A 57,671-nucleotide genomic window follows, 5' to 3' on the forward strand; every position below is an offset into this window, starting at 1 on the left:
TATAAATATTATCAACTTCTGTTTATTCATATATCGATAATATTTAATTCAATATAATCGGAAAGTTATCATGATTTTAATGTTTGATCCCTAACCAAATAGAAGAAATATTGGTATCAATTCCAAATAGATTTAGAGCTCTTGTCACAGTGTAGCCAACAATATCATCTATAGTTTTTGGATGTACATAATACGCAGGAACAGGTGGCATAATTACTGCCCCAAATTCTGTTAATTTAACCATTGTACGCAAATGTCCCAAATGCAATGGAGTTTCCCTAATCATTAATACTAATCTACGTTTTTCTTTTAATGTTACATCTGCAACACGACCAATTAGTGATGACGTCATTCCCGAACTAATTTCTGACATAGTCTTGATAGAACATGGGGCAATTAACATACCTAAAGTTGGATACGATCCGCTAGCAACTGACGCTCCCATATCTTGCGGAAAATGAACAACATCTGCTAATTCATATATAGCTTGTTTGTTCATCTGTAGTTCTTGCTGTAATGTAATCAATGCATTTCGAGTAACAATAAGATGAGATTCTACATTTAGATTACATTGTTTTAAAATTGTTAACGCGCGAATTCCATAAATACCTCCAGATGCACCTGATATTCCTACTACTAAACGTAATTTTTGCTGCATGATGGTGTTTTTATACCCCATATTAACATAAATGAACACATTAATGATTCTTAATAATACAGTACTATATAACATCTAATATTTTTACATTACAACTAATAAAAATTACTCATACATTTCATAGAATCTAATACCCACATTAAAAATATGCGTCTTTATATTTACTATTATTAATAGTATTTACTGACCAACTAAGACATTAGTAATAATGTGAAAATAAAAATAATAAATAAAATATCTAAAATCTTACTTATTTCATTTAAAAATAATTTAAAATATATCTTATTATATGATTATTAAATATAATATTGTTGCTAATTATAAGAAAGTTTATTTCATCTCATTTCCAAATAACATGTTAACACGTCTCAATGATTCTGGGGTATCTACACTAATATTAAACACGTTATCAGTTACGGATACATATATTGTTTCTCCATGCCATAGTACTCTAAGCTGCTCTAACTGCTCCAGCTGCTCCAATGGGCTTTTAGTCCATTTAATATAATGATACAAAAAATTAACTTGATATGAATAAATACCGATATGACGCAATAAAACTCTAGATGGCCTACTATCTGGATGATTATCAAAGTATCCTCGATTCCATGGAATCATAGAACGAGAAAAATAAAGAGCATTGTTGTTCATATTTATGACAACTTTAACAACATTATCATCACATGCCTCTTCTAAAGAATTCAACGATGTTGCTAAAGTAGCCATACCAGTAGTCAGTCTAACCGAATCTAAAGTATTAGCAACTTGACGAATCATAATAGGGGAAATTAAAGGCTCATCACCTTGAAGATGCACGATAATTTGATTGTCTGGAAATTTATAATTAACAGCTACTTCTGCAAGACGTTCAGTTCCTGACTGATGATCAGAACGCGTCAAATATACTTCTCCTTCAGATTGTTCTGATTCGACTGCTTGCGCTATACGAACACTATCAGTAGCGACAATTACTTTATCAGCACCAGAATCTAAAGCTTTTTCCATAACACGAACAATCATAGGTTTTCCGTGAATATCTGCCAATGCTTTTCCTGGAAAACGTGTCGAAAAAAATCGGACAGGTATAATGACTACAAAATTCATTTTTAATCCTTTTGTGACATAATATTACGAGCATCTTTTTTTAAAAGAACTGGAATGCCTTTTCGCATCGGAAAAGCTAGGTTATCAACGTTACAAATCAACTCTTTTTGTTCTAAATCAAAATATAATTTTGAATAGCATATAGGGCACACAATTATGCTTAATAAGCAATATCTCTTCATAATATTATATTGATGCTACCAAATATTAATTTTTCACGCGTTTTATATACCTTTATTGCATACATTTATTTTAAAAATAAAAAATAACTCATTACCATTACAATAATTTATATCACCATATACACAAACACATTTATATCCTCAATATGTAATATATTTGTTTAATTCCAACATATAGAGTGACTATGTCATTGACAAATATCACCACAGGCCACTCTATATGTTGGAATTAAAATCTTTATAGTACCTAATCTTATCCTCTACCGTACATAATAAATTGTCTGTATCTATTTTATTTATTTTAACCTCCATACGTACATACCACCAGTTATTATGAGCAAAATCTAAGCATTTAACTGCATCTTTTTCAGTCATTAATAATATTTCATCTTTTTTAGTCAAAGACGTTAACATTTTTTCATAATATATCTGATGATCAGAAAATGAAATTGTTCTAACAGGAGTAATGCCATAATTTTGTAAAGTACCAAAAAACTGTGTAGGATATCCGATTCCTGCTATAGCCACAACATTGTTCAAAAAATTAAGAGGTCTACTTTCTCCTGTTAACATATTTATTACAATACTAGGATATAATTGCATTAGTATCTCTCCAGAACGCATATCTTCTTTGGATCCGTTTGCAATAATTGCTTGTACTGTATGCAGTCTGTTCATTCGCTCACGCATAGGACCCGCTGGTAACCAACAACCATTTCCAAATCGAAATAAACTATTAACTACTACCCATTCTATATCTCTGAAGAGCGCATAATGTTGCAGTCCATCATCACTTATTATGATATCTAATTCTTGTATTTGTAATAACGCAGAAACTGCATCAGCACGTTTCGGAGAAACCGCTACTAAAACCCCAGTACGCTTCCAAATCAGCATAGGCTCATCACCACATTCATTACTGTGAGTATTCATATTAATAACAACTGGGTAATGCTTCGATTTACCTTTATAGCCCCGTGAAACAACTCCAACCTGCCAACCACGCTGTTGCAACTGTTCCACTAACCATAATACCATTGGTGTTTTCCCATTTCCTCCAATTGTTACATTTCCTATAATTACTATTGGCACCGAAAATCTATATACTTTACGCCATCCATACTGATAACTAATACGATTAAGCGTACTTACTAACCCATATAACCAAGAAAATGGTAACAAAAATAAATAACACAATGATGACCTAAACCAAATACAAGCAAACATTAAGAAAATTGTAATCTATATAATTGAGCATAAATCCCTTGGTGACGTATTAAAACTTTATGTACACCACGTTCTATAATATAACCATTTTCAATCACCAATATTTCATCTGCGTTTTCAATAGTAGATAAGCGATGTGCTATAACCAATGATGTTCTATTTTTTTTTAACGTATCGAGTGATTTATGAATAACATACTCTGATGCTGAATCTAAAGCAGAAGTAGCTTCATCAAAAATTAAAATCGGACAATCTCTTAATAAAGCACGTGCAATAGCAATACGTTGACGTTGTCCGCTGGATAACAAAATACCATTTTCGCCTACGATAGTGTCCAATCCATTTTTCATTTTAGAAATAAAATCCATAGCACATGCCATACGAGCTGCAGTTTCAATGGATTCTCTAGAATAAACATTCTTACGTGCATATGCTATATTATTAGCGATAGTATCATTAAATAAATGAACATGTTGAGATACTATAGCTACTTGATTACGTAAAGAAGAGAGTTTATAATCATTTAAGTTAAAACCATCGAGCAATATACGTCCTTTGTCTATATCATAAAAACGAGTTAACAAATTTACGATAGTAGATTTTCCAGAACCAGACCGCCCCACCAAAGCAACAGTTTTCCCTGCTTCAATAGTAAAATTAATGTTATAAAGCGATGGAGTGCTTTTATCAGGATAAAAAAAAGTAACATTGTCAAAAACAATATGTCCCTTTACTCGTTTAATATTAAGTGTTCCTTGATCTTTTTCTGTTTCTAAATCCAGGATAGAAAATAAAGTTTGACAAGCGGCCATTCCACGTTGGAATTGAGCGCTAACATTAGTCAAAGACTTCAATGGCTTCATCAAAACTATCATAGATGAAAAAATAACAGTAATAGTTCCAGCAGTAAGCATTTCCATAACACTTGGAATGCTAGCTGCATACAGTACACACGCTAATGCTAATGATGCAACAAATTGGATCAATGGATCAAAAATAGATGAAGTTTGTACCATCTTCATACTTTGCTGTCTCATGCAATTACTTACATGATTAAATCTATCTTTTTCCGTGTGTTGTCCTCCAAATACTAATACTTCTTTATGTCCTTTAAGCATTTGTTCAGCGCTGCTAGTTAACTGACCCATAGCGCTCTGCATTTTTTTACTGATTGCTCTAAATCTATAAGAAACGATTTTAATAGTGACAGACACTATTGGAGCAATTAATACCAACACTAATGATAATTGCCAACTATAATAAAACATCATGATGCATAAACCAATAATAGATGCCCCTTCTCGAATAACAGTGATTAAAGCTCCAGAAGAAGAAGAAGCCACTTGATCAGAATCATAAGTAATTCTAGATACCAACGTACCGGTAGATTGTTTGACAAAAAACGAAACCGGCATATTCATGATATGCTTAAACAATGCACGTCTCATCTGCATTACTACTTTTCCAGATACCCAGGATATGCAATAAGTAGACGCAAACCCACTAAACCCACGAATACCCATTAATCCAACTAAAGCTAGTGGCATCCATACAAATACATCTCTATTAGCTCTTCCAAATCCATCATCAAGTAAAGGTTTTAATAAGGCTAACATTAAAGCATCACTTGTTGCGTTTAAAATTAAAGTAATAGTCGCAACAACTAACCCTACCCTAAAAGGAAAAATTATTGGCCAGAGACGACGAAAAGTTTGCCAAGTAGAAGAATAATTTTTATTGTACTGCGACATTTATGTCCCTGAAACCAGAGTTCATTATATACTAAAACATACAAGTAAATCTTACTTAAGATAAACACAGATAGATATAACACAGTTTAAAATTTATCAAATATCTCCAATATAAACTCTTATAAAATACACCATATTAAAATATAAACACTACCATATCTATACATATTTATTACTTCCTATTGAATATTCTTATTATAATCATATATAAAATGTATACGTAAAATATTTCATATATATAACTACAATTTTCACTTGTTTTTTATATTTATTATTTACTGATATCTTCCTTTATGTAAGTAAACTAATAAATTAACATATATACGAAAAAATACTCACAATATAATAATTATTCACTTTTAGTTGCTGCTTTAAATGCCTCTACCATAACATTAGAAAAATCTTTATCTTTCTCTTTTCTATGATGCCCAACAATATTTACTTCTGGTTGTTTATTTAAATCATGTATATGATATTCAGATAAAGTAACAACCCTATTTTTTCGGTCTACTCCATCTAATATTGCTTGTATATCATTTCCTACATGTAATGTAGCATACATTCTTTTATCAACAGACTTGTTATGTGATGCATCAGTCACACATAAATATCCAATTACAGAATTATCACCCAATGTTACAGTTATCCCCTTTTCATCTATAGAAATTATTCTTCCAGATACTATGCTCCCTTTTTTATGAACAACCAAATAGGTATTTAAAGGATCTTCTGTTAATTGCTTAACACCTAAAGAAATGCGTTCCCGTTCAGCATCTACTTGTAGGACCACAGCCATTATTTCATCACCTTTTTTATACTTATTTACAGCTTCTTCATTTGATAAATACCAAGAAATATCAGAAAGATGCACTAAACCATCAATACCTCCTTCTAATCCTATAAAAATTCCAAAATCAGTAATCGATTTTATTCTCCCCATAACTCGATCACCTCTGTTATAGGTATCTGAAAACTTCTGCCATGGATTAACTTTACATTGTTTTAATCCTAAAGAAATTCTTCGACGCTCCTCATCAATGTTTAACACCATCACTTCAACAGATTCCCCTATCGTTACTACCTTAGAAGGATGAATGTTTTTATTAGTCCAATCCATTTCAGATACATGCACCAATCCTTCTATTCCACCCTCAATTTCAATAAAACACCCATAATCAGTTAAATTCGTCACTTTTCCTATTAATTTATTTCCTTCTTGATAACGTTTAATAATTGCTGTCCATGGATCTGCACTCAATTGCTTCAGGCCTAAAGACACACGAATCCGTTCTCGATCAAATTTTAATACCTTGACAATAATTTCATCTCCAACATTTACTATATCGCTAGGATGTTTAACACGTTTCCATGCCATGTCAGTAATATGTAACAATCCATCTACTCCTCCTAGATCGATAAAAGCACCATAATCAGTTAAATTTTTAACTATCCCTTTAAGTTCTATTCCTTCACGTAATTTGTTTAACAATTGATCACGTTCAACACTATTTTCAGATTCAATCACAGCGCGACGAGATACTACAACATTATTACGTTTATGATCTAATTTAATTACTTTAAATTCAAACTCTTGTCCTTCCAAAAATGAAGCATCACGTATCGGTTTCACATCTACTAAAGAACCAGGAAGAAAAGCGCGCACCCCGTTTACTTCAACAGTGAACCCTCCTTTTACTTTACCGTTAATAATTCCCGTAACGGTAGTCATTTCTTGATATGCCTGTTCTAATAATAACCAAGATTCATAACGTTTAGCTTTTTCACGAGACAACACAGTCTCTCCAAATCCATCTTCTACCGCATCCAATGTAACATCAACATAATCACCCACTGAAACTTCTAATTCTCCTTGAGAATTATAAAATTGCTCGATAGGAATAGCAGATTCTGATTTTAATCCTGCATCGACTAACACAATATCTTTAGAAATAGAAACTACAACCCCACGAACAATAGATCCAGGACAAGTTTCTATTTTTTTTAAAGATTCTTCAAATAGCTGAGCAAATGATTCTGTCATCTTTATAATCTTCAACTTTTAATTAACATCCATCATGTATCCATTCTTGATGACGTTATAACAAATATCTCATCACTATCCTTGATTATGAGTAGTATTATATAGCACTGTTGATGATAATACTAGACTCTCTCTAATATACATAAGTACTTTAGCTTTTACTTCTTCTGCAGATAAATGAGTTGAATCTAACATCAATGAACCAATCGCGGGAATCAACGGTGCTAATTTTCGGTTATAGTCACGTTCGTCTCGTTCTCTTATTTGTGATAGTAAGTTTCTAAAATTAACATTAAAACTTTTTTTATGCAACTGATGCAACCTACGACTCTTTCTTTCCTTAAAAGAAGCATAAAGAAAAATTTTTAATTCTGCGTTCGGAAAAACTACTGTGCCCATATCACGTCCATCAGCAACAAGACCCGGATACTGACAAAATGTACGTTGATATGTTAACAAATTCTTACGTACTTGGGAAAAAGTAGCAATTTTAGATGCATAATTTCCTATATTTTCTGTAAAAATATTTTTTTTAACTTCCTTGCCATTAAATAATATTACAAATCTATTTTTATTATTTATAAAAGCTATTTGTATAGTATCAATAAGCACTGCTATTTTTTCTTCATGATTAATATCAATTTTATTTTCTAAAGCCACTAACGCTAAAATTCGATAAATAACTCCTGAATCTAATAAATTCCATCTAAGAATTTTTGCTAACCTTCTAGATAAAGTTCCTTTACCTACTCCACTTGGACCATCAATAGTAATAACCGGAAACATGTTGTTCACATACGATCTCCTTATAGCAAAAAATATTTATCATAATGAAATTGCATTTCATATATTTTAATAAAACTTAATAATCATAAATCCTAATATACATAAAATATTTTTATATATACACCCGTACACCATATAAAACATTACCGCAATATACTTATACTAGATAATTGCATAAAAAAATTAGGAAAAGTTTTATATGTACATTGAGGATCATGAATTACTATAGGAACATCTGATAATGCTGCTAAAGAAAAACACATCGCTATGCGATGATCGTTGTAAGTATTAATATAAGCCGATTTTATTTTAATTGGAGGAGTGATTTTTAAATAATCATAACCTTCCACTACTTTTGCCCCTATTTTCCTCAATTCAGTAGCCATCGCAGTCAGTCGATCACTTTCTTTAATTCTCCAATTATAAATATTACGTAATATTGTAGGACCGTTACTAACAAATAATGCGGTAGTAGCAAGAGTCATCGCTGCATCAGGAATATCATTAACATCTAAATCAACGGCATTAAGATCAGATCCACGAGTGCATTCGATATAATTATCGTTCCACGAAATCCTTGCTCCCATCCTTTCTAATATATTAGCAAAATAAATATCTCCCTGTTTACTATGTTTCCCAACACCTATAACTCGAACAGTCCCTCCTCTGATAGCTGAAGCTGCCAAAAAATAAGAAGCGCTCGAAGCATCTCCTTCCACTAAATAGTTTCCAGGTGATCGATATACTGTATTTCCTTTACAATAAAAAATACGATAATTCTCATCATGCTCTATATTGATCCCGAAATTTTTAATAAGAGACAAAGTAATATCAATATAAGGTCTGGATACTAATTCGCCTTTTACCTTAAGATAAGTATCTTGAGGAGCCAATGGAGCCATCATAAGAATAGATGATAAAAATTGACTAGAAATATTTCCTTGAATAGAAATTTCGCCTCCATAATATCCTCCACATAAACGCACGGGAGGATAATTATCTCGTTCCATATAATCAATATATGCTCCTCCTTGTCTTAAAGCCTCTACTAAATGCAAAATAGGCCTATCTTTCATACGAGGATGACCAGTAAGAATAACATTCTGTGGCTTTACAGACAATGCTGCAATAAGAGGTCTCATAGCAGTTCCAGCATTACCCAAAGATAAAACTAATTGATTATTGCTTTTTGCTTGCAGCGCGCCACCAATACCATTAATCTCACAATTTTTTCTATCACTTGACAGACGATACATTACCCCTAGCTCACGTAACGCATCTAACATACAACGTACATCATCACTATCCAATAAATTAATTAATTTAGTAGTACCTATAGATTGAGCTGCCAACAATAACGCTCGATTTGATATACTCTTGGAACCAGGAAGATAAACACTTCCCTGTATTTTCTTGATAGGAGCTAATTTAATAAAATTATTCACATTTAACCAACTTTTATTTATACAAAATTAGATTTAATTTAAAAAATTAATAGTTCGTTTATCGTTTGATAACAAGCATGTACACCAATTATATTAAACACATGATGCATTTGTGCAAAACATCTCTATACATCTAATTTAACTATATTTTTCAGAAAATAATTTCATAAATTCAACTAATTTTTGTACACCTTCTAATGTCATGGCGTTATATAATGATGCTCTCATACCTCCAACTATTCTATGTCCTTGTAGCCCACGTAATCCAAAACATGTTGACTCTTTTAAAAAAAGATCATTTAAATTATTATTTTTCAAAAAAAAAGGGACATTCATACAGGAACGATTAGATAAATTAACATTATTGTAATAAAAATCACTAGAATCAATAGCATTGTATAAGAAATCTGATTTTTCTTGATTACGTTCATTAATTTTTTTTAATCCTCCTTGCTTCTTTAACCATTTAAATATTAAACTAGCAATGTACCAAGACATAGTCACAGGTGTGTTAAACATTGAATAATTATCCGCTAAAATTTTATAATTCAAAATAGAAGGAATTTTTTTTCGATGAGGAATTTGCAATAAATCTTTTCTAATAATCACTACCGTTAAACCGGCTATACCAATGTTCTTTTGAGCCGCAGCATAAATTATACCAAAACGACTTATATTAATCGGACGCGATAATAGAGTTGAAGAACAATCTGCTATTACTATTTTATCAGAAAAATTTGGAGTTTCGTATATAGCTGTACCATCAATAGTTTCATTAGGACAATAATGTACATAAATACTATTTGTAGAAATATCCCATTTAGATATAGACTGAATATTATATAATCCATTTTTTTTATTAGACACATTAATTATACGTGGATCACAGTATTTTTTTGCTTCTATCGCTGCACTGTGTGCCCAATACCCAGTATTTATATAATCAACGTTGTCTGAAGATGTTTTCAATAAATTCATAGGAATCGCTGAAAATTGAGCTCGAGCTCCGCCATGACAAAACAGCACTTCATAAGTTTCTGGAATGTTGAGAAGATCACATATATCTTGTTTTGCGTTTTGCATTAATTGTAAAAATTCTGTGCTACGATGACTGATTTCCATCACAGATACACCCATGTTGTCCCAATTATATAATTCTTTTTTAACTTGTCTTAAGACTTGTTCTGGTAACGTCGATGGACCTGCACTAAAATTAAATATTTTATTCATATAATGAGTTATCAGAAATACTTAAATTAACAAAATAATATTCTTCACAATAAACTATCATAACAAACAATATCAAAAATATTTCCATTATAAATAGTTAATTACACTTTATATCTATATAACACATAAACATAATGCATATATTTAATTACTATTATACCTAAATCACCTAATTACCAATAACAAACAATATATACATATAATTTCCCAAGTTTTAATAAAAACAACAAAACATAAAATTTTTTAAAAATAGTTTTATAAATAAAGCAAAAGTCCATTTAATTAATGTGTGTTATCCCATTCATATACGGATACAATACTGAAGGAATCGCTATACGTCCATCTTCTAATTGATAATTTTCAAGCACTGCCGCTAATGCCCTACCTACTGCTACTCCAGAAGCGTTTAAAGTATGCAAAAATTTCGTTTTTCTATGAGTCTGTCCCCGATAGCGTGCTCTTATACGACGTGCTTGAAAATCTCCAACATTCGAACAAGAAGAAATTTCGCAATAAGTATTGCATGCTGGAAGCCATACTTCTAAATCATATGTTTTACAAGAAGAAAATCCAATATTCCCCGTACATAACAACATTTTTCTATATGGTAACTTAAGTAATTGTAAGACTTGTTCTGCATGACCAGTTATTTCTTCTAATATCTGCATAGATTTATCTGGATGAACTATCTGCACTAATTCAACTTTATCAAATTGATGCATTCTAATTAACCCACGAGTATTATGACCATATGAGCCGGCTTCAGAACGAAAACATGGAGTATGAGCAATCATCTTAATTGGTAATTCTTTTTCATCAAGAATTACGTCACGAACTAAATTTATTAACGGTACCTCAGCAGTAGGTATTAAGGTATAAGAATTAGTTTCAGATCCTACATGCTGAATGTGAAATAAATCTTCATAAAATTTTGGTAATTGACCTGAACCATATAAAGACATTTCATTTACTATATATGGCAAGTAATACTCCTCATACCCATGGGATTTAGTATGTAGATCTATCATAAATTGAGATAAAGCACGGTGTAAATGTGCTATTTGTCCTTTCATTACAACAAAACGCGACCCAGTTAACTTCGTTGCGTCAGAAAAACTCAAACCATTAGTTGACACACCCAATTTCATATGATCTTGTAATGGAAAATTATATTGCCCTGGTTCTCCCCACCGCATTATTTCTAAATTATCTTGATCACTAAATCCATAAGGTACTTGATCATCTGGAATATTTGGTAAAGACAATTCATACTGTCTAATTATTTTTTGTAATGTTTTATTTTCTAATTTAAGTGAAGTTAATTTTTTTCCTAAAACATATGCTTCTTGACATAAAAATTCTACATCCTCTCCACGCATCTTGGCTATGCCTATAATTTTAGCCTTAACTTTACGTTCAGTCTGTAAACTTTCAGTTTTTTTCTGCAAAATTTTACGCAAACTCTCTTGTTGACAAAATTTGTCAGTATCAAATATAAATTTTCTGCGAGCAAGTTTTTTGATAACTACATCAAGATTACTACGCAATAAATTAGGATCCAGCATATTTAACCCACACTATTTATTTCATCAGATATAAAAATATCCAATAGTTTATTTTTAATTACTACGATAAAAATCATCTACTTATTTACTCTGCGTATATAAAATGACACTATCTTTAATAAAAAATAATTTATTTATCAATTTTTACATATACGCTACGCACCATGATAACAATTAGTATTCTTTATTTAAAAAATTATCCTTTCTTATAAGAAAAATGTAATTTCTTTTAAATAAAGACATAAATTAAATATAAAACGATACATATTTTTACTTATAAATAATTCAGATTCTTTTACTACATATTCATTAAATAATAAATACATCAACATATAAAAATTTTACGCCACCACGTTGAGTAGTGGCGTAACTTATATCGCCTATTAATAACATAATATACAGAATAACCACGCACGATTAAGGTTTTAAATAAAACCTTGTACATATAAATATATATCACTAAACAAACTCTATTACTATAAATGCGCTAGATCATAAATTTTATATAATTTTTATTATAAATTGATAATGTTTAACTGATTACTAAAAGTAAATCACAAATTTTTTTGCATAATCTTAATATGTAAAACACGCCAAATTTTTATTAACTTAAGAATAAGATTCTACTTATACGTATCGCATACACTGTCAATCTTTATATAAAAAATAATAATTTTAGAATTATTGAACAAAATATTAATTTATTAATTAATACATATTATTCTCTTTGCTCGTCTAATTGAATATCTTTAGAAACATCAAAATAAAATTTTTTTATATCAATTGTATTATTATTTTGATCTAACAAATAATAATCTACATATTGGTCTTTTTTTTCAAACACACTAAACTGTTCAATTGTACCACAGTCAGTTATTTTAACTCTAAATTCTTGTAAATTACAATTATCACGTATCGGTATTAAATAAAAAAATTCTCCTTGCTGAATGACATTATAATTATCCCATTTATACGCGTTGTTATCAGAAAATAACATAAAAAAAATATTATCAGAAAAATTCTGTAACCAATACGCAGTAACTTGTTTAATAAAAGGAATATAAAACCAAAGTGTTTTTCCGTCAGAAATTAAAAAATTTTCTTCAGGAGATATCATATGCCAATGAAATAGATTAGGGCGCTTTACCCATAGTTCTCCATAAGCCTCTAACAATATGTCATTGTTAGCACTAATAACTTTTTGAGTAAACCGTGCATAAAAATCATTTATTTTTTTAAGACGATTTCGCAATGTAATAACAGATGTATCATCAGATATTGCTGGCATCATGATAATAATACTTAAAAAAACAGCATATATTACTTGATTAATCATATTTAATTAATTAAATACCCACGATTAATATACACCACATATATTACAATATAATACAGCATAACATGTGTATGTTGATTACGTTTATATAACAATTCCACATATATAATAATAATATGATCTTTTAGTATACTAAAAGATCATAAATCAGCCGTTTGGTTTTTCCAAAAATTGGCTACCGCATATATTTCTTGATCTTCTATAAATGCACCATGCACTCGGGTGGATATAGAAGAATCAGGCCCTAAATACAACATATCACCTATACCTAACAATGATTCTGCTCCAGACTGACCAAGAATAGTATGAGAATCTATTTTGCTCGACACGGTAAAAGCTATACGTGCTGGAATATTTGCTTTAATCAATCCAGTAATCACATCTACTGATGGTCTTTGTGTCGCCAATATTACATGAATTCCAGCGGCACGAGCTTTTTGTGTTAGACGAATCACTAGCTCTTCTACTTTTTTTGTCATTGCTATCAAATCTGAAAATTCATCTACAATAATCACAATATAAGGTAATTTTTCCAAAACATCAGAAAAAGTTGCTATCTTATCATTAATAAATTTGCTTACAGTGTCATATTTAGTATATTTACTAGAATAAAACTGTTCTATACGTTTATTATAATTTTCTAAATTCCGTACACCAATCATAGCCATCAGCTTATAACGGCGCTCCATTTCTTTTATACACCATTGTAATGCTTCATAAACTTCTTTCGCATCAGTAATAACCTGTTTTAAAAGATGAGGAATACCTGTATATATAGATAACTCTAAAATTTTAGGATCAATCATAATAAAACATACTTCTTCTGGCATTGCCTTATATAAAATACTAATAATCATAGTATTAATTCCCACAGACTTACCTGATCCAGTAGTTCCAGCAACTAATAAATGGGGCATAGATTTCAAATCTACGATCATAGGGTGTCCGGATATATCTGTACCCAAAACTAACGGTAATAAAGTGCTAGTATTCCTAAATTGCTCTGAACTTATTATATTCCCCAAATGTACTATACTGCGCTTTTTATTAGGTATTTCTAAACCAACATATGGAGTGCCAGGAATTATCTCTACGACCCTAACAGAAGCTGTATATAAAACACGTGCTAAGTCACGTGATAAATTAACAACTCTTGAAGATTTTACGCCTGGTGATAAATTTAATTCAAATCGAGTAATTACTGGACCAGGAATAATATTAGCTACATTTGCTGTAATATGATACTCTGCTAACTTGGATTCCAACAATTGAGAAATTTTTTTTAATTCCAATAAATTCGTATTTTTATCTGATTTAGATGTAGTTAACAAATTTATATCTGGAAGCATAAAAACTCGTTTGTCATGATATAATTTTCTCCGTGCCATTGATGCTCCTGTATATTCAAACAAAGATATATGTCGCATTGTATCTTTATTAACAAACGTAGGTTTTTTTATGTTCTGATTATTTTTTATATCAATATGTACCATATCTGAATTTTGTACCGATGCTACATTATTTTTTTGTTCTCTTTCTTCAATAGAACACATTTTAAAATTGTTCAAAACCTGATCGCTATATTTATTAATTCTTACAGAACAACTTTTTCGCGCAAAAAAAATACTATTTATATATTTTTTTACATAGTACGTGCGGCTTACTTTATTTATACGTAATTTAAAGCAAGATAATAGATTCTCAATCAAATTGAAATTTGAGATAAATATTTTCATTAGTGCAATATATCTTTTTTTGAAAAAATTGTTTTTTAGAACAGGATTAAATTGTTTAATAGATCTATTAATATTTTCAGATACATTAGGGATGATATGTATATTTAATAAATGATTTACCGGTTTTTTTTTGAAAAAATTGGGTTCTTGTATAGAAGAAAAAACTGATGGGCATACACGCTTCTTAATACATAATTGTCTATAATTAAATTCCTGTCTACAGTTTTTTTCATAACAAACTAATACTCTTAAATAAGCTGCAAAAAAAGATAATTGATTTTTAATAGTTTTGGTAATCACCTTAAAAAATAGATTAAAAAAAACTTTAACATCAATGATTCCAATCAAAAAAAGCAAAATAAGACCAATATGATAAGTTATTTTTTTGTAAGATAAAATAAAATCACATACTATACTTCCTACTATACCTCCAGAAGAAAAATAAAAAAGATCAGCAACAATCAAATTAGTTAATCCACAACACACACATAATAATATTAATATCCCTATTAATTTAAAGAAAAACACAAAAATAGTAACACAAATCTCCTGTGCATACACCTTCCAAATATAAAATAATATAAACAACGGGATCATATAAGCTGGAACACCAAAAACAAAAAATAAAAAATCAGAAAGTTTTGCTCCCAATATACCTCCAAGGTTATGTATTGACCCATCCCATATAGTCTGTAACCATCCAGGATCTGAGGGATCAAAACTGATTAATATTATAATTAAATATAACACAATTACACTTACGCTAATAAATATAAAATTAATCACCAAAATATCTCTTCTGTTACTTAAAAAGTCGCCAATATATGTTAATAGTGATTTGTATATATTTAACATTTTTATTAAATTTAGAAAAATAATCTTTTAATTCGTATAAAAATTTAATATTTAGTAAATATATATACAATATACTAATTTATACAAATTATAAAAAATATAATTAGTTTGCTATATTATTTAAACACTACATACGGCATATTTAACAAACATTCATATCTTAAATAAAAATTAAAAGTATTTTCAATTTTTTACAAAAAACTTGCCATATTATATATGTCATCTTATAATGTATTATATAGTATATGCATTGCAGATAGTTATAGAAGTTTTTATGTGAAGAAAAAACATAGTTTTTTATGGCCTTTTTAACTTATTTAAAAATTAAAATTATCTAGCCACATGTCAGAATTATTGTTGGTATATTGTTATTAGCCGTAAAATTTAAAAAATTTGATATTTTAAGAGTTGTAAATGTACTGCATACAATATAAGTAAAGCAGCAATCAAATAAAATTAGTGAACTATATAAGGTACATCACATGACGATAATTAAAAAACATTGCAAATTACTTATATTGGGAACAGGTCCTGCTGGATATACCGCAGCTATCTATGCGGCTCGAGCTAATTTAAATCCTGTGTTAATCACTGGATTAGAAATAGGAGGGCAACTAAACACTACTACAGACATAGAAAATTGGCCTGGAGATCCTAAAAATCTTACTGGACCTATATTAATGAATCGTATGAATGCACATGCCATTCATTTACACACCGAGATAATTCCTGACCATATCATTAAAGTAAATTTTAGGCAATATCCTTTTTATTTATGCGGAAACATGTATGAATATACATGTGATTCCTTAATCATAAGTACAGGAGGATCTGCTCGCGCCCTTAACATTCCTTCTGAAGAAAAATATAGAGGTAAAGGCGTGTCTTCATGTGCTACATGTGATGGATTTTTTTTTAAAAAACAAATTGTTGCAGTTATTGGTGGTGGCAATACAGCAGTAGAGGAAAGTTTGTATTTATCTAATATTGCCGATGAAATTCATCTTGTTCATCGTCGTAGTCAGTTTAGAGCAGAAAAAATATTAATTAGCAGACTTATGAACAAAGTGGAAAATGGTAATATTTTTTTACACCTCAATCATGTTGTTGAAGAAATACTGGGTGATGGTACAAATGTTACTGGATTACGTTTAACAAATATGATGCAACAAGATAAAAAACTCACAATAACTGTTCAAGGTGTATTCATTGCTATTGGGTATAATCCAAACACTTCTATATTCGGCGATCAACTCATATTGAATAATGGATATATTCATGTACAGTCTGGTACTAATGGTAACACAACAGCTACTTCTATCCCAGGAATATTTGCTGCAGGAGACGTAATGGATCACAGCTATCGTCAAGCAATTACCGCAGCCGGATCTGGTTGTATGGCTGCAATGGATGCTGAACGATACTTATCTACTATCAATTAAGATCAACTTAAAATCATAATAAATAAAAATCATCACACAACCGCCTATTAATCACAAACAAAATACATCGTATCATACTCTTATTTATCAGTAAAATACTGTCATTATAATAACACAACCACAGTAATAATACCGTTATCAAGGATGATACATAAAGAATAACTATTTTTACAATTTTTAGATATAAAATGTTAATTGGCGTATAGCACTTGATTAGCCAATATCTTATGATAAGATTTCAGATTATCATTTAATTTCATAGAGAACCTAATGACAAAAGAAGATAATTTCGAAATGCATGGTGTCGTATTAGACACTTTACCTAATACAATGTTTCGTGTAGAACTAGAAAACGGACACGTCATTGTAGCACATATCTCTGGAAAAATAAGAAAAAATTACATTCGAATACTAACAGGAGATAAAGTAACTGTTGAACTTACACCATATGATTTGAGTAAAGGAAGAATTATTTTTCGTAGCAGATAATAGTAACACTGTAAATAAAAATTTTTTACATACGTATTCAAGAAAATAATAATATAATTTTTTATGTATAAAACACTAATCAATTTTAAATATTGACTCACATTGACTTTGTCAATATAAAAAAGATTTTTTACATTTTTTATTTATAGCGCTATCCCCAATTTAACCCACCAAATACGTCCTGGTTCATACATTAATGTTCCGGTAGGATATCCAAACCGTTTATGTATATACAAATTAAAATATTCCCTATAATGATGATTCAACAAATTATCTACGCCAATACTCAATTTGTAAAATCGAGAGTTAGTCCACGCTAAATGTGTAGATAATGTTCCAAATCCTGAAGTATTATAATTTTCACGCGTATGCAATAACATATTCTTGGAAGTAACAGAGGCTGGAGAAAGAAATAAATTATTAGATTGTGGAAATACAAATCTCCACACAGCAGTAACACTGCAACATCCTTTTATCCATTGACATATTACTCTACCTTCCAATGGAGGAATTTTAGGTAAAGAACAATTATTATCTACATTTGCGCCCCAAGACCATGACACATTACTTTCGGTTCGCCAATAATCATTAAATTGATAATTTAATCCTACTTCAGTTCCACATATCTTAGCATTAATGTTTTCTGTATGATTAATACCACCATCATATGATATATGATCATTATAATAACTACATAAAATAAAATCTTTAACATATCCAGCATAAGACGATATCCATCCACTTGTTTGTAGATGTTGAAAATTAGCTCCTATATCTATCTGAACGACCTTCTCAGGTTTTAGTTCTAAAACATTTTCTATACTGCTATTAATATTCTGACTAAATCTACTAGAAAATAACTCCCAATAATCAGGAAAACGAAAACTTGTTCCTACACCAACATAATACGATAACAACGGATTAACATTATCCTCATAGCGTACAAATCCCGCAGGGTATATAATACTATACCGTTTGTACTTAGAAAAATTATTAAAATTAACTACACTGTATTCCAGTCGCGTACCTCCAACAAATCTTTTACTTGATAATGAATTCGCAATTAATTCAGTAAATATACCAATATCTTGAGACACAATATCTTTATCCCAATTAAAACGAGATTTTACGTGTTCTCTGTGTTTATTAACTTGCATATCTACTCCACTATAACATTTAATGTTGTCCCATTGTGTTGTCGCAATACCTCGAACACCCCATATTAATCGATCAACATTATTTTCGATATCATTACTAAAACCACAACACTTTTTAAAAGATAATCTTATAACACTAGGTAAAGTATCAGCCATAGTATGGCTTACATAATTATGCCAAGCTTGAAACTCAATTTTATCTAATTTTTTAATCATGTCTGTAGTTTCTACTTTCATTCCATAACTTTCTCTAGCAAAACATAACCCATCCATAGATCTAACAGCATACTTTGCATTACCATTACCTTGCCCTAAACTAATCTCTAAATGTGTATCTTCGCTTACATTTAAAGACAAAATTGCATCAGCGTTCCATTTATACCATGCAGAATATACTCTATGTTTATGGCCATCATAATAATCGTCTGACTGAGAAATATTACCTATTAATCTAAGATAGCCGTATTTACTTCCTATAATACTATCTATATTTTTATCTATTTTGTTGTTTGATCCAATCATTACATTACTGCGCAATTTAATTTTTGATTCATCAAAACAAGGATGATACCGTTCGAATTGCAATGTAGCTCCAGATGCTACAGGACCCCATAGTACCGTCTGTGGGCCTTTAATAACATTCAAAATATCAAAAGTTTCTGGAGAAATATAAGCACTAATAGGATCCATATGAGAAAAACAAGCACCAAGTATTTCGCCGTTATCCATTAAAATACGTATCCGAGATCCAAACATCCCACGAAAAACTGGTTCATTATTAACTCCTCCGTTACGAATAGCAGTAAACCCTGCAATATTTTTTAAATAATCAGCTACATCAGTTACGTACAATGATTGCGACGATCTTGCAGGAGAAGCGGTAAAAATTAATGGAGAATTTTTTAATGAAATAATAGTCATTATCTCATCACGTATTTTTACTTGATGAGATAATGTGGGTAATCTTTGTATATCATCGGATACTGATATTAAGGTATCTTTAGATCTATTCCCAATAGGCATATCATTCAAATTAGCTTGAGAGTTATTAAGAGTAATCATGATTACATCAAAACATATCAAAAATAACATTTTATAAATTAATGTTCTAAGATTATAGAAAAATATGCTATATATCATATATACTCACAGCTATTAAATGATTTTTAAAAACACTAATATAACAACTGCAACATGCATGCTACAACTTAACATTATTCGGTAAAACACTAGGTAAATCAATAATACAAAACTATATTAATTCGAACACATATCTCTCATCATACAAGCATACTATTTTTAAATTACTTCAACTATCATAATACTTGAAAATAATCATTATGCACGCATATAACCATGTAAATTAAAATACTATCCTAAGATAAATAAAACCTAAATACTCGCTATATTACAATTGACTAAAAATTTTAATGCATACATATTGTTTAATTTAATATCAGAATTAATTAAATAACTTTTATATCGTCGATATGTATCGATACACAATAATATCATATGTATATTATTATTAAGTAATATACATGTACTAATGTACTGGACTTTTATAGCATATTATTATATTATTTGAAAATAGATTATGAAAATGTTAAAAGATATAATCTTATTATTAACATAATGTTAATAATAAATTTTAATAATAAAAATACTGTTTTGTAATCTTTATATATATTGATTAAAGAATAAAAAATGCTATTATTTTAGATTATATATAAACAGCTGACATAAACGTTGCTTAATCCATATACACTTCATATGAAGTAACTAAATGAAATATGTCGTTCAATCAACTATAATATTTGATACTGCAGAATATATTTTAACATCATTAACTGACTCTAACACATCAGTAAAGTTATCTAATTCTGCGGGAAGAGTATTAGAAGAACTTATTAGACAACGAAATATTGATTCCAACACTCCAGTCACTCGGGATCATTTATTTTCAATAGTATGGAGAGCTTATGGACTTGAGCCATCTAACGGAAACTTAAACCAACAAATTAGTTTAATACGAAAAACTCTAACCTCTTTTGGATTAGATCCTTCATCTGTTATAACTGTACCTAAACGAGGATTAAAACTAAACAGCCAATTAACTATAGAAAAAATAAATGAAGAAGCCCCATGCTTATCTTCTACTATACATAAAACTATAGATAAAAACAATAACTTACCATTTTCCGCTTTACTAAATATAAAAACTCATATAAAATATATGATGACTATGACAGCAATAATCACAATCCTATTCAGTATTGGCTTTTTTTATTTATATACCAGAAAAGACCATATAAAATTATATTGTTGCAAAGAAATAAACTCATGTAATGTTTGTACTTTTAATTCAGAACCAGGATTAGATTGCAATGGCTGTACTATACAATGTACTGAAATGGCATAGTATAATCACAGATATAGATTAATTTATAAAGACTTAATTCTAAGTTACTAATTAGTTGATCTAATACCATAAAATATAGAACCCATAATGTATTTTAATAACTAAATTTAACGTTAAAACCGTTGTATACTAATACTTACTAGTGTTAGTCTAAGACTTTGTAAGTCTGCTTATATACATTTCCTCTAATTAAACGACTATTTAATAAAATTCCTATTTATACATATCATAAAAAATTAATCAAATTACAGCTAGTCCTCCCTTTTTATTAAAATTTAAAAATATCAATATATAATTAATAATCATTATTACAAACAATATTATTTTTTATAAAAAATAATGTTTCAAATATTTAATTGAAATTAACTAATCATGAAATATATATCGCGAAATCACAATCTTTATATTTAATATAATTAAACCACAATAAACTCAATATACATACTACAATTTTAAAATCTCTACCGAGAGACCAATAATCTTATTTATCTAACTTACATATAGTTTTTTTATATTCATAACAATTTTTTTAATTAAATAATATAATAGATCATTGTTATATTTATAATATTATTTTATCCCATGGCTTTATAAACTAATATAGTTCCTAACAATCAAGCATCATTTAAATTTCTTTTTATTATTTAATACAAATATAATGATTGTAGCAAAAATATATCGATATATACCTAAATTTAGAAAAAATTAATTTATAAAAAATAAAGCATTAATTATAAATTAAATCTATGATTAATCCTGATTAATATAAATAGAGTTAACTTTAGATAAATAACGTTGTGCCTGAACGGATGGATGATGGGATTGTATGTATTGGTAAAACTGATCTGGAGTAAGCTTATTTATTTTTTCAATGGCATAACTACGATCTATAGCAAATGTTTTTAACAACGCACTTAAACCATTTACGTAAGCAACAATAACAGCGTAACGTCTAGTTCTTGAATTAATAATACCTTCTAATTGTTTTTGCAATATAGATAAATAAGCAGTACCAAGATCAATATTAACAACAGCATTTTTTAATTCATGAACACTAGGTTCTCCCTTCCATCCTTTTAAACGATAAGCATCTCTTCCTGCAGTATCTGCTTTGAGCTGCATTAATCCCACCGCATTAGATTTACTAATCACAGTAGGATCATAATTAGATTCCACTTGAATAATAGCTTTTACTAAAGACGCATCTACTCCATAATTAATAGCACAACGATGAATACAATCATTATATATTGACGATATAACTTGTTTTGAGGAATCAATCTCTTTGCATCTTAAATTAGTAGATGATGTACGTATATTATTTTCTTTATTATTTTGTTGTACACAAGTTGTCAGCAGCAAAATAATAATTAAACATATTATATATATCTTCATAATTTTATGATTTTTACAATCAAATATATATATTATATATACATAATATTACGAAACAAAACACTGTTTTATGTTTTAAAAATCAGTTGCCTATAATACCAAAATACATTTAAACAAAATATATAAAAAATACATATTATCAAATTAAACAATGACTCATTATCTACAATAAAATTAGTAAAATATTGCTTTATTATATATCAGCAGAAAACATCTCATTTGTTACGGAGATAGTACATCTATAAGTTAGATATGTTAAAAAACAAATGTAAATACTACATGATTCTCACATATTTTGATAAATTTTAACAACACACATTACACGACGAATAACTTAATGAATACATACATATTTAATTATTTATTAAATCGTTTAGAAAACTGCCTAAATGCTAATAATGTCTCATTACTGACATGATGTTCAATACCTTCTGAATCTCTTTGAGCAGTTTTTTTATTAATACCCAAATCCATTAGAAACGTTCTTACAATTTCATGTCGTATATGATTTTCATCAGCTAATCGTCTTCCTTGTTCTGTTAACAATACTCTACGGTAACGTTTATGTTCAATTAATGAATAAGCAATCAATTTCTTTAGCATTTTTGCTACTGTTGGTTGTGTTACTCCCAATCGTAAAGCTAAATCTACCTGACGCGCTTCTCCACATTCTTGAATTAAGTCTGAAATCAACTCAATATAATCATCAATAAGCTCACGGCGATGTGCTGCTCTGACCTGGATAAATCCTTGTAAATTATCTACTTTTTTCATAAAAATTTTAAATTACTGGGAAATATCTTTATATTATTTTTAGTTATAAAAAATATATCATGCTACCTTAATAAATAATAAACCTTATCAATAGGTGTAGAATATAATTCATCTTCAAAAAATAATATTCTTACCATTATGCTATTTTTATTTTAATACATAAATACAACTCACATTATAATACTCTATATTTATGAAATAAAATATATTAAATAATCTATATACTATAAATATAAAGATATAACAAACATATAAAAAATTAACCAACACAGCACCCGCCTGAATAAAAATAAAATTATTTACGCTGATCCCTAATCATTACATATATTTTTAACGACTAATTGTGTTTAAAAGTTACATAAATCTATCGTACTTTATCTGTATAACTAATAAAATAATAGTACTCAACTTGAGCTAGCAAAATAAATAAATTATCTGATAATATATCTTAAATAACACTGTTGTTATCGTAATAAAATATAAATAAATATTACGATATTCATATTGCATATAAATAAAAATACTTTTTCTAAAAAATATATCTTTAAATATTTAAATCATAAATAGTATAAATTATTTAATATATTGTTACTAATATATATATTTATATCGTCACGTTTTTGTAAATATAAAATTTGCTATGCAACAAAATTTATAATACTATCCATTTAGCTTTTATAATAAAATGACTAAAATAATATATTTTCTTTAATATTAAATCGTGCATATACAAATAATTTAGATTTTATCTAATCATAAATATTATGTTACATACCCATCGTAAAAAAAAAGTGATCGTTGGCATGTCTGGAGGGGTTGATTCTTCCGTATCCGCGTGGATATTATTACAACAAGGATATGAAGTAGAAGGATTATTTATGAAAAATTGGGAAGATGATGACAGCAATGAAAATTGCGCATCAGCATCTGATTTATCAGATGCTCATTCTGTCTGTAATCACTTGGGTATATACTTACACACTGTAAATTTTTCTAAAGAATATTGGGAAAATGTATTTCAAGTGTTTTTGCAAGAATACAGAATTGGCCGCACTCCTAATCCTGATATACTCTGTAATAAAGAAATTAAATTCAAATGTTTTTTAGAATTTGCGCTCAAAGATTTAGACGCAGATTTTATTGCAACTGGACATTACGTACGCCGTATTGATACTAATCAAGGAACTTGTCTAATGCGTGGTTTAGACAAAAATAAAGATCAAAGTTATTTTCTGTATACACTTAGTCACACAAAACTTAAACAATGTTTGTTTCCCATAGGAATATTAAATAAGTCACAAGTTAGAAGTATCGCTCAGGAATTAAACTTAATTACAGCAAATAAAAAAAACTCCACTGGTATTTGTTTCATTGGCAAACGAAAATTTATAAATTTTATTAGTAATTACATACCAATACAACCAGGAATGATAATTAATGTAAATGGAGATAAAATTGGCACACATCAAGGAGTATCATTTTATACCTTGGGACAAAGAAAAGGATTAAATATAGGTGGAATCAAACGAGGAAATGGGAAACCATGGTACGTAATAGACAAAGATATAAAAAATAATACGTTAATCGCAGCACAAGAACACCATCATCCGCTTCTTATGTCTGCTGAGTTCATCGCTAAACAAGTGCAATGGATAAAAAGAAATATGCTTAAATCACCGTTACATTGTACAGTAAAAACTAGATACAGACATCCAGATGTCCAATGCTATATATATCCAATTTTTAACAACAATCTCAAAGTTATTTTAAAAAATCCAATATCGGCAATTACACCAGGGCAATCAGCAGTGTTTTACTCACACGAAAATTGTTTAGGCGGAGGAATTATTGAAAAAGCTATCCCTTATAACTACTTAAGATCTAAAAATTATTACTCCTGAATAAACACAAACAATACCAATTAAAAATCTTAATTTCATATCAATAAACATATTTAATTCTACCACAATTATAAAAAACTAAATAATTATCATATTTCATACTTAATTTCATTATAAATGCATAAATATTGTAGATATTTCTAATGTTTATCTAAAAATAAAATTATTTAAACACGAACATTAACAGCTCCACTCATATAAATTTATTGACAATCGATCCTTATGACTATAATCAATTACAATTTTTTTATAATTATTTGATACATTTTTAATATTAATGATATTATTCACATAATCACTCATAATTATAAAAATACAGTTTTTCATATAAATATATATGTAAAAGATCTATAAAATATGCATGTTCTTTTTTATAAAGAATTCAACTTTTAAAAATAATACAAATTATAAGCCTTTCATTAATTTCATTTTAATAGGAAAAAAAGTGATAAAATTGTCACCCTTAACTGTAGTATCACCTATCGATGGTCGTTACTATAAACAAACTGATTCCTTGCGTGGTATTTTTAGTGAGTTCAGTTTATTAAAATTTCGAGTGCAAATCGAAATCTGTTGGTTACAAAAACTAGCTCACACAATAGCTATTAAAGAAATATCTCCCTTTACACAAACCGAACATGAGTTTTTAAATAAATTAGTGATTGATTTTAATATCAAAGATGCAGAACGTATTAAAGAAATAGAACAAATTATTAAACATGATATCAAAGCAATAGAGTATTTTTTAAAAGAAAAAATAAGTATATTACCCAATTTAAAAAAAATAAGTGAATTTATTCATTTTGCTTGCACTTCAGATGATATTAACAATCTTGCGTATGGATTAATGCTTTCTAATGCTAGAAAAACTGTTTTATTACCTATTTGGAAACAAATTATTAATGAGATCAAAAAAATGAGCATTAATTATAAAGATATTCCTTTATTGTCTAGAACTCATGGACAACCTGCTACTCCTTCTACTATTGGAAAAGAAATGGCTAATATTGCATATCGACTAATACGTCAATTTAATCAATTAAAATCAATAAAAATTTTAGGTAAAATGAATGGCGCCGTAGGAAATTACAATGCTCATACAGTAGCATACCCAGAAATAAATTGGCGTAAATTCAGCAAAGAATTTGTTACATCTTTAGGAATTGAATATAACCCGTATACAACACAAATAGAGCCACATGACTATATTGCTGAATTATCCGACTGTATTACACGATTCAATACAATCTTAATAAATTTTAATAGAGATATATGGGGTTATATTTCACTCAACTATTTCAAACAACGCAATAACGAAATTTCAATTGGATCTTCTACTATGCCACACAAAGTAAATCCTATAGATTTCGAAAATTCTGAAGGAAACCTAGGATTAGCAAATGCCATATTTAATCATTTTTCTGCCAAGTTACCAATATCACGTTGGCAACGCGATTTAAGCGATTCTACCGTCTTAAGAAGCTTAGGAGTGGCTATAGGATATGCTTTAATCGCCTACCATAGCGTACTAAAAGGTATAAAAACATTGATAGTTAATAAAGAATACGTATTAAGTGAATTAAATAAACATTGGATAATATTAAGCGAAGCTATTCAAACAGTTATGAGACGACATAATATTCATAAATCTTATGAAGATACAAAAAAATTTATCGGCAATACAGATATTAATCCTGAAAAAATAAAAATTTTTATCGAATCATTGCCATTACCAACAACAGAAAAAATACGCTTACAAAAAATAACTCCAACTGATTATATAGGTTTAGCAGCAGAAATGGCAAAAGAAATTGATAATATAACATAATTATGTTATATTATCAATTTGATAGATCAATATTCCGTCATTTTCACTTATATTAACATGTCCCGCCGAAGATAAAATCGATCATTTTACCGTTTATCTAATACAACTATTATATTTATTCTATAGCAGATAGATGTAATAAAATAAAAATAAATATTAATATTGGTAACTACACATTTAATTAAATTTACAAAATATGGTCTACGACATTAGACTAAATGTCGTAATTTTCATTCCATAAAATAATTTTTTATAAAAAATTATTCACGTAATTATGAATATGAATATGAAATATTATTCAATGCAATATAATATAAATATTAAGGTTGTCAAATTATCAATATTAACAACATACATTCTATTATCTATAATGGACATTCATGTTTTATTTATAGCTCAACTATATTATTAAACAGATTATTATAAATTTTGTGCTCTATAAAAAAGATCACAATTGTAATTTCTCATTTTAACATTTTGTATAAATCAACTTTTTTTGTTTTTAAAACCGTATACCAACTAGTAACTACCCCGAGTAATAATGTTATGCCTAAAACCGATAATATATCCCACCCATTTATTTTAACAGGTAAAAAATTAATAAAATAGATTCCTTTTGATAAAATCTTATTTCCAATCAAATCGTTACAAATTGCAATCAAACTTGTTAACTTAAAAGAAGTAAAAACACCTAATCCAGTACCTACAACACCAGAAATAATATAAATAATCAATCCATACCAAAAAAATATACGTCGAATTAAAATATTTTGACCTCCTAATGCATAAATTAGTGCAATATCGTAATTTTTATCTTTTATTGACAAAATAAGCGTAGCAATTACATTAAAACAGGATATACTCATTATTAATATCATTGATAAATATACAATTACACGAACCATTTGAATATCTCTATAAATGTACCCATAAGTATCCATCCAGCTTCTTACATAAACCTGATGGTTAAGTATTTTTTCAATTTTACATACTATTCTATTAGCAGAAAAAATATCATTAATTTTAATAGCTATACCTGTAATATCCGATGTTTTATGATATAAATGCTGCGCATCCAATAAAGACATGATAGCGATATTGTAATCCAATTGACTATTCAAATTTAATATGCCGGCTACTTGTAAACGAACTTTTTTAGATGATAATAATTTGTTATCCATACGAAAATTATGAGCAATTAAAATAGTGATCCAATCACCTACCTTAATTCCTAGTGTATCCGATATTCCTTTCCCTAAAATAATCTGTTCCGTATTTTCACAAAAATATTTCCAAGAAAAATCTTTCTCTATAAAATAGGATAAGGTATTTTCATCTACATTTTTTGTTAAATTTATACTTCTAACATAAACCACGTGCCATTTATTATTAAATTCAATAACTCCAGAAAAATTAATATAAGGATTTATACAAATAATTTCTGGAATTTGACGAATACGCTTCGAAACCGTCGACCAATCAATAAATGACGTATTGACTGGTTCAATTTCTACATGTGGAACAATCGCCAAAATACGATGACTTAATTCATATTTAAATCCATTAATTGTGCTCAATGCAATTATAGATATTGCTACTCCTATAGTAATGCTAATGATAGAAATTAAAGATACTAAGGATATTAGAACATTATTATTCGAACCTAAATGAAATTTTAAAGCAATTTGTAGAGATAATATCATTTTTAAACAACTACCTAAACGAATTATCCTATGTCGATATTATTTGACCATCAGATATCGTTAATATTCTATGACATTTCTTAGCCAAATCTAAATCGTGAGTTGCAATTAAAAAAGTTGTTCCGTAATGAGTATTTAATGTTTTTAGCAATTGAAAAATATTACTCGAATTTTTTTCATCTAAATTGCCAGTTGGTTCATCAGCCAGCACTAAAGCTGGATTATTTATTATAGCTCGTGCTATAGCCACTCTCTGACTTTCTCCTCCAGACAATTCATTTGGAAAAAAATGAATACGATTTTCTAAACCAACTAATTTTAATATACATCGTGCTTTACTTTTTGCTTGACTAAATCCAATACCTCCAATCAACAATGGCATCGCTACATTTTCTAAAATATCAAAATCTAATAACAAATGATGAAATTGATAAATAAAACCTAAGCGTTTATTACGTATCATAGCGAGCGCATTATCAGATAATTTATGTAATGCGTACCCTTCAAAAAATATCTCACCTGCAGTTGGTTTGTCTAATCCCCCAAGTAAATGTAACAGTGTACTTTTACCAGATCCAGATATCCCCACAATAGCAATCACCTCATTAGGTTGTATACTTAAAGTAATACAATTCAATACTTTAATTAAAAAGTTAGCACGACGATAATATTTAGTTAATTGAGTGCAATGTAACAATGGAATATCAGCCATGACGTAAAATTTTTGCAGGATGCACAGAAGCTGCACGCCATGATGGATACAACGTAGCTAACAAGACTATAACAAACGTCATGAATATAATACCTAAAATTTGATAATATTTTATCTCTACGGGTAATTGTACAGTATCTGGCAATATTTTAAAAAACAATAATATTTCATTTAATCTATTAGACAACAATAATCCTAATCCTGTACCAAATATAATACCTAAAATACCATTTCCAAATCCTTGGATCATAAAAAGCAGCACAATCTGTCGGCGAGTAAAACCATATGTTTGCAGTACTGCAATTTCTATCTGTTTATCTAATATCAATAACACTAAAAAAGAAATAACATTAAAACTTGCTGCTATTATGATTAAAACTAATAACAAGGACATTATATTTTTTTCTATTTTCATCGCTTGAAATAAAGACCCTTTACACTCTCTCCAATCCTTCCACACCCAATCCTTATATAATTGCGAATCACTATAACTATTTACTAAAAATGGTTCATGTAACCACAATCGCCACCCAGTAACACATTGCGATGGATAACGCATTAATGTAGAAGCATCAGATTGGTGTATTAATACTTGATAAGAATCAACTTCACTAGTAGTAATATAAATATCTAATACTGTAAATAATCGTTGACTAGGAACATAGCCGATGGGAGTGATCTGTCTAACAGAAGGGACAATTACACGAATTTGATCATTTATACTTACTTCAAGTAGTTTTGCTAAAGCTGACCCAATAATTATATAATATTTTCCTGAACTTAACCGATTTATATGTTTATTGAGCAAATACAGATATAATGGCTCAAAATGATTCGGATTAATCCCCAACATGACTCCAAATGATGCTTTTCTAGGACTTTGTAATATGACATTGGATGTCACCAACGGCTGCATACATATTATTTTATGTTGTAATTGACGTAACACTAATTTTGGTTTATCCTCAACGTGCACATACCCTTTGTCAGTAGTAAGCAATACATGAGGGATAAAATTAAGAAGACTTTGTTTTATATCACGCTCACAACCATTCATAACTGACAATACAGTTATCATGGCCATCACACCTAACATAATGGCAATTCTAGAAATCCAATAAATATTTCGGCTAAACTGATCTATCGATTTTCCAAAAATATAACGTAAAGCAATGAACAATACGGCCGGTCGATACGTCAAAATCTGCTGTACTACCTCATAAACATATCAAATAATATAATTTTTAAATTCTTATATATCTACTAGATTCAATTATTAAATATACACACTGACTATACAACAAATATAGTCAGTGTGTATATTTAATAATTGAATCTTTTCATAAAATCGCGTCTTCAAAATTTGAATAATCTTTAAGTCATCACTTGTAATACTATTACAATCCATTCATATCTTACGCAGAACCACTAACAACTCTCAAAATCTCACCAGTCTTAACAGATATTAATTGTAATTCTAAATTTGGTTTTTCTGAGCTTCCATAAGCAATACCATATAGAACATAATTCGCTTGCAAATAATTTGCAATTCTTATAGAAAAATTATAAGAGTTTCTATTATCTTCTGGAAACACACCCAATTCTCTATATACAGAATATAATGTTCCTATATCAATAACATTATATTTTTTAGTATTCTCTACAATACATTTAATTAACATGTTTGTGACATTATTAGTTTGAAAAATACCGTTGGTGTTATTCTTTATTACATTTACTAATAATACGCTACCGCGTTCGATATTATCAAAAAAAAATGCATTTTGCAGAATATTTAATAAAATTGGTTTCCAATAAATTAAATCAATTTTAGATGGTACTGATAATGCAGGCCTCGTATTTAGCGTAAACGTGCTATCGTCACTACATAAACCAATACAATGCACAGAAATTATCCCAATCACTAAACATATCATCTTTTTTTCATAAATGAAATATGTATTATTATTGATAATAAATTTATTATTATTTTTCATAATAATTCTTATCTAAAAATAAAAATTTTCACCAAACGCGCTATCATATTGTCCTCTACACATCAATAAATATATATTTTAATTCTTATATAAAATAAAAATTAAATTATTATTACAAGAAATACGAATTTAAAAATTAATTTATAATTAAACTATAATAAACATATTATCTGATTACTCTTGCTGTAACAAAGGACCTAGAGGTTTTCCTCCCAATAAATGCATATGAAGATGATAAATTTCTTGACCAGAATGATGGTTACAATTAACTATTAAACGATAACCTGAAGCATGTATATTCTTTCGCTTAGCAATTTTTGCTGCTACTACAAATAATCTACCTAATATTATTTCATCATTAGTTGTGACATGATTAACAGTAGGAATCAATATATTAGGCACAATTAATACATGAACAGGTGCTTGAGGATTTAGATCATAAAATGCAGTCACTAATTCATCTTGATATAGAAGATCAACTTTTATTTTCTTTGTAATAATATTTGTAAAAATATTGTCTTTTTTCATAATTTATCCTATTACTTAAAAAGTATATAAATATTACAATAATTTTTTATCACATTAGCTAAATATCTTAGCTTTAATATAGTAAAAAATATAAATACTATATCTATCTTCAGGTTACTAAATACTGCGTTATATTTACAACTATATAATAAATTAATTACGACGGTATTAATCAAAACATATTCAATATAGTATAACTACTATATTGAATATGTATAACAATACGATACTGATAATCTATCTATAATATCCATTTAATAATTTATATTATTCTTATGTCACAAGTGAAACAAAGTACGAAAATTAACTGTGGTAATAAAAGCTAATTCATCCATAGTAATATTCTTTACAAACGCTATATGATTAGCAATTTCATGTATATAAGCCGGCTGATTCTCTTGCCCTCTATAGGGAATAGGAGTAAGATAAGGAGAATCAGTTTCTAACAATATACGATCAGAAGGTACGTATTTGATTACTTCTTTAATCATGTAAGATTTTCTAAATGTTACCATACCAGAAAAAGATATATAAAAATTAAGATTTAATAACAATCTTGCAGTGTCTATGTTTTCATTAAAACAATGTAACACGCCGCCACACTCTTCTGCTGATTCTGAGCGTAAAATAGCGATAGTATCCTTACAAGAAGCACGACTATGTACAATAACTGGTTTCTGTGCTGCTCTCGCAACACGAATATGTTCCCGAAATGCTTCTTTTTGCTTTTTCCTGTTATCTAATTTTAATTTATGATAATAATCCAATCCAGTTTCACCTATTGCTACTACATTTCTTCTAGAAGATAAAATATCTAATCTTTCTCTATCAAAATTATCAGAATAATGTACATACACAGGATGTACTCCACAAGAAAATACAACGTCATTTCTATATCCAATTAACTCAACCATGCTATTATAATCTGACATAGAGACACTAACTGATAAAACTAGCTGTACTCCTCTTTTTTTAGCTTTATTCAATACATCTGAAACATCCTTGTGAATATTTTGATAATTTAATTGATTTAAATGACAATGAGAATCTACCAAAAACATAATGTCATATACTCCATACATGGAAACAAGATTCAACAATATCTTGTTTCCAATTTAATAATCGATAAGTCAATAATAATTCACGATCAACACTAGTAAATTTCTGAAAATAACACAACAATGATAACCATTGTTGTAATTGAAGGCTTAAAGACGAAACATTCCGGTAATCTGCAATAATAGTAATTAATTCTATTTGATCTAAATTTATTATAAATCTTTTATTTATCCCCTGCTTCCATTTTAATGCATCTACAAGTATAGTAATAAACCAATACAAATATGTATTTTTCCGACAGGTATTTAAAAATGGTACAAGTTTTAAAAAATCTTTATTTATAATAGTACAATATATGGATTTGCATAATTCTAATCGTTGTTTCCACATCCCTAATTTAAACATAGCTTCCGCTTCTATAGGAGCGCCGTTACACAAACGTAATGCACATTGTGCCGATTTGTCATCCACTCTTCCTTCTTGTTGTTGTTTTAACCACTGTAATCCAAGTGACTCCTTTGGAGGAGTAATTGACCATTTCATACATCGACTCAAAAATGTTAATGGTATTTTCATATAATCTCGAGTTTGAAAAAAAAAATAAGTATTTATTGGAGGTTCATCGAGTGTTTTAAGCAATACATTAATAGATTGATCGGTTAAATGTTCTACATATTTTATAAATATAATTTTTACTTGACTTCGATAAGAGTGATGGTGTATAGCATTAATACAAGCACGTATAATATCAACGCCTATAGTTTGGGTATTATTGTCCGGATTTATTGGATAATAGTCAGGATAGTGCCCTATATTCATTAACTTGCAATTATAGCAAATATTACAGTGTCGAGTTTCTCGAGGATGAGAGCAACTTAACCATCGCACAATAGCATAAATTAAAGCATCTTCCCCGTTATCCCATTTAGCATTTAAAAGTAACGCATGATGTCCTCTATTTTTTCGATAAGAATTCAATATTTTACTATGAATAATATTCAACCAGGGATACCACTTCATTATAACTTGCTCCTGGAGCATATCCACCAATCTAAATATCTGTAAATAATAGCAGAAACTTTTTCTAAACTTTGAGAAGCATCAATCATAACAATGTTCTTTTTTTCAGAGGCTAATTTTTTATAACAAGAACGCACACGAGCAAAAAAACTTAAAGGTTCTTGTTCAAAACAATCTAATATTATTCTATTCTTTATTCGAGATGCACTTAATTCTGGAGAGATATCAAGATAAAATGTTAAATCTGGATATAAGATACTTGTAACTTTATCAGATAAAGCATGTAATAACAGCATATCAACTCCCCTACCGCCTCCTTGATATGCCTGAGAAGACAAATCATATCTATCTCCAATTACCCAATAGCCTCTAGATAAAGCTGGTTTAATAACATTTTTTATTAATTGAAATCGTGCAGTATAAATCATCAATAACTCTGATATGCTATCCATAGGTTCGTTTATAAGTCCACTATATTTAATTAATACACCCAATAAATCTGCAACTGGCGTGCCCCCTGGTTCACGAGTAGTTACAATATTTACAATACCACATTGATTTAGATATTTAATTATGCGATAAACAATGGTAGTTTTTCCGGCTCCATCCAATCCTTCAATCGTAATAAATTTATTACCCACGTCATACCTTATACAAAAATTACTAATGTTATTAACATCATAATTTAATTATTATTCGTTAAAGTTATAAAAATTTATGTGCTATTGTAATAAATCTCAAAAACACATAACCTTTATATTTCCTATAACTATAAATATTTTATATATCCACATAAATTAAAAATAATAAAACTTAATTCGTATAAGCAGAAATTAATAGTAAATAACATTTATACAGTATATGAGCAAATACCATTTCTAAGATTATCACAAACATATCTGTAACAACAATTCTAATAAAGAAAGTTAAATCATTATTTTTTAATCAGCTTATTAAAGACAGTTTTATTTTTGATGAAAATCATAAAACATTTTATGCATATAATTTTCTAAAAAATAATAAATACTATTGAATCTTATTATTTGTAAGACAAGAATACAACAAATGAAATAATGTCTTATCTGAATAAAAATAATCATCAATTGAGTTAACTGATGCTAATGGCAATAAAGCATTTGTAATAAACACTTCATTTGCATTTTTTAAATGCTCAGAACCAACTGTCACTGTCCGTATACAGTATCCTAATTCTGGTAGTAATTTAAATACTATCTGACGCATAATTCCATTAACACCAGCATAATGTATAGAGGGAGTAAACACTTGATATTCATACCGCCAAAAAATGTTAGAACTACAACATTCTACAACATTTCCATCGGTATCTAAAACTAATGCTTCATCGATTTTCTTATTTTTACTTATCCACATAGAAATCATAACTTGTTCTAATCTATTAAGATGCTTGATTCCTGCTAAACAAGTGTTCCGCGCCAATCGCATAACACTTGTTTTCATGCTAATCCCAACATTAACCCATCGTATGTAATATTTCGGTAACCGACCGATATAAATTATACGTAATGGTTCAATATCGTCTTTGCATTTATATCCATGTAGTCTATGACCATTGCTTCTACTAATTATTACTTTGATGACATTATGTGCGCTACTAAAGGAAGCTGCTTGTAATATTTCTTTGTATAAAAGATCATAATTGAAATTATTAAACATTAACCTTTTTGCCGAAAAAATTAATCGATTCATGTGCAAATCTAAAAACTCTATCTCCCCATTTCGTAATCTAGCAGTCGTAAAAAATCCATCTCCAAAATGTAAAGCACGATTATTCAATGATACTGTTTTTTTTGAAATCCCATTCACCCAATACATTATTATCTCAATTTATCAGTGATAAATAACATTTGACAAATCTTCTAATACAACAGATACCGAAACAGTTGTTCTTTAACTCTATACAACAATGATAATACAACATTATTTTTTAATATACACCCGCATAATTTATAATATTTAATAAATATAATTATTTATTATTGATATAACATTTACAATTACGAAATTAATATTTTTACCTTCTACTTCTAAATACATAAGTTTTATTATAATCAAATTATTTTTTAACTCTTACAATACATTACAATCTTCTAATTTAAAAATTTACAATTAATATTAACTGTGTTATCAATAGTACCAACTTTTAAATCATTATCTTTCAATCCTTATATATTGTTAACACAATTTGTTATATTGTAACAACCTTACTTATAAAAACAATTTATCAATTTACTAAAAAATATTTTATTATCAAAAACTTTATTACGTATTTAATTAATTAATCCGCACATAAAACAAAACTAACAATGCATGCAAATCAATCGTATACACATTAACGATGATTATCCTAAATTAAATTTAATTTCTCCTATAGCTATAAATACAATTTAACTAAAAATACTTATGCACTAGTATAAGTAAATACTATATACCTTGTAATTAATCATTTTTATTTTTATGACTATTACTAATAAAATCTATCGCTGCTTGAACAGTTGTAATCTTTTCAGCCTCTTCATCTGGAATTTCAGTATCAAATTCTTCCTCTAATGCCATAACCAACTCAACAGTATCAAGAGAATCAGCGCCAAGATCATCAACAAATGAAGCATGGTTTACGACTTCTTCTTTTTTGACTCCCAATTGTTCAGCAATAATTGTTTTTACTTTTTCTTCTATAGTATTCATATTATTCACTTTCCTATCAAAATGTACTTATACGATAGTTCTCAAAAAATATAAAAACATCGTACCACCCTAGCGATTTAAAAATTACACTTTCTTTTCTAAAATCTTTAATAGATACATCACATAACACTAATTATCCCATATACATCCCTCCATTAATATGCATTGTTTGTCCAGTAATATATTCTGAATAATCAGAGGCTAAAAACATTACAGCATAAGCCACATCTTTAGGCTTTCCAAAACGATTAACTGGTATTTTTGACAAAATATCATTTTTCTGCTTATCAGTGAATTTTTTCACCATATCCGTACAAATAAAGCCTGGTGTTATCAAATTAACTGTAATACCTCTAGAAGCAACCTCACGAGCTAAAGATTTTGTAAATCCAATTAATCCAGATTTAGCAGCTGAATAATTTACTTGCCCAGCATTTCCCATAATACCAACTACGGAACCAATGTTGATAATTCTACCATAATGTTTTTTTATCATTGATCTTATGACCAATTTAGACATACGATATACAGCAGTCAAATTCACATCAATAACGGATTGCCATTCATTATCTCTCATGTGCAACAAAATATTATCTTGAACAATACCAGCATTATTTACTAAAATATCAACATTTCCAAATTCTTGATGTATCTTTTTTGCAAAAATATCAATAGAATATTTATCAGTAACATCTAATTCCATCCCTTTTCCTTGACTTCCTAAATATGTATCAATATCTTTAACACCCAACTCACTAGTCGCAGTTCCTATTACAGTAGCTCCATGTTTAGCAAACATTTCAATAATAGCACGACCAATACCACGACGAGCACCAGTTACTAAGACAATTTTTTCATTAAAAGTCATCTTTCATGTACTCCTTATAGAAATATATCAATTCCAATCAATTTTCATTGCTTCTGACAAAGAAACGGGGTCATTTACTGACAAACTAAACACATCACTAACAGTGCTACGTATCAATCCAGTTAATATTTTTCCAGGGCCCATTTCTAAAAATTTTTCAATTTTATGATGGCTACAATATTGCACGATCTCACGCCAACGCACTGGAGTATATAATTGTCGTATTAATGCACTACGAATAGCTCTTGGTTCCTGCTCAATGCATACATCAGTACTATTTAACACTGGTATACTAGGAGTGTTGATTGTTATTTTTTCTAATTCTTTTATGAACTTTTTAGCCACTGGCTTCATTAATGCACAATGTGCTGGAACACTAATCGGAAGTGCAAATACATATCTCGCTCCTGCATTTTTACAAAATAAATTAACACGATCTACCGCTTCTTTATGCCCTGAAATGACTACATGTCCAGGCGCATTAAAACCAGCGAGGGAAACAATTTGATCTTGTTGTGCTGTTTTACAAAACCCAAAAACAACATCATCGTTTAGACCAATAATTACAGACATAGCTCCACGTCCATTCGGGACGACTTCTTGCATCAACATACCACGTATCATTACTAATCTAACTCCAGAACGTAGATCCATACTTCCCGCACACACCAAAGCAGAATACTCCCCCAAACTATGACCTGCCATTACTTTTGGCATACAACCCCCTTGCTGCTTCCATATTCTCCAAACAGCTACTGAAGCCGTTAAAATAGCTGGTTGTGCTCGATAAGTTTTATTTAGTTCTGTGAAAGGTCCATATTGTACTAATTTCCATATATCATAACCTAAAACCTCTGATGCTTCAGAAAAAGTCTCTTCTACTAACGAGTAATGTGCTGCCAAAGTTTTTAACATGCCTACCCTTTGACTTGCTTGTCCTGGAAATACTATAGCTAATGATGTATTCATAATATTTCTCTCTTGTATTAAAATCGTAATAACGCTGACCCCCAGGTAAACCCAGCTCCAAACGCTTCTAATAATACTAATTGACCTGATTTAATACGACCATCGCGAACAGCCTCATCCAAAGCTAAAGGAACAGAGGCTGCAGATGTATTTCCATGTCTATCAAGTGTAACTACTACTTTTTTCATATCCATATCTAATCGTTTAGCAATAGCAGAAATAATTCGCAAATTAGCCTGATGAGGAACTAGCCAATCTAATTCATCTTGGTGCAAATTATTAATATTAAGAGTTTCATCAATAACACGTGCTAACACAGAAACGGCTATTTTAAATACTTTATTACCAGACATTGTTAAATAATTATATATAGTCGGGTTCTTTCTATCATAATTAGGAAGAGTTAATAAATCCCCATGATATCCATCTGCGTGTAAATGAATAGAAATAATACCTGGTGTTTTTGAGCGACCAAGTATTACTGCACCTGCTCCATCACCAAACAAAATTAATGTCCCACGGTCTCTAGGATCTAAAGTGTGACTTAAAGTATCTGATCCTATAACCAAAGCATAATCCACGCTTCCACTTTTAATATATTGATCTGCTACGCCTAGAGCATAAACAAACCCAGAGCAAGCTGCTGACAAGTCAAAAGCAATAGTATCTCGTATATGTAAATCACGTTGAATTTGACATGCTGAACTAGGAAATGCATGACTGGAAGAAGTGGTTGCGACAATAATAATGCCTACTTTATCAGCATGTATACAAGACATATCTAAGGCCCGTTTAGCAGCAAAATAACCCATTTTAGCCACAGTTTCGTCGGAACTAGAAATACGACGTTCTTGAATGCCAGTACGAGCAACAATCCATTCATGCGATGTATCTACCATTTTTTCTAAAACAACGTTAGATCTAATATGTTGAGGTAAGTAACTCCCTGTTCCAAGGATTCTAGTAAACATGTATATTTGATTATTATTTCTTAGATAATACTGTACTTAATCGAGCAGAGATCCTTTCTGGAATTTTTCCTTCGACAGCATGAATCGCTTGTACAATAGCAGCAGTAAACGCACGTTGATTAGCCGAACCGTGGCTTTTTATTACCGTATTACGTAAACCTATCAAATAAGCTCCATTATACCAATCAGGATGAAATTTACTAAATTTATTAAACAGACATTTACTTATCCAAGAATTGATACTTTGCGCGAACCAATTCAACTTATTTTCTCTGTCTGATGATTTTAATATTGACAAAATAACTCTTATAACTCCCTCCATAGTCTTTAAGGTAACGTTACCCACAAAACCATCACAAACTAAAACATCTGCTTTGCCTATTAATAAATCATTTGCTTCAATGTAACCAACATAATGAATTGATGAAATGGTGTGTAATATCTCTGAAGCATGGCGAATATTATCTAATCCTTTAGTTTCTTCTGACCCAATATTCAATAACGCTACTCTTGGGTTACTGACGCCTAAAATTTGTTCTGATAATACCGAACCCATAATTGCAAATTGTACTAACATTGCACCATCACATGAAATATTAGCACCTAAATCTAAAATAACGGTTTTTCCTTGTTTTTGGTGTGGCAGTAATGTTGTTAAAGCAGGACGTTCAATACCGTTTATAGACTTAAGCACTAACTTAGATAAGCCCATAAGCGCTCCTGTGTTACCTGCACTAACACAAGCTTGAGCACGACCTGACTTAATAAGCTCTAAAGCGACGCGCATCGAAGTATCTTTACTTACTCTAATCGCCTGAGCGGGCCTAATATCTCCACTTATTACCAATTTTGCTGGAATAACAGTTAGTCTATCAATACATGCAGATCTTGATTCTGATAAAATTGGTAAAATCACATCAGGATTTCCAACAAGCAATAATTCAAGTTTCGGATATAAAGACAATGCTTGCAGTGAAGCAGGCACTGTCACAATAGGACCAAAATCACCACCCATTGCATCTAATGCAAGAACTACATTTTGCAGCTGTATATCATTATTCAAAAATTACTTCTCAATCATTTTTTTTCCGCGATAAAATCCATTAAAAGTAATACAATGGCGTCGATGTATTTCTCCAGATATTCGATCTACTGATATAGTAGTTGGACACAATACACTATGAGAACGACGCATTCCTCTTGTAGAACGAGTAGATTTATTTTGTTGTACAGCCATATTGTATTCTCCTTTTGCTCTATTTTAATATTATTACTTATCTAGGTGACTAGAATAATATTAAATTTAAATCAACCAAACAATTAAGATACATGTTTATTTAATTAAATAAGATATAGTTTTTTAAATTAATAATATTTTTTCTGATTTTTTACTTTATAAAACATTATTTTTTAGTCAAATAAAGTATTTTATATACTTTATTAGCCCACAAATATTAACCTATTATCTATTTTACTTTTTATGCGATCACAAAAATTTATCGCTTTTTATTTAGTTTAAATAAACAAAAGTATACATAATTATTAAAATTAAACTCATACATACACATATACTAAGCTATATATAAATCATAACTTATTGTTAAATTATTAATATTATCATAATAATATATTATTTTTTGTCTTAATTTTACAAATTTATTGAGCTGCTGATAATAAGAATCCACATCTCTAAACAGCATCAACATAAATCTAAGTACTATTAATCATTAATACATCACCCTAACAATAGCATTGAATAATATATCTAATAAAACTCATCTGTCTAGATAAACTTCATCCTATACTATAAGATTACATAGCTATATACTGAATACATAAATTTTCATTTATAGTCATAATAATCAAATCATCAAACATATACATTATTCATAATCCATTAAAACAATCAGTTAACTTTTATTTTTTCAGATAAAATCATCTACATATTGTTCAAATAACATATACTCACAAAAACTAATTATGTCATTAGTATAAAAAACCTATTATTTAGTAATATTAAAATTTATTTTTTCGTAAAATGCATAATTCATTCAATGTCTTTGTTAATTAAATTTTCTTACAACATAAAAAATAACGCCAAAATTATTTAAGACATAACACATATTATATCCCATATTTCTAGTATAAGATTAATCACGTCAAGATATAAAACAACAGAATAACCATGTTTATTTCAATTTTACGGTATACATAACTTGTTTTATTAAATTAATAACAAACAATTTTTAATTATCAATTATTTATATTTTTTACAATACTTTCTAATGAACAATTGTAATTAGTCATAATCAAGTTTCTCAAAAAAAATAAGCAATTGCAAAATAATTGGTCTAATGGCGCATATATATAGAAACTTTTCTTTGTGTTTGGGTGCGTAAAACACAGCATAGAGGCGTGCAAAAATAACCGATTAAATCCAAATTGTTTAAATTGAATATTAGATTCATAATCACCATATATCCTATCTCCTACAATAGGATGATCCGCGTATTTAGTATGCTTCCTAATTTGATGTGTACGCCCAGTAATAGGTTTAATTACCAGAAAAGTTGCTATTCTTTCAAATTGTTCTTTAATTTTAAAATGAGTTGTAGAAAATTTCCCCTTTTCTAAATCTCTATAAACAATCTTATTGTTAAATGATATGGTTTTTTTAAATAACGGCCCAGATATTATCTTTACGTTTATATCCCACTTTCCATGTACCAAAGCTAAATATTCTTTCTTCATATTTTTTACACGTAACTGTTCATGTAAAAACACCAAAGCAGTACGTTTCTTGGCTACTAATAATATACCAGAAGTTTCTCGATCTAAGCGATGAACTAATTCTAAAAACTGATCCTTAGGACGTAATGCTCGTAATCCCTCAATAATACCAAACTTAAGACCACTTCCTCCATGCACAGCAATGCCAGTTGGCTTGTTAAGTGCTAATAAATAATCATCTTCATAAATTATGATATTCTGTAAGAATGCAATTTCCTTCATATATTTTATATCCAATTCATTTGAACGTGTCCTTTTTACTGGAGGGATTCGTAATACATCTCCTATTTTTAACTTATATTGAAATTTAATTCTTTTTTTATTAATACGTATTGCACCAGTTCGTATAATTCTATAAATCATAGATTTAGGCACTACTTTAAAATAAGTATTCAAAAAATTATCAATCCTTTGACCAGAAAAATTTGAAGAAATTACAATAAAACGCACATTAATGTCATCTTCTTTCATAAGAAACCATGGTAATTACATAATTGTTTGAATATAATAACAAAATAGAAAAAACAATAATTGTAGCAAACTAACACAAACTAAACTAAATAATAAATACGTAAAATTAGCATAGTTAAATATTTAAAAATTAGTAATTTTTAAATATTTAACTATGCTTTTACATACACATATTTATATAAATTATTAACTTTTAATTTACTATCAAGCATAGCTATTGATTCATATAATTATAATGAAGTTACTTATAAATAACATATTATAAAAATTGCACATAATAAACATCATCATAAATAACATTATGTAAATGTAATAATCTATCAATAACTAATATTATAGTTTGCATAAATATATAGTTATTAATAATAATAAAGATTTATAGATAAAAATAATTATATATTTAGTTATCACTGCAAACCTATTGAACATCAAATGTACAATAATACTGAAAACTATTAGATATTTAGATTAAAATATCTACATTTCAATATATCAACATTGAGTAAAAATTATAATGAAAAGAATGTTAATTAACGCTACTCAACAAGAAGAGTTACGAATAGCATTAGTAGATGGGCAACGGTTATACGACCTAGATATTGAAACAGTAGGTCATGAACAAAAGAAAGCAAATATTTATAAAGCTAAAATTATTCGAATAGAACCTAGTTTAGAAGCAGTATTTGTGGATTATGGAGCTGAACGACACGGATTTCTTCCGATAAGAGAAATTACTCGTGAATATTTTCCTTCTTCATCATCTTCCTGTAACAAATTTAATATTAAAGAAATTTTGTATGAAGGACAAGAACTACTTGTACAAGTAGACAAAGAAGAAAGAGGAAATAAAGGAGCTGCATTAACTACTTTTATCAGTTTAGCAGGAAGTTACTTAGTGCTTATGCCAAATAGCCCTAAGTCTGGCGGAATTTCAAGACGCATTGAAGGTAGTGATCGTATAGAATTAAAAGAGACTCTATCCACTTTAGATTTACCCGAAGGCATGAGTTTAATTGTGCGTACCGCCGGAGTAGGAAAATCTATTGAAGCATTAGAATGGGATTTAACTTCTCTCTTACAACATTGGGAAACTATTAAAAATACTGCAGTTAATCAACTAGCTCCCTTTTTAATTCATCAAGACAGTAACGTTATCGTACGTGCATTTCGCGATTATTTACGTCCAGATATAGGAGAAATTTTAATTGATAATCCTAAAATTCTAAATTTAGCTAAAGAACACCTAACTTCTTTAGGTCGTTCAGATTTCGTCAAAAAAATAAAATCATATAACGGAGACATTCCTTTATTTAGTCACTATCAAATAGAGTCTCAAATAGAATCAGCATTTCAGCGTGAAGTACGACTATTGTCTGGAGGATCCATTGTCATTGATACCACTGAAGCTTTAACAGCAATCGATATTAATTCTTCACGTTCTACTAAAGGATTAGATATTGAAGATACAGCTTTTAATACTAATTTAGAAGCAACTGATGAAATAGCGCGTCAGTTACGTCTTCGTGATGTAGCTGGCTTAATTGTTATAGATTTCATAGACATGACCTCGATTCAACATCAACGTGAAATTGAAAACAACTTAAAAATAGCAGTACATCAAGACCGTGCTCGCATCCAGATAGGACGTATTTCTAAATTTGGTTTATTAGAATTATCTAGACAACGACTCAGCACATCATTAGGAGAATCAAGTCATTATGTTTGCCCACGCTGCAGTGGCACAGGCAGTATTCGTGATAATGAATCTTTATCCTTATCCATTTTACGTTTAATTGAAGAAGAAGCGCTAAAAAACAATACCTATGAAGTACACGCTATCGTTCCAGTAGTCATCGCCTCATATTTGCTCAATGAAAAACGAAAAGCTATTAGCGATATAGAACAACGACAAAAAGGAGTACGCGCTATTATAGTTCCTTATGAACACATGAAAACTCCAAATTATGAGGTACGACGTATACGAAAAGGAGAAATAAACAATAAACCAAGTTATTTATTAGCAACAAACCAAAGTAGTGAAACAATTCAATCATCAGGAGAAACAGCGTCTTCAATTTATACCTATAATTCAGAACAACTACCACTAAAAACAGATATCGTTCCAAATTTAATATCTGCTTACAATAAAATTTTTAGTTATACAAATTATACGTTACAATCTAAATCTAAAAAAGAAATTTCATGGATTAATAATATAGTAAATTATTTAAATAAAATAATTTGTTCATATATTAGCAATATTAACAATGAAAAACAAAAATTGTTCAGAATAATAAAAAAATATATCAGCGGGATATATATTAAAATAATATATAAAAACAAACCATCTCAACATTTAAATTATAATTATAAATTACATAAAAATTCTTATTCTAAAGATATTAATAATGATAAAAAAGACTATAGCCACAATATACAAAATAAAATTAACTTAAGTAATAATGAAAAAATAAAAAATTTTCTCAATAAAAACAATGATAACATCATATCTCTATCAAAATTTATTAAAAATACCAGCAAAACTAAATTTAGTTCTGATCATCTTAATCAAGAACCATCTATAAAAAAAATAATAAAAAAAATATCCGAAAAAAAATATAAAAAAAAGCATACACAGAACATCGAACATAAAAACTTAAAAAAAATAAACTATTTAGAACCTAAAATATGGTTGAAAACACATCGATTCAAATGTCGCTTGAATATAAAAGCAAACGAAAAATCCATGCCTATAAATATAAACCATTACAAAACATATAATACATCACATTCCCATATCTTTGAAAAAAACATCACGGCTACTGAGTTAAATACTAATTTTATTGAAAACTCTAAAAACATTAATAATACTATTATACGCTATCCATATATCGATCATAATGCTATTACACATACTAATAACATATGTCACCAAGAAGAAAAAAACTGTAGCTATCCACGGTTTATTCGTCGATTACGCCGTTCTTCTCGTCATTTTCGTATAAATTTCAAACAACGTTTACAACAACGTCAAGCTAAAAATGATCCTAAAAAATACAGCAATGCTGTTAAATAATAACGAAATAACTTCTTAAAATTAATTTATATGCAATTATCTTTCATATGTTTAGATAACGTTTAAATCTCAAAAAATTAATTTTTTATAAAATAAACTTATATGATATACATAAATCAGATAATATTACTACAACTTAATAAAGACGGTTAATTAATACAAACATTACTTTTTACACAAATACATTTATGTAGCTAATATTCATAACTTTATTAACTAAAAAATTATATAGATTTCTATTAGACCATATAGTCGTCGAAATTTATTTTTAATATATATTCATACATTTATATATTCATTGGATAAAAATTACTTACATATGAAGAAACTGCCAGTTTTTAATTATTCTTTTTTACATCCACGATTTTGGTTTGTTTGGTTAGGAATAGGAACATTATATATTTTAGTGCTACTTCCCTATCCTATAATACACTATCTTGGTACTAGAATTGGTCGTATTACAAAATATTTTATGCTAAATCGCATGCGTATAATCCGCCGAAATTTAGAACTCTGTTTTCCTAATTTACCAAATCAAGAGCAAAGAGATTTATTCAATAAAAATTGTGAATCAATAGGTATGGGAATATTTGAAACTGGCATGGCTTGGTTTTGGTCAGAGCATAGAATTAAACGTTGGTTTAAAATTAATGGGCTAAAAAATATAATACAAGCACAACAAAACAATAAAGGTATATTACTAATCGGAATGCATTTTTTTACCTTAGAATTAGGCGCTCGAATTTTAGGTATAATAAATCCAGGTGTTGGTGTTTATCGTCCCAACAATAATCCATTATTAGACTGGTTACAAACTAAGGGGAGATTAAGATCTAATAAAATGATGTTAGACCGTGCTAATATTAAAGGCATGATTAAAGCTTTAAAAAATGGTGAAATTGTTTGGTATGCCCCAGACCATGATTATGGATATAAAAACAGTGTATTTGTTCCTCTGTTCGCAGTATCAAATGCTGCAAGTACAATAGGTACTTACATACTCACAAAGATAGCTAAACCTGCAATTGTTCCTTTTGTAGCACGTAGGTTACCTAATACTATTGGATATGAATTATTAATTTTACCAAACAAACAAGACGAAATACCTATAGAAACAAATATTGATATGATTAAACATATTAACAAAGTTATCGAACAAGTAATTTTATTAGCTCCTGATCAATATATGTGGCTACATCGTAGATTTAAAACCCGTCCACCTGGAGAACCTTCTTTATATTAATTCACAAAATAAAAAATTATATAATAACACATATAATTTATTTACATATCAACAAGTAATTTCAAAAATTACATATATAATCCGAATTCATTTAAAGAATGCATTATCTATATAATTTATAAAATTAGATAGACATCTTAAACTTACAAACATGAATAGATATATAATACTCACAACATTTAACACAATCAAAATAAAAGCAACAAAATAAATATTAGAAATAATGCTAACATTTACTAGCAACTCAATAATATAATCTCCAAAATTGATTTAATTTAAAAAATAATTTTAAGAATTAGTAAATAAAAATTATTGTTTATATTATTAGAATTAACTATAATTTAATCATATAGTAAAACATGTTGTTTTATTGTAAGTTAATGCCTTCTTTTTTAAAAGATAAAAATAAACTTACACCACCATACCTATGGTTTATATGCAAAATATAATTTGAATATAAACTTGTACAAGTAATACAAATATTTATGAGTATAAAAATATATTTTTATAATATAATATTTATCTTTATAGGACTGAGTCAGTATCTTGCCTATGCCGCTGTTTATACATTACCTGAAAATAATAATAGACTAATTGGAGAAAATATAGAAATTTTTACGCCTAAAAACAACATACATCCTCTCGAATTTTTTTCTGAACAATTTCAAGTAGGAATTAGTAACATGTTGGAAGCTAATCCAGATGTTGATGTATATCTACCAGATTCAGAAAAAAAATTAATAATTCCACATCAATTAATTTTACCAAATACACCTCATTTAGGTGTTATTATTAACAGCGCTGAAATGCGATTATATTATTACCCTAAAAATAGCAATACTGTCATTATATTACCGATTGCTATTGGAACAATCAAAAACGCAACACCATATTGCTGGATAACTTCAATAAAACATAAAAAAAAACCCAATTTGGATCCCTACCAACAGCATGCGTGATGAATACATCAAGCATGGAGAAGTTCTGCCTACAATATTTCCAGCAGGATCTAACAACCCAATGGGGCTATATGCTTTATACCTAGGTAGGAACTATGCAATTCATGGAACTAATAGTAACTTTGGCATCGGACTCAGAGTAACTCGCGGTTGTATTAGATTACGTCCCAAAGATATTGAGTTTCTTTTTAAAGCTGTACCTGTAGGTACTAGAGTACAATTTATTAATGAACCTATAAAAAGCACTGTTGAATCAAACGGTATGCAATATCTTGAAATCCACAACCCATTATCTTATGACAAAGAAAAAAATCATCAAAATGCATTATTATTTGCACATCTAAAAAAAAAGGTACAGTCTATATTAATTGATGATTCAAACATAGATTATAAAATAGTTAATGAAGCATTAAAAAATCGTTCCGGTATACCAATAAATATCACACCAAACTTATTAAAAACTAAAAATAAATAACAATCACACCCATCATGTTACAAACATATATACAATATTTCATATCAAAACACATTAAAAAAACAACCAATGATCATTTTATAAAATTAAACTATTTTAATATTCAAACAATCTTGTTTACACACTGTTTTTAAACACTACCCGAGACGAGACTCGAACTCGTACAGCTAAAGCCGAGGGATTTTAAGTCCCTTGTGTCTACCAATTCCACCACCCGGGCTGTTTATTTAAAAAATAAAAAGCGCGTCTCGGAATTGAACCGAGTTACACGGATTTGCAATCCGCTGCATAACCACTCTGCCAACGCGCTACATAAATAACATAAAACAAGTATATGATGGCCATAAATCATATTAAATTTATTTAACATTAATACATTTATACATTAATAAGCTTTATCATAATTTATTACTTTGCAGACTAATAAACCAGATGTTTAAACTTTAAAAAATAAATTTTAGATTTAAAGTTATAATTATTAACCATTAATTATTTTACAATCTCAAAATCACATTATATAAAAATCAGCAATTGCATAAATTACGCCACGCATAATATAAATAAGCACACATGGACCAAAACGTTAATAAAACCGAAACATATAATGCAATAACACCTGTAATTACTATCCATTTATAAGGACTCCACAATAATGCAGTTAAAGCTAACATTTGTATACATGTTTTAATTTTACTAATCCAAGACACCTTAATGCCATTACTACTACCAATTCCTGCTACCCATTCGCGTAACGCTAATATAATCACTTCACGAATAATTATACCAGAAGATGGTAATGTAACCCACCACACGTGAAAATGCTCAGCTATTAAAATAAGTGCTGAAATTATCATCACTTTATCTGCCACTGGATCTAAAAATTTACCAAAACTAGTAGTTTGTTTCCAACGGCGAGCTAAAAATCCATCAAACCAATCTGTCATAGCTGCAACAAAAAATATAACAGTACATACCATCGGCGCCCAACTCATGGGTAAATAAAACAACATTGTAAACAATGGCGCCACAACCACTCGAAATAAAGTAAGATATGTTGGTATATTAATAAAATCCATAACACTTTAAAAACTAACTTAATATAATTACAATATTATTAATCTTCAAAACTATATACTATCAGATACATCCAACGATATGTTTATAACATTAATTTAAACAATCATTATTTATTACATAATCCCGCATAATTATTTATATTTTAAAAAATATACAATCTACTATTGTAGTGATCATTACTATACGCGTAATTTCCATTATCTTACGTAGAAGAAACAAATAAATCAAATTATCTTCAAAACACTTGAATATTACCATTATACAAATAATCATTATTATAATTTTAAAAATAATCAATACTCAAAACTACAATTTCACTTCTGGTATGCTACTATACTATAAGAATAATCGGGTCGTTAGCTCAATATGGCAGAGCAGTTGACTCTTAATCAATTGGTTGTAGGTTCAAATCCTACACGACCCAATAAATAAAACTTTTAGTCTTCTTGCTACGATACGTAGTTAAATCATTTGATTGTTAATGTGTAATATGAAGATATATCTCTATATGAAACTAATGTTATAGTATACATATCTCCTCCTCAGGCCTTATTAAATTCGCTATAGGAATTTCACTAATTCTTGCTATAAAACGATTAATATAAAGATCATATGTTTTTCGCGTAATTCTAATAACGATAACATTAGTTATATTATGTTAATCAGTTTATAAAATATTTTGGAATTTAATAACTAATAGAATCCTTCGGAGGAGTAGAGATTCGAACTCTAGAATGTTTTCACTACCGATTTTCAAGACCGGCGCCTTAAGCCACTCGGCCACTCCTCCAAAATTTAAGACAACAAAATTAGTTCTGTCAATCCTATCAAGTACAGCACCTATACTTTTGTATAAAATAAAAGTTCATACTATTAAAATTATTTGTCTTATATTTAAATCAATATTCAATATTTAAAAAAAATAATTCCTATAAATAATAAAACCACATTTAGTTACATGATTTAAAAGTAATATCGAGTATATATTAAACTTAATATATAAGATATATTTAATAATAAAATTACGCAAAATTTATCTTTTATTAGAATATGCATTCTAATAAAAGATATTTATCTTATTCATATTTAAAATTTAAATACTATTTTTTTCTACATATTATTATTTAATAATGATAACAAATCAAAAAATAATTTAGGAGAAATTTATGAAATACAAACAAATAAACACTATCATTAATGAACAAGGCTATTTAATGCATATTGAAGACTGGAATGAAGACATTGCGATAAATCTAGCTAAGATAGAAGGCATCACACTGAACACAATACATTGGGAAATTATATATTTTGTACGTAAATTCTACATGGAATTCAACGCGTTACCAAAAATCAGAATATTAATTAATGCCATAGCACTTAAATATGGTAAAGAAAAAGGAAATAGCCAATTTCTTGCTCGATTATTTCCAAAAGGATCTGTAGCTCAAAAAATTGCAAAAATTTCAGGCCTTCCTAAACCTATAAAATGCTTATAATATAAGAAATACTATTTGGAACTGAAGATAAATTATTTCATTAAAATTTTTTTAATATTTAAAATAAAACCTATTAAATTTACTTAATACTAAATTATAAGAATAATTCTTTATTTATATTTAATCTACTTAATAATAATTTACCCTTGATTTTATTATATCGCCCCATATCTATTGTTCCTGATAGATAATATTTAACAGGAGATTATATGATAACTAGTAAATTTGGGATCGGACAACAAGTTCGACATAAGTTATTGGGGTATTTAGGAGTAGTAATAGATATAGATCCGGAATATTCTCTTGAAAAACCAACTTTAGATGAAATTACAAAAAATGATACTTTACGTAAATCTCCATGGTACCATGTTGTTATGGAAGATGAAAACGGAAGGCCTATGCATACTTATTTAGCAGAAGTACAATTAGGATACGAAAATACTCATATACACTCAGAGCAAAGCACTTTAGATGAACTTTCTGCGTCTATTCGTTTACAACTTCAAACACCACGGCTAAGAAATTAAATACTCTCATACACCATGCAACCTACATAATGAATCTTATTAAGATATATAATTATTCTATACCGTACTAAATTTTTAAGTAACTTATTCATTATGCCATTATACAATGATTTATTATAACACTCTAAAATTTTAGATAACATCTACTATCTGTTACTCAATGTTAAATTCAATGAATAGCGTAATGATTAATTATAATGAAAATATACAGCCTAACCCACATTCCCATATTTTTATAAACTATAAACCCCATACGTTTATATATATTAATTACTGTCTTAAATATTAAGGTTACCCAGCCATTATATTAAATAATGAGCACACAATGATCGTGCTAAATAATAAATTAATTCTATTATCATCATTATTAATAATATATTCTATTATACTCTATACTGAGTAGCTGTGTATTTTCTGTATAATACAGATCAAATTTAATTGTGCTTTCCAAATAAATTATTACATATTTAATAAACAATAATATTTCCAGACTAAAATAAATATAATAGAATTAATTTATAAATATTTATGTATAACTTCAAATTTCATTAAACCATAATAACTTAAAATTTTTTAACAAAAAATTTTTTTATCTAATAAAACAACTATTTATTATAAAATAACCGTTTTCACTATATGGTGTATTCGCATGTAACAGTTGTTACGTTTTTATTATCTTTAATATAATAAAATATATGCATAAAACGAGATATACTATGATTAATAGACGTGAATCATATACAAAGGAAGATCTATTAGCTTCTAGCAGAGGTGAGCTATTTGGAAAAAACGGGCCTACACTCCCGGCTCCTAATATGCTTATGGTGGATCGAGTCATAAAAATGACTAAAAATGGAGGAAATTACAATAAAGGATTTATAGAAGCAGAATTAGATATTCAATCAGATATGTGGTTTTTCAATTGTCATTTCATAAAAGACCCAGTTATGCCAGGATGTTTGGGGTTAGATGCGATGTGGCAGCTAGTGGGGTTCTATCTTGGATGGCTTGGAGGAGAGGGAAAAGGACGTGCTTTAGGAGTAAAAGAAGTTAAGTTTACTGGTCAGATTTTGCCTACATCTAAAAAAGTTACTTATCTTGTTCATTTCCGCAGAATTATCAACAGAAAACTAACTATGGGTATGGCCGATGGTGAGGTATTATGTGATGGTAAAATAATTTATACCGCAACTGACTTAAAAGTTGGATTATTTAAAAAAAATACAATATTCTGATATACTTATATATGTAATGTAAAACACAGAAAATATTTTACATTACATATATAAATGAACTAAATTAAGTACTGTATTAAATTCTAATAATTATTTGCATCAAAAACATAAATATATCTCAAAAAGTTATATGCACTATAACTCATAATATCTTTAGCCAATTATAATATGCATTATATATATTTAAATTTAAATTATAAATGACACAGCAATATCATTAGTTTGAAAATTTGGAGGACTATAGCATGAATGTAGTATCAGTAGCAGATATATTGTACGGTTATATATCAAAAAATACTGAAATTACTATACAGGGTTGGATTCGCACCCGACGTGATTCTAAAGCTAAAATTTCCTTTCTTGATATCTACGATGGTTCTTGCATAACCTCACTACAAGTAATTGCGTGCGATAATTTATACAATTATAAAAATGAAATATTACACCTAACTAGTGGTTGCTCAGTCGTAATTGACGGAATCGTATCTGAGTCCATTGGACTGAAACAACGTGTTGAAGTAATTGCAAAAAATATTAAAATATTAGGATGGATAGAAGACCCTAGCACCTACCCAATAACAGCTAAAAACCATACTATGAGGTATCTACGTAAAGTTTCTCATTTAAGACCACGTACCAATATAATTGGGGCTGTTGCACGCATCAGACACACATTATCACAAGCTATTCATAATTTTATGCACAAACAAGGATTTATATGGGTCCCTACCCCTATAATTACTGCATATGATACTGAAGGCAATGGAAAAATGTTCTGCGTTTCTACTTCAAAAAATCAGAGAGTTTTACATAATTCAAAAGAAAAAACAAATGCTTATGACCCCCATAATTTTTTTGATAAAGAAGCTTTTTTAACAGTATCAGGTCAATTAAATGCTGAAACCTACGCTTGTGCATTATCGAAAGTATACACTTTTGGCCCAACTTTTAGAGCAGAATACTCCAATACCAATCGCCATTTATCTGAATTTTGGATGATAGAACCAGAAGCAGCATTTATGACTTTAGATGATATTATTGTTTTAGCAGAATCTTTACTTAAAAATGTCATCTTAATACTCCTTAAAGAACGCTATGATGATATAAAATATTTTGTTGATAAAATAGACAAAAATATCATTTCTCGATTAGAAAACTTCATTAATATTAAGTTCAACTGTATAGAATATACTGAAGCAATAAAATTATTAAAAATATGTAATAAACAATTTAATATTCCAATAACTTGGGGAACAGATTTGTTCTCTGAACATGAAAAATATCTATCAGAAGAATATTTTAAATCTCCCGTAATAGTAAAAAATTATCCAAAAAGTATTAAAGCTTTCTACATGCGTTTAAATGATGATAACCAAACTGTAGCATCTATGGATGTTTTAGTACCTGGAATTGGAGAAATAATTGGAGGTTCACAGAGAGAAGAAAGGTTATCAACCTTGGATCAAAGATTACAAGAAAACAACTTAACACAAGAAAATTATTGGTGGTATCGTGATTTGAGACGATATGGAACAGTACCTCATTCAGGATTCGGTCTAGGTTTTGAAAGATTAATGATATATGTTACAGGAATAAAAAATATTAGAGATGTTATACCTTTCCCCAGAACACCAAATAATATTAATTTTTAATAGTACTTACATTTATATAAACATACATAAATAAAATATATATTACTATAATATTAAAAAATAAATAATAGATATATAAAACTATAACATTCATTATATTTAGCATTTAAATTAAAAAATATAATATTAATAGTTGGAAAAAAATAATAGTTTTGATATAAGTATAGGATCCTTATACAGTTATAATAAATATGGACATAAGTTATGTTTAAGTCTATTACAATGGCACCTGCTGATCCAATTCTTGGTTTATCAGAAATTTATAATTCTGATGAACGAAAACACAAAATAAATCTCGGTATAGGTGTATATCTTGATAAAATAAAAAATACTCCTATTTTAACTAGTGTTAAACAAGCTGAAGAATGGTTGTTAAAAAATGAAACCACTAAAAATTATCTTAGTATAGAGGGTATGCATTCTTTTAATACAGCTACTCAGTATTTATTATTTGGAGTAAATGATAATAACTCTATTATTCCAAAAGAACGCATAAGAACTGTTCAAGCACCTGGAGGAACTGGTGCATTACGTATAGCGGCTGAGTTTATAGTAAAAAATACTAAATCCAAGCGAATATGGATAAGTTATCCCAGTTGGATAAATCACAAAAATATTTTTCTGTCAGCAGGATTTGAAATATGCGCCTATCCTTATTATAATAATACAACTCACTCACTAAATTTTGACGAGTTATATTCAAGTTTAAAAAATGTTAAACCTAATGATGTAGTACTATTTCATTGTTGTTGCCATAATCCCACAGGAATTGATCCTAATATTGAACAATGGAATATTCTATCAGAATTATCAGAAAAAAATAGATGGTTGCCTTTATTCGATCTAGCTTATCAAGGATTTTCTCGTGGATTGAAAGAAGATATTGAAGGATTACATGTTTTCTGTAAAAAAAATGCAGAATTGATAGTATGCAATTCTTATTCAAAAAATTTTGGATTATATAATGAAAGAATAGGAGCGTGCAGTGTAGTAACCAATAATAAAAATGATGCAGATCGAGTATTAAGTCAGTTGCGTGTTATCATTCGTAGTAATTACTCTAATCCACCAGCGCATGGTGCATCTATTGTTTCTTTGATATTAAACAATAAAAATTTACGCTCTATATGGGAAGAAGAACTAAAAACCATGCGGGAACATATTGATTATATGCGAAAATTATTTTTTAATACTTTAAAAAATAATAATGAAAATATAGATTTCAGTTTTGTTAAAAACCAATGTGGAATGTTCTCTTTTATAGGATTAAATGAAAATCAAGTAATGAAATTACGAAATAAATTCGGCGTGTACCTAGTAGGTGCTGGCAGAATTAATTTAGCTGGATTATCGAATGATAATATAGCTTATGTATGTAGATCTATTATTAAAATTATTAATGAAACTTGATTACATAAGAATAAAAAACTTATTACTTTAACAAATGAAAACCCTATAAAGATTAAGAAACTATCTTATTTACATAATATATATTATGTACTCTTACTGTATTATATTGCAATCAAATAAAATTTTATTATACTATAAAAGTATTATTCACACGTTCATGCCCAATAGTAGATTGAGAACCATGACCTGGTAAAAAAATAATGTCATCTCCTAACGAAAATAACTTATTTTTAATAGAATTAATTAAAGCTGTAATGTTGCCCCCTGGTAAATCTGTACGACCAATATTTTCTTTAAATAATACATCTCCCATAATTATAAATTTTTGAGTTTTGTTCCAGTACACTACATGCCCTGGAGAATGGCCAGGGCAATGTAATACATTAAAAACTTCATTTCCTACTTGTACTATATCACCATCTTTTAACCAAAAATCCGGGACAACTGCAGTAGTATCATTGGGAATATCCTCCACGCCCAACATATTGCATTGAAGAATCAAACTATCTAACAATATCTGATCAGCTTTATGTGGTCCTATTATTGGAACACTGTAATATTTTTTTAGTTCAACTGCGCTACCAACATGATCAATATGGCCATGAGTTAGTAAAATTTTACCTATCTTTACATCTAACTTATCTACTTCTGCTCGTAATTTATTACTTTCTCCCCCAGGATCTACTAAAGCCGCTTCATGTGTTATTTCACACCAAATTATTGAACAATTTTGATTAAAAGAAGTAACTGGTACAATACGATATCGCATATTTATATACCCTAATTATTTATAGATCTAGCATTAAAATATTTCAATAAAAAGATGCCATAACTCAAAACTCTTTACAATAAAAATAACCCCATATATATGTAATTCTTTATAAGAATACAAATATGCAGATTTCATACAAGAAAATACACCGTTATTTATGTAAGTCATTTGTATCATCTATAGTGGAAATAATATTAAACCCGCCATCAACATAAATTATTTCCCCAGTAATTCCAGATGATAAATTAGAACACAAAAATGCAGCAACATTTCCAATTTCTTCTATAGAAATATTACGGCGTATAGGTGATTGTCTCTGACAAGATGATAACATCTTTTTAAAATTCTTAATACCAGAAGAAGCCAAAGTACGTACAGGTCCACAGGAAATTGCATTAACACGAATTCCCTCCGGGCCCATGCTATAGGCCATATAACGAGTATTAGCTTCTAATGAAGCTTTAACCAATCCCATTACATTATAATGGGGTATTGCACGTATAGACCCCAAATAAGTTAACGTAACTAAAGATGCTTTATTATTTAGCATACTTCTGCATGCTTTAGCCATGCCCACAAAACTATAAGAACCGATAGCATGAGATAATGC

At 28.7% G+C, this 57,671-nt stretch carries 47 protein-coding genes, 4 tRNA genes and 2 pseudogenes (1 of these 53 running past the window's edge); 15 read left to right on the forward strand and 38 right to left on the reverse strand.

The window, feature by feature from the left end; translation table 11 throughout:
• Positions 1–76: 76 nt before the first annotated feature.
• The 13 genes and pseudogenes from M9400_RS02695 to M9400_RS03295 all read right to left on the reverse strand — a co-directional run.
• Positions 77–658, reverse strand: a complete 582-nt coding sequence (locus M9400_RS02695) for a UbiX family flavin prenyltransferase (RefSeq protein WP_250232314.1) — start codon at positions 656–658, stop codon at positions 77–79.
• 330 nt (positions 659–988) lie between these two features.
• The gene (kdsB, locus tag M9400_RS02700) at positions 989–1,762 is read right to left on the reverse strand and encodes a 3-deoxy-manno-octulosonate cytidylyltransferase (protein WP_250232315.1); all 774 of its coding nucleotides are present in this window, start codon (positions 1,760–1,762) and stop codon (positions 989–991) included.
• A 2-nt stretch (positions 1,763–1,764) separates the two neighbouring features.
• Positions 1,765–1,944, reverse strand: coding sequence for a Trm112 family protein (locus M9400_RS02705; protein ID WP_250232316.1), 180 nt, complete (start codon positions 1,942–1,944; stop codon positions 1,765–1,767).
• Positions 1,945–2,160: 216 nt separating this feature from the next.
• On the reverse strand, positions 2,161–3,171 hold the full coding sequence (lpxK, locus tag M9400_RS02710) for a tetraacyldisaccharide 4'-kinase (RefSeq protein ID WP_250232317.1): 1,011 nt from the start codon (positions 3,169–3,171) through the stop codon (positions 2,161–2,163).
• Positions 3,171–4,922: a lipid A ABC transporter ATP-binding protein/permease MsbA gene (msbA, locus tag M9400_RS02715; protein ID WP_250232318.1), complete on the reverse strand. Its 1,752-nt coding sequence runs from the start codon at positions 4,920–4,922 to the stop codon at positions 3,171–3,173. Before msbA ends, lpxK begins: the two co-directional genes overlap by 1 nt.
• A gap of 349 nt (positions 4,923–5,271) precedes the next feature.
• Positions 5,272–6,963: a 30S ribosomal protein S1 gene (rpsA, locus tag M9400_RS02720; RefSeq protein ID WP_250232319.1), complete on the reverse strand. Its 1,692-nt coding sequence runs from the start codon at positions 6,961–6,963 to the stop codon at positions 5,272–5,274.
• 75 nt (positions 6,964–7,038) lie between these two features.
• Positions 7,039–7,749 (reverse strand): (d)CMP kinase, encoded by a 711-nt coding sequence (cmk, locus tag M9400_RS02725; protein ID WP_250244197.1) that lies wholly within the window; start codon positions 7,747–7,749, stop codon positions 7,039–7,041.
• 143 nt (positions 7,750–7,892) lie between these two features.
• Positions 7,893–9,194 (reverse strand): 3-phosphoshikimate 1-carboxyvinyltransferase, encoded by a 1,302-nt coding sequence (aroA, locus tag M9400_RS02730; protein ID WP_250232321.1) that lies wholly within the window; start codon positions 9,192–9,194, stop codon positions 7,893–7,895.
• 138 nt (positions 9,195–9,332) lie between these two features.
• Complete coding sequence (serC, locus tag M9400_RS02735; RefSeq protein WP_250232322.1) at positions 9,333–10,424, reverse strand: 3-phosphoserine/phosphohydroxythreonine transaminase; 1,092 nt, start codon at positions 10,422–10,424, stop codon at positions 9,333–9,335.
• Positions 10,425–10,702: 278 nt separating this feature from the next.
• A complete protein-coding gene (gene serS / locus M9400_RS02740) occupies positions 10,703–11,989 on the reverse strand; it encodes a serine--tRNA ligase (protein WP_250232323.1) in 1,287 nt (428 codons plus the stop codon).
• 718 nt (positions 11,990–12,707) lie between these two features.
• The gene (gene lolA, locus M9400_RS02745; protein ID WP_250232324.1) at positions 12,708–13,325 is read right to left on the reverse strand and encodes an outer membrane lipoprotein periplasmic chaperone LolA; all 618 of its coding nucleotides are present in this window, start codon (positions 13,323–13,325) and stop codon (positions 12,708–12,710) included.
• A 161-nt stretch (positions 13,326–13,486) separates the two neighbouring features.
• Positions 13,487–14,671, reverse strand: a pseudogene (locus tag M9400_RS03290) (DNA translocase FtsK); the annotation flags it as partial.
• Positions 14,672–15,433: 762 nt separating this feature from the next.
• A pseudogene (locus tag M9400_RS03295) lies at positions 15,434–15,916 on the reverse strand (DNA translocase FtsK 4TM domain-containing protein); the annotation flags it as partial.
• A 482-nt stretch (positions 15,917–16,398) separates the two neighbouring features.
• Here M9400_RS03295 and trxB point away from each other — a divergent pair.
• Positions 16,399–17,358, forward strand: coding sequence for a thioredoxin-disulfide reductase (gene trxB, locus M9400_RS02755; RefSeq protein WP_250232326.1), 960 nt, complete (start codon positions 16,399–16,401; stop codon positions 17,356–17,358).
• 270 nt (positions 17,359–17,628) lie between these two features.
• Positions 17,629–17,847: a translation initiation factor IF-1 gene (infA, locus tag M9400_RS02760; protein ID WP_250232327.1), complete on the forward strand. Its 219-nt coding sequence runs from the start codon at positions 17,629–17,631 to the stop codon at positions 17,845–17,847.
• A gap of 143 nt (positions 17,848–17,990) precedes the next feature.
• On the opposite strand, the gene M9400_RS02765 is transcribed toward infA, so the two are convergent.
• Positions 17,991–20,144, reverse strand: coding sequence for a TonB-dependent receptor domain-containing protein (locus tag M9400_RS02765; protein WP_250232328.1), 2,154 nt, complete (start codon positions 20,142–20,144; stop codon positions 17,991–17,993).
• Positions 20,145–20,790: 646 nt separating this feature from the next.
• Here M9400_RS02765 and M9400_RS02770 point away from each other — a divergent pair.
• On the forward strand, positions 20,791–21,426 hold the full coding sequence (locus M9400_RS02770) for a winged helix-turn-helix domain-containing protein (protein WP_250232329.1): 636 nt from the start codon (positions 20,791–20,793) through the stop codon (positions 21,424–21,426).
• A 750-nt stretch (positions 21,427–22,176) separates the two neighbouring features.
• Here the strand turns inward: M9400_RS02770 and M9400_RS02775 are convergent.
• Positions 22,177–22,821 carry a transglycosylase SLT domain-containing protein gene (locus M9400_RS02775; RefSeq protein ID WP_250232330.1) on the reverse strand — a complete coding sequence of 215 codons (645 nt, stop codon included), beginning with the start codon at positions 22,819–22,821 and terminating at the stop codon, positions 22,177–22,179.
• A gap of 357 nt (positions 22,822–23,178) precedes the next feature.
• Complete coding sequence (mntR, locus tag M9400_RS02780) at positions 23,179–23,595, reverse strand: manganese-binding transcriptional regulator MntR (RefSeq protein ID WP_250232331.1); 417 nt, start codon at positions 23,593–23,595, stop codon at positions 23,179–23,181.
• Between the two features lie 764 nt (positions 23,596–24,359).
• On the opposite strand from mntR, the gene mnmA reads away from it, so the two are divergent.
• On the forward strand, positions 24,360–25,496 hold the full coding sequence (gene mnmA, locus M9400_RS02785) for a tRNA 2-thiouridine(34) synthase MnmA (protein WP_250232332.1): 1,137 nt from the start codon (positions 24,360–24,362) through the stop codon (positions 25,494–25,496).
• 448 nt (positions 25,497–25,944) lie between these two features.
• Entirely contained in the window at positions 25,945–27,324 is a 1,380-nt protein-coding gene (gene purB, locus M9400_RS02790; protein WP_250232711.1) for an adenylosuccinate lyase, read from the forward strand.
• A gap of 464 nt (positions 27,325–27,788) precedes the next feature.
• On the opposite strand, the gene M9400_RS02795 is transcribed toward purB, so the two are convergent.
• The 16 genes from M9400_RS02795 to rluC form a co-directional block, all read right to left on the reverse strand.
• Positions 27,789–29,027 (reverse strand): FtsX-like permease family protein, encoded by a 1,239-nt coding sequence (locus M9400_RS02795; protein ID WP_250232333.1) that lies wholly within the window; start codon positions 29,025–29,027, stop codon positions 27,789–27,791.
• A 28-nt stretch (positions 29,028–29,055) separates the two neighbouring features.
• On the reverse strand, positions 29,056–29,739 hold the full coding sequence (gene lolD / locus M9400_RS02800) for a lipoprotein-releasing ABC transporter ATP-binding protein LolD (RefSeq protein WP_250232334.1): 684 nt from the start codon (positions 29,737–29,739) through the stop codon (positions 29,056–29,058).
• On the reverse strand, positions 29,732–30,940 hold the full coding sequence (lolC, locus tag M9400_RS02805; RefSeq protein ID WP_250232335.1) for a lipoprotein-releasing ABC transporter permease subunit LolC: 1,209 nt from the start codon (positions 30,938–30,940) through the stop codon (positions 29,732–29,734). The genes lolD and lolC overlap by 8 nt, the downstream gene beginning before the upstream one ends.
• Positions 30,941–31,154: 214 nt before the next feature.
• Entirely contained in the window at positions 31,155–31,736 is a 582-nt protein-coding gene (locus tag M9400_RS02810) for a penicillin-binding protein activator LpoB (RefSeq protein ID WP_250232336.1), read from the reverse strand.
• A 174-nt stretch (positions 31,737–31,910) separates the two neighbouring features.
• Complete coding sequence (locus M9400_RS02815) at positions 31,911–32,264, reverse strand: HIT domain-containing protein (RefSeq protein WP_250232337.1); 354 nt, start codon at positions 32,262–32,264, stop codon at positions 31,911–31,913.
• A 278-nt stretch (positions 32,265–32,542) separates the two neighbouring features.
• On the reverse strand, positions 32,543–33,325 hold the full coding sequence (locus M9400_RS02820; protein WP_250232712.1) for a YchF/TatD family DNA exonuclease: 783 nt from the start codon (positions 33,323–33,325) through the stop codon (positions 32,543–32,545).
• Between the two features lie 4 nt (positions 33,326–33,329).
• A complete protein-coding gene (locus M9400_RS02825; protein WP_250232338.1) occupies positions 33,330–34,343 on the reverse strand; it encodes a DNA polymerase III subunit delta' C-terminal domain-containing protein in 1,014 nt (337 codons plus the stop codon).
• The gene (tmk, locus tag M9400_RS02830; RefSeq protein WP_250232339.1) at positions 34,343–34,984 is read right to left on the reverse strand and encodes a dTMP kinase; all 642 of its coding nucleotides are present in this window, start codon (positions 34,982–34,984) and stop codon (positions 34,343–34,345) included. The genes M9400_RS02825 and tmk overlap by 1 nt, the downstream gene beginning before the upstream one ends.
• A gap of 385 nt (positions 34,985–35,369) precedes the next feature.
• Positions 35,370–36,197, reverse strand: a complete 828-nt coding sequence (gene pabC, locus M9400_RS02835) for an aminodeoxychorismate lyase (protein ID WP_250232340.1) — start codon at positions 36,195–36,197, stop codon at positions 35,370–35,372.
• 624 nt (positions 36,198–36,821) lie between these two features.
• A complete protein-coding gene (gene acpP, locus M9400_RS02840; RefSeq protein WP_250232341.1) occupies positions 36,822–37,070 on the reverse strand; it encodes an acyl carrier protein in 249 nt (82 codons plus the stop codon).
• A gap of 133 nt (positions 37,071–37,203) precedes the next feature.
• Positions 37,204–37,938, reverse strand: coding sequence for a 3-oxoacyl-ACP reductase FabG (gene fabG / locus M9400_RS02845; protein ID WP_250232342.1), 735 nt, complete (start codon positions 37,936–37,938; stop codon positions 37,204–37,206).
• A 27-nt stretch (positions 37,939–37,965) separates the two neighbouring features.
• Positions 37,966–38,907, reverse strand: coding sequence for an ACP S-malonyltransferase (fabD, locus tag M9400_RS02850; RefSeq protein WP_250232343.1), 942 nt, complete (start codon positions 38,905–38,907; stop codon positions 37,966–37,968).
• Between the two features lie 17 nt (positions 38,908–38,924).
• Entirely contained in the window at positions 38,925–39,878 is a 954-nt protein-coding gene (locus tag M9400_RS02855) for a beta-ketoacyl-ACP synthase III (RefSeq protein ID WP_250232344.1), read from the reverse strand.
• Between the two features lie 13 nt (positions 39,879–39,891).
• Positions 39,892–40,923, reverse strand: coding sequence for a phosphate acyltransferase PlsX (gene plsX / locus M9400_RS02860; RefSeq protein WP_250232713.1), 1,032 nt, complete (start codon positions 40,921–40,923; stop codon positions 39,892–39,894).
• Between the two features lie 21 nt (positions 40,924–40,944).
• Positions 40,945–41,115: a 50S ribosomal protein L32 gene (gene rpmF, locus M9400_RS02865; protein WP_250232345.1), complete on the reverse strand. Its 171-nt coding sequence runs from the start codon at positions 41,113–41,115 to the stop codon at positions 40,945–40,947.
• Between the two features lie 1,016 nt (positions 41,116–42,131).
• Positions 42,132–43,139: a 23S rRNA pseudouridine(955/2504/2580) synthase RluC gene (gene rluC / locus M9400_RS02870; RefSeq protein WP_250232346.1), complete on the reverse strand. Its 1,008-nt coding sequence runs from the start codon at positions 43,137–43,139 to the stop codon at positions 42,132–42,134.
• Between the two features lie 514 nt (positions 43,140–43,653).
• Here rluC and rne point away from each other — a divergent pair.
• The 4 genes from rne (at position 43,654) to M9400_RS02890 (ending at position 48,892) form a co-directional block, all read left to right on the forward strand.
• Positions 43,654–46,215, forward strand: coding sequence for a ribonuclease E (rne, locus tag M9400_RS02875; protein ID WP_250232347.1), 2,562 nt, complete (start codon positions 43,654–43,656; stop codon positions 46,213–46,215).
• Positions 46,216–46,534: 319 nt separating this feature from the next.
• Positions 46,535–47,458, forward strand: a complete 924-nt coding sequence (gene lpxL / locus M9400_RS02880) for an LpxL/LpxP family Kdo(2)-lipid IV(A) lauroyl/palmitoleoyl acyltransferase (protein ID WP_250232348.1) — start codon at positions 46,535–46,537, stop codon at positions 47,456–47,458.
• Positions 47,459–47,943: 485 nt separating this feature from the next.
• Positions 47,944–48,417 carry a L,D-transpeptidase family protein gene (locus tag M9400_RS02885; RefSeq protein ID WP_250232349.1) on the forward strand — a complete coding sequence of 158 codons (474 nt, stop codon included), beginning with the start codon at positions 47,944–47,946 and terminating at the stop codon, positions 48,415–48,417.
• On the forward strand, positions 48,410–48,892 hold the full coding sequence (locus M9400_RS02890) for a L,D-transpeptidase family protein (RefSeq protein WP_250232350.1): 483 nt from the start codon (positions 48,410–48,412) through the stop codon (positions 48,890–48,892). Before M9400_RS02885 ends, M9400_RS02890 begins: the two co-directional genes overlap by 8 nt.
• A 138-nt stretch (positions 48,893–49,030) precedes the next feature.
• On the opposite strand, the gene M9400_RS02895 is transcribed toward M9400_RS02890, so the two are convergent.
• The 3 genes from M9400_RS02895 to pgsA form a co-directional block, all read right to left on the reverse strand.
• A tRNA-Leu gene (locus M9400_RS02895) sits at positions 49,031–49,112 on the reverse strand.
• Positions 49,113–49,131: 19 nt separating this feature from the next.
• Positions 49,132–49,202, reverse strand: a tRNA-Cys gene (locus M9400_RS02900).
• 214 nt (positions 49,203–49,416) lie between these two features.
• Positions 49,417–49,968, reverse strand: coding sequence for a CDP-diacylglycerol--glycerol-3-phosphate 3-phosphatidyltransferase (gene pgsA, locus M9400_RS02905; RefSeq protein WP_250232351.1), 552 nt, complete (start codon positions 49,966–49,968; stop codon positions 49,417–49,419).
• Between the two features lie 351 nt (positions 49,969–50,319).
• Here pgsA and M9400_RS02910 point away from each other — a divergent pair.
• Positions 50,320–50,393 (forward strand) — tRNA-Lys (locus M9400_RS02910).
• A gap of 283 nt (positions 50,394–50,676) precedes the next feature.
• Here M9400_RS02910 and M9400_RS02915 read toward each other — a convergent pair.
• Positions 50,677–50,759: transfer RNA gene (locus tag M9400_RS02915), tRNA-Ser, on the reverse strand.
• 376 nt (positions 50,760–51,135) lie between these two features.
• On the opposite strand from M9400_RS02915, the gene M9400_RS02920 reads away from it, so the two are divergent.
• From M9400_RS02920 to M9400_RS02940, 5 genes are all read left to right on the forward strand, one after another.
• Positions 51,136–51,465, forward strand: coding sequence for a TusE/DsrC/DsvC family sulfur relay protein (locus M9400_RS02920; protein ID WP_250232352.1), 330 nt, complete (start codon positions 51,136–51,138; stop codon positions 51,463–51,465).
• 209 nt (positions 51,466–51,674) lie between these two features.
• Positions 51,675–51,992 carry a heat shock protein HspQ gene (gene hspQ / locus M9400_RS02925; RefSeq protein ID WP_250232353.1) on the forward strand — a complete coding sequence of 106 codons (318 nt, stop codon included), beginning with the start codon at positions 51,675–51,677 and terminating at the stop codon, positions 51,990–51,992.
• Between the two features lie 716 nt (positions 51,993–52,708).
• Positions 52,709–53,227: a bifunctional 3-hydroxydecanoyl-ACP dehydratase/trans-2-decenoyl-ACP isomerase gene (fabA, locus tag M9400_RS02930; protein WP_250232354.1), complete on the forward strand. Its 519-nt coding sequence runs from the start codon at positions 52,709–52,711 to the stop codon at positions 53,225–53,227.
• A gap of 245 nt (positions 53,228–53,472) precedes the next feature.
• Complete coding sequence (asnS, locus tag M9400_RS02935; protein ID WP_250232355.1) at positions 53,473–54,879, forward strand: asparagine--tRNA ligase; 1,407 nt, start codon at positions 53,473–53,475, stop codon at positions 54,877–54,879.
• 204 nt (positions 54,880–55,083) lie between these two features.
• A complete protein-coding gene (locus M9400_RS02940; protein ID WP_250232356.1) occupies positions 55,084–56,289 on the forward strand; it encodes an amino acid aminotransferase in 1,206 nt (401 codons plus the stop codon).
• Between the two features lie 127 nt (positions 56,290–56,416).
• On the opposite strand, the gene M9400_RS02945 is transcribed toward M9400_RS02940, so the two are convergent.
• Positions 56,417–57,058, reverse strand: a complete 642-nt coding sequence (locus M9400_RS02945; protein ID WP_250232357.1) for an MBL fold metallo-hydrolase — start codon at positions 57,056–57,058, stop codon at positions 56,417–56,419.
• 154 nt (positions 57,059–57,212) lie between these two features.
• Positions 57,213–57,671, reverse strand: the 3' portion of a protein-coding gene (locus M9400_RS02950; RefSeq protein ID WP_250232358.1) for an SDR family oxidoreductase. Its footprint extends 339 nt past the window's final position; the window shows 459 of its 798 coding nt (coding positions 340–798); its start codon lies off the right edge, out of view; the stop codon is at positions 57,213–57,215.

The sequence above is a fragment of the Blochmannia endosymbiont of Camponotus sp. genome, assembly GCF_023586085.1.
Classification (GTDB): Bacteria; Pseudomonadota; Gammaproteobacteria; order Enterobacterales; family Enterobacteriaceae; genus Blochmanniella.

Excerpts from the sequence above, each read along its gene's own strand:
- rpsA (WP_250232319.1), bottom strand. The coding sequence starts at position 6,963 with ATGACAGAATCATTTGCTCAGCTATTTGAAGAATCTTTAAAAAAAATA.
- M9400_RS02940 (WP_250232356.1), top strand. The coding sequence starts at position 55,084 with ATGTTTAAGTCTATTACAATGGCACCTGCTGATCCAATTCTTGGTTTA.
- lpxL (WP_250232348.1), top strand. The coding sequence starts at position 46,535 with ATGAAGAAACTGCCAGTTTTTAATTATTCTTTTTTACATCCACGATTT.
- fabD (WP_250232343.1), bottom strand. The coding sequence starts at position 38,907 with ATGAATACATCATTAGCTATAGTATTTCCAGGACAAGCAAGTCAAAGG.
- kdsB (WP_250232315.1), bottom strand. The coding sequence starts at position 1,762 with ATGAATTTTGTAGTCATTATACCTGTCCGATTTTTTTCGACACGTTTT.
- M9400_RS02770 (WP_250232329.1), top strand. The coding sequence starts at position 20,791 with ATGAAATATGTCGTTCAATCAACTATAATATTTGATACTGCAGAATAT.
- lolA (WP_250232324.1), bottom strand. The coding sequence starts at position 13,325 with ATGATTAATCAAGTAATATATGCTGTTTTTTTAAGTATTATTATCATG.
- cmk (WP_250244197.1), bottom strand. The coding sequence starts at position 7,749 with ATGTTTCCGGTTATTACTATTGATGGTCCAAGTGGAGTAGGTAAAGGA.
- mnmA (WP_250232332.1), top strand. The coding sequence starts at position 24,360 with ATGTTACATACCCATCGTAAAAAAAAAGTGATCGTTGGCATGTCTGGA.
- M9400_RS02945 (WP_250232357.1), bottom strand. The coding sequence starts at position 57,058 with ATGCGATATCGTATTGTACCAGTTACTTCTTTTAATCAAAATTGTTCA.
- msbA (WP_250232318.1), bottom strand. The coding sequence starts at position 4,922 with ATGTCGCAGTACAATAAAAATTATTCTTCTACTTGGCAAACTTTTCGT.
- M9400_RS02920 (WP_250232352.1), top strand. The coding sequence starts at position 51,136 with ATGAAATACAAACAAATAAACACTATCATTAATGAACAAGGCTATTTA.
- M9400_RS02885 (WP_250232349.1), top strand. The coding sequence starts at position 47,944 with ATGAGTATAAAAATATATTTTTATAATATAATATTTATCTTTATAGGA.
- M9400_RS02775 (WP_250232330.1), bottom strand. The coding sequence starts at position 22,821 with ATGAAGATATATATAATATGTTTAATTATTATTTTGCTGCTGACAACT.
- M9400_RS02695 (WP_250232314.1), bottom strand. The coding sequence starts at position 658 with ATGCAGCAAAAATTACGTTTAGTAGTAGGAATATCAGGTGCATCTGGA.
- mntR (WP_250232331.1), bottom strand. The coding sequence starts at position 23,595 with ATGAAAAAAGTAGATAATTTACAAGGATTTATCCAGGTCAGAGCAGCA.
- fabG (WP_250232342.1), bottom strand. The coding sequence starts at position 37,938 with ATGACTTTTAATGAAAAAATTGTCTTAGTAACTGGTGCTCGTCGTGGT.
- M9400_RS02820 (WP_250232712.1), bottom strand. The coding sequence starts at position 33,325 with ATGTTTTTGGTAGATTCTCATTGTCATTTAAATCAATTAAATTATCAA.
- rpmF (WP_250232345.1), bottom strand. The coding sequence starts at position 41,115 with ATGGCTGTACAACAAAATAAATCTACTCGTTCTACAAGAGGAATGCGT.
- lolD (WP_250232334.1), bottom strand. The coding sequence starts at position 29,739 with ATGGCTGATATTCCATTGTTACATTGCACTCAATTAACTAAATATTAT.
- infA (WP_250232327.1), top strand. The coding sequence starts at position 17,629 with ATGACAAAAGAAGATAATTTCGAAATGCATGGTGTCGTATTAGACACT.
- trxB (WP_250232326.1), top strand. The coding sequence starts at position 16,399 with ATGACGATAATTAAAAAACATTGCAAATTACTTATATTGGGAACAGGT.
- pabC (WP_250232340.1), bottom strand. The coding sequence starts at position 36,197 with ATGTATTGGGTGAATGGGATTTCAAAAAAAACAGTATCATTGAATAAT.
- rluC (WP_250232346.1), bottom strand. The coding sequence starts at position 43,139 with ATGAAAGAAGATGACATTAATGTGCGTTTTATTGTAATTTCTTCAAAT.
- serC (WP_250232322.1), bottom strand. The coding sequence starts at position 10,424 with ATGAATAAAATATTTAATTTTAGTGCAGGTCCATCGACGTTACCAGAA.
- M9400_RS02705 (WP_250232316.1), bottom strand. The coding sequence starts at position 1,944 with ATGAAGAGATATTGCTTATTAAGCATAATTGTGTGCCCTATATGCTAT.
- lpxK (WP_250232317.1), bottom strand. The coding sequence starts at position 3,171 with ATGTTTGCTTGTATTTGGTTTAGGTCATCATTGTGTTATTTATTTTTG.
- asnS (WP_250232355.1), top strand. The coding sequence starts at position 53,473 with ATGAATGTAGTATCAGTAGCAGATATATTGTACGGTTATATATCAAAA.
- M9400_RS02765 (WP_250232328.1), bottom strand. The coding sequence starts at position 20,144 with ATGATATATAGCATATTTTTCTATAATCTTAGAACATTAATTTATAAA.
- M9400_RS02890 (WP_250232350.1), top strand. The coding sequence starts at position 48,410 with ATGCGTGATGAATACATCAAGCATGGAGAAGTTCTGCCTACAATATTT.
- acpP (WP_250232341.1), bottom strand. The coding sequence starts at position 37,070 with ATGAATACTATAGAAGAAAAAGTAAAAACAATTATTGCTGAACAATTG.
- M9400_RS02825 (WP_250232338.1), bottom strand. The coding sequence starts at position 34,343 with ATGAAGTGGTATCCCTGGTTGAATATTATTCATAGTAAAATATTGAAT.
- M9400_RS02815 (WP_250232337.1), bottom strand. The coding sequence starts at position 32,264 with ATGAAAAAAGACAATATTTTTACAAATATTATTACAAAGAAAATAAAA.
- pgsA (WP_250232351.1), bottom strand. The coding sequence starts at position 49,968 with ATGGATTTTATTAATATACCAACATATCTTACTTTATTTCGAGTGGTT.
- hspQ (WP_250232353.1), top strand. The coding sequence starts at position 51,675 with ATGATAACTAGTAAATTTGGGATCGGACAACAAGTTCGACATAAGTTA.
- M9400_RS02855 (WP_250232344.1), bottom strand. The coding sequence starts at position 39,878 with ATGTTTACTAGAATCCTTGGAACAGGGAGTTACTTACCTCAACATATT.
- fabA (WP_250232354.1), top strand. The coding sequence starts at position 52,709 with ATGATTAATAGACGTGAATCATATACAAAGGAAGATCTATTAGCTTCT.
- M9400_RS02795 (WP_250232333.1), bottom strand. The coding sequence starts at position 29,027 with ATGATATTATCTCTACAAATTGCTTTAAAATTTCATTTAGGTTCGAAT.
- serS (WP_250232323.1), bottom strand. The coding sequence starts at position 11,989 with ATGCTGGATCCTAATTTATTGCGTAGTAATCTTGATGTAGTTATCAAA.
- M9400_RS02810 (WP_250232336.1), bottom strand. The coding sequence starts at position 31,736 with ATGAAAAATAATAATAAATTTATTATCAATAATAATACATATTTCATT.
- rne (WP_250232347.1), top strand. The coding sequence starts at position 43,654 with ATGAAAAGAATGTTAATTAACGCTACTCAACAAGAAGAGTTACGAATA.